This window comes from Streptomyces sp. NBC_01537 (assembly GCF_045040445.1).
Taxonomy (GTDB): Bacteria; Actinomycetota; Actinomycetes; order Streptomycetales; family Streptomycetaceae; genus Actinacidiphila.
Genome location: NZ_CP109392.1, coordinates 8934157 through 8991827, shown reverse-complemented (window position 1 = coordinate 8991827; position 57671 = coordinate 8934157). Strand labels below are relative to the sequence as shown.

The following is a 57671-nucleotide window of genomic DNA, read 5'->3' as shown; positions in this document are numbered from 1 at the left end:
CGGCCCCACCACGCGGCGACCTACGCCCGGATGATCCAGTCCGACCACGCCCGCCGCACCCTGCGGATGCACGCCCAGCGCCTGGCCCAGACGGCCACCGACCCCACGCTGCCCAACCCGGCCGCCACCGTCCTCGCCGAGGCCGACACCCTGACCCGGTTCCTGGAGGAAGCGGCTGGACAGTTCACCCCGCACCCAGGCTCCCTTCCACGGACCTCCCTTCCTCCAACGCCAGCCCCGGACACGGGCGAGGAGGTGCTGGACGAGGAGCGGCTGCTCCTAGCGACCGCGACCGCCCACCCCGACGACATCGCCACGATGCGCTGGCTGCAGGCCGACGACTTCGTCCTGCCCCTGCACGGAGCCCTGTTCCAGTGCCTGACCGCCCTCACGCACCGCGGAGATTCCCTCGACCCGATCACCGTGCTGTGGGAAGCGCAGCACCGAGGTCTGCTGGCCAAGGATGTCGATCCGGTCGATCTGATGGCTCTGGTGTCGACACCGGTCGGCTCATCCGAGTACTGGGGCGAGCGGATCCTGCAGCGCGCGCTGCTCACCACCGCCCACTCAGCCGCGCTGCGCATCGTTGCGTTCACCGACGACCCGGCCAACACTCCCCACCAGCTCATCACCGGCAGCCGCCGCGCCCTGGCCGACCTCACCGCCATACGCGCCCGCTGGCACCGCGCCACCCCCAAGCCCCCGACCGCCGCTCCTCGTGCTCCCCGCACGCCGGCCCTCTCCCGCGCCGGACCACGGCCACGCGTCACCACTCCCACCACGACGGCACGAGCCACCCGATGACCGCCCCGGCCCCCGCCCGGCCGACACCGGTCAGCCCGGCGGCCCCCTGAATCGAGCGACATGCCCCCGGCGACGCCGACCACGTCCGCCTCGCCCGCTCCCCCGAGCGCCCTGACGCCGTCACCGCCACCATCACCGACTCCAGATCCGGCACCGGCAGCACCCGCGCCCTGCTGAGCCTTCACGGCTTCAAGCCGATCGACGCACAGACGCTGATCCTGGCTCGCATCGACCACGAGGAGCCCCAATACACCGACCAGGCCGCCCGCGCCCTGCGCGAGGCGGGCGTCACCGTCGATATCGCCGCCGGTCTGCAGGAGAACATCGACACCGAGTGGACCTGGGCCAACTACCCCATGCCCTGGCTGAACCGTGAGGAGACGCGCGAAGTCTCAGCCCAGGCCCAGGCCATCCACGACGACATCCTCTCGGGCCGCCTCGTCATCCACGCCCATGCGCACGACGGCCACACCATCGTCGCCGCCGCGCTACCGCAGCGGTCAGAGCATCCACCTGCGCGGCGAGAACCACCTGCGCCAAGTCGTCCTCGTCTACGACACCCCACCCAAGCCCTGGCCGAATTCGAGCACCTCTACGGCAACGCCGTCCGCCCCGGGCCCGGCACCCGCCACCGACACCGAGCAGCGAGCCGCCCAAGCCCTCACCACCGGAGCAGCCACGCCTACCCCACCCGACACGCAGGCCGACCCCACCGAGCCAAGGACGGAGACCGTCCCGGTGTACGCCGCCGACCCCGGCGACCACGAGGCCCTGCTGAACACCTTCCTCGACTCCCACGGCGACTGGGAGAAGCACCGGACCTGGTCCGACGAGACCACCCACGCCATCCACGAATCGCAGACCCTGCGCATCGAGCGCGTGCACGAAGCCGACCCCCGCAGAACCGCCTGGACCGTGGCCGCGTACGAGACGCCTGGATCCGCTGGACGAACCTCTCCGAGGACTCGGGAGTCCAATTCGACACCTTCGCCGCCCAGAAACCGGACCATCTGGGCCGGCCCCAGCATTGACCAGCCCACCTGGACCATCCGCACCTCCGCCTACACCCCGGCCGGTCTCCTTGCCGACCTGGCCGAGGAACTCGCCGACGGAACCGGCACCCGCCAGACCAAGCTCCATCGAGACGGCCGGCACACCAACCGGGTTAGGGAAACACCCCCGCCCGCGTCACCACCGCGCCCAGGGCTTCGGCGTAGTCGCAGAATGTCCGGTTCGTGATCGTGCGACGCCGCCGAAGCCCTGCCGCGTGCGGGCTTGGGCCAGGCTGCCATTGATGAGTCACATCGGGACCGGTACAAGTGACGAGTGACAGAACCTCTTGTTCCTCGCCCGGGTGGCCGCGTCGCGTCGAAGCCTGGACGGTGGACTCAGCAGTCAGCGGGTGCGACGTTCGCCGCCCTCGCAGCATTCCTCATCACTCGTGACGTCACGTTCGGGTTCTTCAGGCAGACGCTGCCCGACTGGGCGTACACCGCTACGGTCCTCGCGGGATTTGCTGTGTCGGCTGTCGCCTACGGCCTTGCCGTGCTGTGGCTCAGGCGATTGCCCTAGCAGGGCAGCTCACGCCAGGCTTCAGCGTTGCTGCACGGACGTCCGATTCGTGACAATCCGCCGGCTTGGCGGTCATCCGGGAGTTGACAGGCGCGGGCTCCCAAGATCATGGAGTCCTCTACGCCCCGTGATCCAAGTGGGAGACCGTGCCTGCCGACGCATCATTTCTGATCCCGCCTGTCCTTGACCAATTGCGTGAGAATCCGCAGGTCGGACCTGAGGAGGTCCCGGGCCTGGTGGAGCGGCTGGCCGAGGTGCCGGACCCGCGTGACCCGCGCGGGGTGCGCCACCGCCTGGCCGTCGTGCTCACTCTCACCGCGTGCGCGGTGCTGGCCGGAGCGACCTCTCTGCTTGCGGTCGGCGAATGGATCGCCGATGCCCCTGGGTATGTGCTGGAACAGGTCGGTGCAGTCCCCGATCCGCTTCTGCCCAGGCGGGTCCTGCCCGCCGAGACCACGGTCCGCCGATTGCTGGCCCGCATCGACGGCGACGCGCTGGACCGGGCCGTCGGACGCTGGCTTGCCGACCGCCGCCCGAAAAAGACCGGGCTGCGCGGACTCGCGGTGGACGGCAAGAGCCTGCGCGGAGCTGCCAGAGCGAACGGCCGCAAGATCCATCTGCTCGCCGCACTGGAGCACGCGACGGGCCTGGTCCTGGCCCAGCTGGACGTCGGCGAGAAGACGAACGAGATCACCTGCTTCCAGCCGCTGCTGGACACCGTCGCCGACCTGGCCGGCGTCGTCGTCACCAGCGACGCCATGCACACCCAGCGAGAGCACGCCGACTACCTCCTCGGCCGGGGCGCCCACTACGTCGTGATCGTCAAGGGAAACCAGAAGAAGCTGCGCAAGCAGATGAAGTCTCTTCCCTGGAAGCGCATCCCGCTCCAGGGACGCACCCGGAACGTCGGCCACGGTCGCTGCGAGATCCGCCGGATCAAGGTGGCCACCGTGAACAACCTGCTCTTTCCCGGCGCCCGTCAGGCCATCCAGATCAAGCGCCGCCGCACCGACCGCAAGACCGGCCAGACCACTATCAAGACCGTCTACGCCGTCACCAGCCTCACCGCCGAGCAGGCCACCACGGCCCAACTCGCCCGACTCGTCCGTGACCACTGGAAGATCGAGGCCCTGCATCACGTCCGCGACACCACCTTCGCCGAGGACGCCTCCCAGCTACGGACCGGCAACGCGCCCCGCGCGATGGCCACCTGGCGCAACCTCGCCATCGGAGCCCTCCACACGGCCGGAGTGAAGAACATCGCAGCCGGCCTCCGCCGCAACGCCCGCGACCCTCGCCGCCCCCTCGCACTTCTCGGCCTCGGATGATCACGAACCGGACGCCACACGACTACGCCGAAGCCCTGCCACCGCGCCCTCTCCCGACGAGCCATCGACGTTGACCTAGCGGGCCACGACCCCACGTACAACAAGGCAACGAATCCTCGGAGATACCCCGTGATTGGGCGCACCTGATCCGTGTCCCACAGAGGGCCTGCCATCCCGGCGAGTTCGCTACACTCCCGATGAGCACGCGCAACGTATCCCTCGGCGAACGGCGGCGGGCCGTTCACCAAGGCGCAGATCTGGTTCCCAAAGGCCACCTGTGGGAGGGCATCTCGGTGCCCACGCCACTGGTGCTCCGCCCCCGACAGACGTGACTTGATGTGCCCTGCCTTGCACCGATCATTCAACGACGATTTCAAATCGTTCTTCAATTGCTGCACATTCGGCAATGCGACCAGCGTGTCGATATGAGACCGCCAAGTTCCCATAGGCGTTTACTGTAACAAAATGATCAGGCCCTAGCAGGCGTTCACAGGCATCCGCCACCTGTTCTTCGATGGAAATCGCCTCAACGAGCCGCCCGGCCTCCCAATAACTGGTGGCCAGATTGCCGCGCGCCAGGAGCGCTTGCGGATGCCCATTTTCAAATATCTCCTCAAATGCGATAGCAATCCGTTCCTGGATTTCAATCGCCTCACTGACACGTCCGGTCCGACGGTAGACGACAGCGAGGTTCGCGTAGGAAATGAGGCATTCAGGGTGATCCTCCCCGAACGTGTGCCCATACTCGTGGGCGACATGCTCCATCAATGCAATACCATCGTCAATACGGCCAGCGGCGCAATAGGAGCGGGCCAGGGCCGCTCGGGTATTGAGGGTTTCAGCGTGATCGGGGCCTAGCAGCCGTTCGCGAGCATCGGCGACTCGCTCTTCGATGGCGATCGACTCTTCCAGACACCCCGCAGCCTGGTAGGAAGATGCCAAGTTTAGACACGCAATGAGTGTGTCAGGATGATCTACACCCAATACTTGATCAAATTCGGTGACAGTTTGTTCCAGCAATTCGATGGCATCGTGATTACGTCCCGCCCGGTAGAAATTCGCACCAAGGTTGCTGCGGGCGAGCAGGGTCGCAGGGGCGCGCGAGCCCAGGCCGAGTGCGGATTTCTCGGCAACCGATTCCAAGATTTTGATTGCAGGATCGAGGTGCCCCACGTGACCGTAAGCTGCAGCAAGATTATTGAGACAGTTGAGGAATTCCGACGAATCACTCCCATACAGCCTCTCCACCTTTACGGCGTTGCACTCCAGTAGCTCGATAGCCTTGTCGCCATTTCCGGCATTCCGGTAGGAAACTGCGAGATTTCCGATCGCCATGAGAGTGTCTGGGTGATTGCGACCCAATCGCCGCTTGTATTTATTGGCGACTTGTCGATGGATATCGACGGCCTCATCGGGAAGACCCGCTCGCCAGAATGCGGTAGCCAGCTTGCCCCGCACTGCCAGTGTCGTGAGATCGTTTTTCCCCAGCGATTGCTCGCACTGGCTGGCGAGGCGGCGCCAGTAATCGAGTGCGGCGGGATACAGGCCAGCCTCAAGAAGGCTGGCTCCGTACCGGTACAGCAGAGGGTGGACGATGGCTGACCACCTTGGGACCTCGACACAGTTCGACAGAGTGTCGACATTGGCTCGTAGGACAGCCCCCAGGTCGGGGGCCAGGTGATCCTCCTCCGGCCACACCTCCAGCAGTGCGTACGCAGTGGCCATCACGATGGGAGGTAGCTCCGTTGCGCGGACGGTTTCCCGGGCCGCGCGCGCGGTCAGGGCGTGCAGCCGCACTGATCGGTGTCCGCCTTCAGGATCGTCGACGAGCAGCCCGAAGCGGTGAAGCAGTCGCAGCGTTGATTGGGCTTCGTCCGGGCTGACCGCCGCATTCAGCGATTGCGACGTGGTGGCCCGGTGAGCACTCAGGTACTTGGTAACCGCAGTGCTCGTCCATAGTGTCCTGGGGTGGCCGGCAGGGTCGAGATAGGCGGCCAGACGGATGGCGGGGAGCGCTAACCCTGTGGGGTCGGATGAGTTGGCCGCGTCCAGTGACAGCAGCAGAGCCGCAGCGACATGCCGTCCATAGCCCTCGGTGTCGGCCTGAGGCGGCAGAAGTTCCTCCAGCCGGGGTCCTTGACCGGTGAGACGTCGCAGGTAATCCGTGCAGCACACCGCCTCATTGATCATGTAGGCGGTGGCGTAGGACAGCGCCAGCGGCAGGTGGCCTAGTTCTTCGACGAGGAGATCCGCCTGGCCGTCCAGAAGGTGGGCAGCACCACCGGTAGAGAGACGGCCGCGGAGATAGGCTCTGGCTTCGTCTGGTGCATAAGGCTCGACGGCGACGACGGTCCGGTTTCCACCAGACAGGATGGCCTCGCGACGCCGCGTCGTAACGAGCGCCCGCCCTCTGTCCGCGGAGGGGGATCGCGGCCACCACGAGCCCATCGCAGCGGGGTCAGTGATGTCGTCAAGGACAAGAAGCCACGACCGGGGCGTGGTGGCCAGCCAGTCCAGAAAGGCGATGGCATCGCTCTCGGCGTCCTGACCCGAGGTGCCTGGAGCCTGAACACGTTGCGCGGCCCAGGCATACTGGGCAATCACCCGTTCAGGTTCGGCAGCACTCACCCACACCACGAGGTCGACGTCCTTGACAAGGGCCTCGCGGGCAATGGCAGCGGCTAGCTGCGACTTGCCCACCCCACCGCCCCCGGTCAACACGATTGTGTTGCGACTGGTCCAGGCATGGTCGATGCGATGACGTACATCCGTTCGGGGCTGAAGGGCGGTAGCCGGAAGAGGCAACGTGCCCACCTGTATCGGCCAGCTCGCCGGTCTTTGGAGAGGTGGCACTGTGATGTTGAGCGTGTCGATCGTCATGTAGCCAGTGTTGGCAATACCGCCCGCCCCAGCGGCGGCATTCCCGGTGTTGTGGATCCATGCCGCTGGCGGAGCGGGCGGGGAGCCGGACGTACCCGTTGCAGGTCCGCGATAGCCGGTCGCCGCTCTCCCACCATCTCGGGCGTGGGCGTCACCCGTGTTCGTGACCCTCACGAAGGGAGTCTGGCTCGTTGAGTCGCGCTTATCGCGGTCAGCTCCAGGGCTGGGCGCGCGACGACGCAACGGCCACTTCTTCACACAGGTCCCCTTCTCCCAGGAGCAACCGGAGAGTCAGCTGTAGTCGATACCCGTACTGGCACTACTTCCCGCGCCCTGTGCCGTGGCGTTCCCGGTTTGCGTTGCGTGAGCCGAACCGTTGCCTGCTCCGCCGGGGCGCCGTACACCGGTTTGGGCGCTGCCACCGAGTGAACTCTCGGCTGTCCCGGTCTCTGCGGCCACGTCAGCTGGGCCTGCTGCCTGAGCGGCTTGCTGACACACCGTCCAGACCAGACCTGCGATGCCCGTGGCGGCCTGGATGGATGCGCCCACCAATTCGCCGGTATCGGGCCCATCGAGCAACCAGACCAATGGTGTTGACACGATGACGGCCACCGTGAGCACGACTGCTGCAATCTTCCATCGGTGCGGCATTCGGCCTCCCCCACACGTGAGCCGCCTGCCTTGGCGTGCCCGTACTTAAGTATCGCCAGTCCTCAGCATCACATCGTGACGTAGGACGCACCGGACACGCATGAAAGACCTGAGCGACACGCCGTGTTGCTGACGCTGGCGCCCGCACGGTGAGCCACTCAGCAACCAAAAGCAGGTATCACACGGTGTCGCTCGGTCATCCTTCCTGGGCCGCCAGCTCCTGGGCATCGGCGAGGACCTGGGCGAGTCGCCGGCGCACGGGCCTCTCGTACAGGAGGTGCAGACCGAGGATCAGTGTCGGCGGCATCGTCCGGTATCTGAACCATCGAGGGTGTCGCGGTGGTGCAGTCCCCTCGGCGTTGTTGCACATGGTGCAAAGGAGGCCACGGACAAGGCCGGACTCATGGCAGTGGTCGATCACCGTCTCGGCGTGAAACGGGTGCCCACACCCGGCACATCGGCCCGCCTGCCAGGCGACAAGCAGTTCGAGAGGGTCCTGGTCGGGCAAGGGCACGGTCCTCGGGTACGACCAGGAATGGCAGGCGGGTGGTTGAGCGTCCCAGAGCCTTCGTTCCACCTGCTGCTCAACCGTCATCTGGACGCATCCCCCGGTGACGTCGCGGAAGTACGCGCGCGGGTAGTCGACCGTGTCTTGCCATTCCTCGTCGTCGAGGTGGCGTGCGCACCCAGCAAGGCCAGGCAGCGGCCACGACTGGCATCGCCGGACCCCATCGCTCAAGGGCCGCCCGCACCGGACCTCGCCAGGACGTAGCCCGGCGGCTCGCTGCTCCCGTCTGATCCGTGCAACCAGAGCGAGGTGTCGGGCTCGCTCCGGTGTCATCTTCGGCTCGCGAGGGGCAGGGACCGTCGTATGTAAGCTCATCCGGGCGACTCCTGAGGCAACGGCAATGGTGCTGCGGTCATCCCACCACGCACCACTGACAGCCCGAGCCGCGAGCCTTCCCGGATCCCAAGACAGAGCCTGCAGCCGCTGGCCAGGTCGCCCGTGCCGTGGTGGCCGAGCCGCGTCACATCCCGGGTGAAGCCGGGAACAAGATCGACCGTCATCGGGTCGGCCTTGAGGTAGACGAGGAGCTTGGTCTGCTGCGGCGGGCAGACGCAGGCGAAGTTCCGCAGCCGCTGGTAGACCCTGCCCTGCTCCACCAGTTCAAACGCCTCGCCCTCCGATGGGAAACGCCGAAGCGAGCTCCACGACGCGTTCATATCCGGGGCCCGGACCCGAGGCGATAGATTTGGGTGCTTGCTCGACGCCGTGCCAAGGTCGCCGGTGATGCTGACGAGGAGTGAAGGGAACGTGGGCCGAATGCACCAGGCAGCCGACGAGGAAGCCCTCGCGGAGTTGGCCGCCGCTTCTGCGAACTTCGGCTTCCTGCTGCCGCTGGAGCCCCTCCTGCTGCTGTACGGCGCGGGTGCCGAGGCCGACGCGCACGCCCGCCCGGAACGGTCCCTCGCCCAAGTCCGGCAGTTCGCGGAGGTGCTGGCCGCGGAGTCCTCCCGGATGCTCGGCCCGGAGCCCGTCGACGGCCCGGTGCACCGCGCAATAACCGAACTGCGCCGCTCCAGCGACCCCGCGCCTGACAGCCAGGCTGGACCAGACGACCGATCCCTTGCCCGGCGTCTCGTACTGCGCTGCTTCGACCTGGGCGTCTGGTACTTCCGGCTGCGGACCGGAGTGTGTGACCCGCTCTCCTTCGTCCCGCCGACCGAATGGGACGACACCCCGGCGGGCTCACAGCACCGGCAGGTTACCGTGGGTGAGCCTGTGACCGAACTGGCCACCTGGGTCGCGCAGCTCGACGAGTACGTCCCTGTGCTGCGGCGGACCTTCGACCGGCGGGCGCCCGCGGAGACGGCCACCCGTGCGTCCCTGAAGGCACGGGCGGCCCTCCTGGAGGCGGAGTGGCGGATCGCGGACCTGCTGACCGAGGCGGGATGGACTGTAGGAGACGATCCGGACGCGCGGCACGAGCCGCTGCCACGGGGAGTCGCGGTACGGGGCGCGGCGCAGCCGGGCGACGCGGCAGGACCGGGCTACGTGCTCCACGTTGACGGCCGACCGGTGGGCACCGTCATGGTGCGGCCGCGCAGCGAGGATCTGTGGGCGGCGATAGCGCGTGCCCGCGGGAGCGACACCACTTCGGCGGCGTCCGCGGAGCGGCGCATGCCCTACACCTACGCCGCCGACGGCGTCCGGGTGCTGTTCCGAAACGGGGACGACCCCGAACCGCGCCCTCGGGAGGTCTTCTCCTTCCATAAGCCGGACACCGTGGCCCGCTGGCTGCGCGAGGCCGTGGCCGACCCCCAGGCGCCGACGTTTCAGGGCCGCGTGCGGCACCGTCTTCCGGACCTTGGTGATGACGGTTACCCCCAGGACTCCCTCCGGCCTGTGCAGCACGACGCGGTGCGGGCGTTCGAGAGCTCGCTACGCCGGGGCGAGCGCCGGGCCATGGTCCAGATCGCCACGGGGGGCGGCCGGACGGTCACGGCCGCCACCGCAGCCCACCGCCTGCTGCGGCACGCCCGGGCCCGCCGGATCCTCTTTCTGGTCGACCGGGTGGAGCTCGAAAGGCAGGCGCTGGCGACCTTCGCGGCGTACTCCGGCCCCGGCGAGGACGGCCGGAAGTTCACCGAGTCGTACCGGGTGGAGCGGCTGGGCCCGGACACCGTGCCGTCCCAAGGGGTCGTCGTGAGCACCGTGCAGCGGCTCCTCAGCGCCCTATCTTGGGGCGACCCGACTTCCGGGGTCCGCTACCGGCCAGATCTGCCCCCCGAGTGCTTCGACCTCGTCATCGCCGACGACTGCCACCGGTCCGTCTCCCCTCAATGGCGTGCGCTGTTCGACTACTTCGACGCCCCGGTGCTCGGTCTGACGGCCACCCCGACGGACCGGGCGCTGGAGGTCTTCCAGGGCAATCTGGTCAGCTCCTACACCTTCGAGGACGCCGTCGCCGACGACCGGGCCGTGGGCGTCACCGTCTACAGCGTCGGCACTCTCTCCACGCGACCGGAGTGGACGGCCGACACACTGGAGGAGGGGTTCGGCCCCGACGCGGAGGAGAGCCCTGGGCACCGTCGCTCCGTGGTGAGCGGCAGGGCGCTCCACGCCGTGCTGACAGCGTTCAAGGAGGGGCTGTCGTCGATGTTCCCCGAGCGGGCGGGGCTCGGTTCCGGGGACATGGCTCTGCCCAAGACCGTCATCTACGCGGCCGACGACCGTCACGCGGACGAGGTGGTCGACGCGGTGCGCGCGGTGTTCGGGCAGGGGTCCGGCTTCTGCCGGAAGGTCACGCTCAAGGGCGGATCACCGTACCGGTGGCTCGCGGAGTTCCGTAACACCGTCGAACTGCGGGTCGTCGTCGTGGTGGGCCTGGTGCTCGCCGGCACGGACACCGCCCCCGTTGAATGCGTGCTGTTCTTGCGGGATGTCAAGTCCGTGAACCGCTACTTCCAGATGATCGCGGTCGGGACGCGCCCCATCGCGTCGGCGGGATTGCGGGCGGTCACCCCTGGCGCGTCGGCCAAGACCCAGTGCGTGGTCGTGGATCCGTTCGACGTCACTCGACACCATGCCGGTTGGTCTTCCATGACGCGGAAGCGGGGGCGAGGGAAGGACGCGTACGAGGCACCGGCGACGATCCACGACGCCGAGGTCATGGAGCGCTGGCGGTCCTTCCTCCGGGCGGGGAACGGCCCGGCGCGGCAGCTGATCGCCGACCCGCAGATCCTGACCGAGGCGGAGGTCAGCAGGCTTCGCTCATGGGCCGAGTCCCTGGCGCGGCCGCCGCATGACCTGACGGCGGAGCAGATCTGGAGCGCCTACGAACGTGCCGGTGTCACCGTGTCGGATCCCCGCCGACCGCGGACGCCGAAGGGTCCCATGGATCTCCTCGCCCTCGTCCGGTACGAAGCGGACCTGGAGCCGCGCCCGCGCCCCTACCGCGACCAGGTCCTCGACCGGCTCGACGTGTGGATCGACCACCAGGAGCGCCGGGGACGGTCCTTCGACCCCGACCAGCGCTGGTGGATGGAGCACATCGCGGACGGCAAGGCTGCCGACGGGCATTTCGCCGCCGCGTCCCTGGATGCCGTTCCCTTCACCCTCCGGGGCGGCACGTCGGGCTTCCTTCGCGCCTTCGGCGAGCAAGGCGCGGTTCGCCTGCTGGACGAGCTGCGGAGCGTTCTCGCGTGAGCGCGGGGCTGCCGCTCGGCTGGACCGACGTGTCGCTGGGCGAGTTGCTGCGCGAGCCGTTGGCGGCAGGCCGGTCCGGTTCACCCGTCCTGGGAGGGGTGCCCGTCCTCCGCCTGCCCGCGCTACGGTCTTCGACAGTCGACCTCACGGAGTCCCGGGAGGGCCCATGGGCCACGGCGACTGAAGCGGCACAGCGTCTGATCCGGCCGGGCGACATCCTGATAAGTCGCAACGGCGGACCCGGGGCACGGATCGGGCGGGCGGCTCTGGTCCGGGAGATCACCGGCCCCATCACATACCCCGCCACCATGGTGCGGGTGCGGGTCGACGAGCGTCTGATCGACCCCGAGTACCTAGTGCTGTCATGGGAGTCCCGTGCCGTACGGCGCCAGATAGAGTCGTCAGTCCGCCAAGGATCCGGCCTGCACCACATCGCGCTACGGGACCTGGAACGCGTGCGGCTGCCGCTGCCCCCGCACGCCGAACAGGAGCGAATCAAAAGCTCCCTCGCCTTCTGGCTCGCCCGGGTCGACGGGGAGGAAGCCGCCGTCCGCGACACGCTGCGGCGGATGGAAAACCTCCGCTCCCTCGTAATCGACCACGGCGTCGTCGGCCGCACCGCGCCCGGGCCACACGCAGACCCGGAGCCCTCCACCACCACCGTCGCGCACCGAGCGCCCCTGCCCGCCATCCCCGCGGGATGGCGGTGGGTTCTCCTCGGCGAATTGGCCGAGGTAGCGCGGGGGCCCATGGCGGACAATCGGCGCACCGAGGAACGGCACGGGGTCGAGGTGGGCTCTCTGCGCCCGGCCGAGTTGCGGGGCGAGCGGTGGACACACGAAGGGATGCCGACGGTGCGGCTGGACGCCCACACGGCGGAGGCGAACCGGCTGAGACCCGGGGACGTCCTGTTCGTGTTGAGCGGACAGCCCGACAGCCTCGGCCTCGGCCGGGTGTGGGAGCAGGACTCCTCCCACCGCATGTACGTGCCGAACCACCACGTGGCACGGGTCCGCATGGCCGGGGACGCCCTGCACCCCCGACTGCTCGCCCTCTACGCGAACGGGGTCGGCCGACGACGGCTGCGGAACACTGCAAGGATCACGGCCGGCGTCGCCTCCCTGGGGCTCGATCAGCTGCGACAGACCCCCGTCCCCGTACCCCCGCTCTCCGAACAGGGCGCCCTCCTCGCCTCCTTGGAAGCGTGGGACGGCGGACTTACCTTCGTCACGGCCTCGGCCGAGGAAGCCCTGGCGATGGCAGACCGCCTGCGCGACGGCTGCCGGGAGCAGGCCTTCGCGGGCAGGCTGCCCTACGGCGCCGCGCCAAACAGCGAGAACGACGCACGACCCGAGGGAGCAGTGACCGTGCCGCAGACAACGCCCGCCAGACGGCCTGTCGACCAACCTTCCGAGGTCCAGCGCCGCGCCGAGCAGCTCTGGTCCTCCTTCCCTCTGCTGAGCGACGACGGTCTCACGGCCCTGGAGTACGTCGAGCAGGTGGCGTATCTCCTCTGCCTCAAAGTGGCGCAAGAGTTGCGGCGCAGGCCCCTCAACCGTGTCGATGTCCTGGGGCGCGACGCCTGGGACGAGCTCGCTCTGCGCGAGGGCACGGCACTGATCCGGTACTACGGCACGCTCCTGGCGGAGTTGGGCGAGCACGGCGGCGTGATCGGCCGGATTTTCCACAAGGCCCGCAACCCCCTGCGCCGCCCGATGCACCTCCAGAACCTGGTCCAGCAGGTCGGGGAGGAGCTCGCCTGGTGGGACGAACGGCCGGAGTGGCGCGCCCCGGTCTTCGACGCGTTCCTCGCCTCGTCCGGTCAGCGCCACCGCAGTGGCGCGGGCCAGTTCTTTACCCACCGGGGTCTGGTCGACGCCATCGTCGCGTGCACGCGTCCGACCGTCGAGGACACGATCGTGGACCCGGCCGCGGGCACCGGCGGATTCCTGGTGCGGTCCTTCGAACACATCGCCCGGCACCTTCCGCCGGGCGTCTCCCCCACCCAGCGGAAGGAGCTGTCCCACGGCGCGATCCGGGGGACGGAACTGGTGGCCGCGACGGCGCGTCTCGCCACCGTGAACCTATTGCTGCACGGCGTCGAGCGCCTCGATGGTGACCGGGCGGCCATCGAGGTACGGGACTCCCTCGCCGTGAGTCCCGGCCGCCGGCTGGCAACCCTCGTTCTCACCGATCCTCCCCTTGGGCAGCGGCGCTCGACTATCCCGTCCACCGGCGCGCCTGGCCTACAGGGCGAGGAGGAGGACCTCGCCATCACCAGGCCGGACTTCTGGGCGACCACTGGCCACCAACAGCTCGACTTCCTGCAGCACGTCTACACCCTGCTGGAGATCGGCGGCCGGGCCGCAGTCGTCGTACCGGACGGGGTCCTGTTCCGTGGGGGTGCTGGGGAACTTGTACGGAAGCAATTGCTGAAACAGTGCGACGTGCACACCCTCCTCCGCCTACCTGTCGGGGTCTCCGGAGCCTCTTCGGGAGTCAAGCTCAACGTCCTGTTCTTCGAGAAGGCCGCGGCCCGGCCCGACGGATCGCCGGCCACCCGCCGTCTCTGGGTCTACGACCTGCGGACCGGACGCTCGACCGCCGCTGACGCCGAGGCTTCCATGAGCTCCGGCCTCGACGCGTTCGTGGCCGCGTACCGGCCGGGGCACCCGCCCAACACCCGCGCCGCATCGCTGGTGTTCAAGCCCTACTCCGTGGACGCGCTCCTCGCCAGGCCCGGCGTCAGCCTCGACGTCGGCGCCGACCTGCGCGAGGAGGAGACGAGGGACACCCTCGAGCCGCACCTGATTGCCCAGCAGATCTCCGGGCGGCTAGAGGACGCGTGGCGACGGTTCTCCAGGCTCGCGGAGGAGCTCACGCCGGCGAGCGACGCCCGTACGTTCCGGTCCGGCTGAGGGGGATCCGATGCAGCTGCTGCAGCTGAGGCTGCCCGACTACCGCGGCCTGCGGGATTTCACCCTTGACCTGGAAGACGCCGTCGACAAGGGGCAGGCCATCGCGGTACTGATCGGCGCCAACGGAGGCGGGAAGTCCCGGGTCCTGCACGCGCTCGCAGAACTCTTCGGGGCCCTCTACCGCTGCGCTCTCGGCCACTCGGGCCGTTCGGACTTCGGATACGAGGTGCGCTACCGGCTCCGCGACACAACCGTCGACATCGTGCAGCCGTCCGCCGAAGCGGAACCGGTCATGTGGGTGACGGACGCCGCCGGATCGCGCGACGAGACACCGCATCACGACTGGCTCCACCATCTTCCCGACCACGTCTTCGGGTACCAGGTGCACGGTAGGGTCCCTTGGGGCGCCGAGTTCGAACGGCACGTGCACTTCGCCGAAGCGGAGCTGGCCGCGTGGCGCGAGCAGTGGACGGAGTCCTGGTTCGCCTGGCAGGACCGGCCGGAGAACGAGGACGGAGTGTGGTCGGAACAGCTGGAGCTGCCGATCGCGTGCCCGCTGTTCACCCCCGGATTCCTCTGCACGCCCGACTGGCTCTCCTTGGTCCTACTCTCCCTGGCCACCCAATGGGCGGACGTCTTCGGCGACCACCTCAGGGAACAGGCCCAGGTGGACGGAGTGGTGTCCGCCACGCTGCACCTACGCGCCCCCGCGTCCATGGGAGAAGAGGTGTCGGCCCTGCCGTACTGGGGCCTGGGCGGGCCGCCGCGCGCCCTGTTCGCCGAGGCGGCGGTGTCCGGCCGCTTCGGACCGGTGCCGGAATCGGACCCCCTGTACAGCGCGGGCACCCCCGACGACGGGTTCGCCCTCACCATGAGCAGCCCCGAGGACGTGCTCGCCTTCCGCAACCTCTTCGACAGCGACCTGTCGATGTTCGGGCTCCTATCCACCCTCCAGATGGCCGGCTACCTGACCGTCGACGTGCGCGTCCGTAAGGCGGACGGCGCCGTCGTCCGGGCGGACCAACTGAGCTCCGGAGAACAGCAGATCCTCACCGTCCTCGGTCTGCTGCGGCTACAGCGGGGCCAGGAGTCCCTTTTCCTGCTGGACGAACCCGACGCGCACTTCCACCCCGAGTGGAGCCGACGCTGGTACTCGTCCGTTCAGAGGATGCTCGGCGATGGACAGCGCTCGCAGTTCATCGCCGCCACCCACGAGCCGCTCCTCGTCTCGAACATGCTGCGGCGGCAGATCCGGGTGCTCGACACGGACGCCGAGGGACGGACCACGGCGCTCGTCCCGGACACCGCCCCGCGCGGCCAGGGGGCCGGCGGGCTGCTCACCTCGGACCTGTTCCGCCTCCGGAGCCAACTCGACGAACACACCCAGGACCTGATCGACACCCAGTACCGTCTCATACCAGTGGCCGAGGACGACCCCGAGGCCCGCCGGGAACTCCAGGAGGTGACCGACCGGCTCGACGGACTGGGCTTCGCCACGGGGCGCCGCGATGAGGTGCTCTCCTCCTTCCTGGCGGAACTGCACCGGCGACGCACGGCACTCATCGAACGGGCCCGGAACGGAACTGTGACGGGCGAGGAGCTCGAAGCGACCGCACACGTGCTCTTCGACGAGCGCTTCTCCCGGGGGGTCTGATCCCGGTGCGCCATGTAGACCTCACCGGACTCACCGCGCCGCAGAAATGGGCGGACCGGGCCGCCAAGGAACTCGAGAAGCTCCACGAGGACGCGGAGGACGCGGACAAGGAGCTCGTCTTCCGCGAGTTGTGGCGGGAGGACGCAATCCGCGACCGGCTGATCGCCCTCATCGGGGAGAAGTGCTGGTACTGCGAAACCAGGTTCGTCCGTTCGCCCTTCCACGTCGACCACTACCGGCCGAAGTCCGTCGTCGTCGGCGAGGCCGAGCGCCGAGGGTACTGGTGGCTCGCCTACGACCCCGCCAACTACCGTCTCGCCTGCCACCACTGCAACAGCGGCGGTGCCCGCTACGGCAATAAGAGCGCCGGAGCGGGCAAAGGAGCCCGCTTCCCCCTACTCGGGCCACGCGCGTCGGAGGGCGAGAGCCTGGACGGCGAACTGCCGGTGCTGCTTGATCCCGTGGTGGCCGAGGACGCCGAACTCGTGGGGTTCGACAGGCAGGGCCACGCTCGGCGGAGGCCCGAGCGGCCGTACTCCGACGACGAGGTGACACGGGACCTCTGCCGGGTGGACGAGACCGTCCGCATGCTCGCGCTCAACTCCGACCTGCTCACCGAGAGCAGGTCCAGCTTGATCGACAGGGTGGTCGGACTCGTCCAGCTATACCTCACCAGCGGAGGCAACGCCGGTGTGGCGCTGTACGCCCGCAACGAGATCGACGGCCTGACCCGGACGACCGCCGAGTGGAGCGCGGCGGCTGCGGCGGCCGAACGCCTGGCCCTCCTCGCCCACGACCGCTCGGGAGACGACGCGCCCCCTGAGGGAGGGGCGAGGGCCGACGTCGACGCAGGCGCGAACGGCGGAGCCGAGCCCTTGGCGACCACGGCGGCGGGCCACCGCGTCGACCTGCGGAACCTGGTAGCCTCCTTGCCCCCCGAGGCGTTCCCCGCGGGCGGGATCGCGCTGACGGGGCGGGGGAAGCGGGGCCCGGCCAGGGCGACCCTGCTGGAGGACGGCAGGATCATCTGCTTCCAGCGGCCCTTGAACACCCCCACGTCCGCGGCGCGGATGGCGACCGGCGACGACCAGGTGGACGGATGGACCTTCTGGTCGTTGACGGTGGACGGCACGACACGAACGCTCGCCGACCTGCGCGACTCCCTGATCGCCCAGAACGGCTGACCGGCGGTCGCCCCCAGGGGCAAGTCGCGTCTCATCGCCTCCGACCTGTGGTCCCTCGGCATCCTCCCGTACGTGGCCGACCCGACTTTGCCGCCGTTCCGCTCCGGCGTCTCCATTCGAGTCGGGGCGGTTCATCATCCGGCTGGGTGTCTGTATCCCCGGCACCATATTCTGGGCAGACTCCCCCATTTGCCGGAACCCTCACACCGTGCTGGACTGGGAACAACGGAAGCAACCAGTCGAGGCCACTAGCCAACTGGCACGGCAGGCCGTAGAGCTGCCTTCCAGATCCTTACGTCCCAGACCGGACGGAGTGTTATGTCTCCGAACGGAAACGCCTCCTCCATGTTCACCTTTGGACGACTGCCTCAACGAAGGGCAGGACAGCGGCGGAGTTCGTGGGCTCGGTTGCGGATTCAAATTTTTAGTGCTGCGGTGACTATTGCGTTCACCCTTACCATCCCCCTTGCCGGTGCCCCATCCGCAAGGCCCATGAAGGATTCTGGGCATGGTGCTGGTCCCATTGATTTCGCTGTTGCCGTTGATGCCTCGCCCAGTGTGTCGGCCGACGCTCTGCAAGAGGAGAAAGAAGCAACCACTCTTCTCACCCAGGGTGAAATATCAACTGACTCCCGTGGCATGGTCCTCGCATTCGGAGGAGCAGACGAATCTGGTAACGCAGCGGTGGATGAAGCCTGCCCCTTGACCAGACTTGACGCCGCTGGCAGGCAAGACATGGGGGACTGCGTTAGGAGTCTCAACCGAGAGAAGATCGGCGCAGGAACTGATTTCCCTTCCGTGATCCGTCAGACATCCAACCGGCTCACCAAAGATTCCTCACGTGGCACGCCTAAGATCATGTTCCTACTCACCGATGGGAAGCTCGACGTCCGCGACGACCCAGCGTACGGTCCGGATCCTTCTAGGCGACAGGCCAACGGTGAGAAAGCTTTGACCGACGCTCTGGAAAAAGCGAGGTCGGGAGGAGTCCAAGTCTGGCCGCTAGGATTCGGAAAAGCCGTGGAGAAAAAGGCTCTCAATGCCATGACAAGCGGAGGATACCAGCACGCGTGCGCTGGCCTACCAGAGGCTGCACCTCACGCTCGCACCGTGAACAGTTCCGCCGACGTCGACACGGCACTCCTCCAGACGTTTGCCGGCGCCCGGTGCGCTCATCTGACCGAGGGAACCAGTAGGCGACCATCTGGTGACCTGCATGTCACGCTTCCCTCCATTGCCACGAGCGCGGCAATCATAGTGATCAAGCGCGATCCCACGGTCAGCGTGAATTACTCCGATCCGCAGGGCACGAATATACCTCGCAACCAAGTGAGCGGACTGCAGAACACAGTGGCGGGACTGCAGGTCCGCCAGCCCCCCGCGCCGGGTAACTGGACCGCACATATCACCGCGCCTCCCGGCCACCGCGACCAAACGGCCACCGTTGGCGCGATCTGGCAAGGCGTCGTTCAATCCTATTTCGACGTACAGAGAAGCGCAAAGAGGGGCGAAAGAGTTCCGGTACACGTGCAGCTTCAAAATCAGCAAGGAGTTCCGGTAACCAACCTACCGCAGGCGTACGGTGGACAAGTAAGCGTCCGGCTTACTGGCCAAAGTATATCACCAAGGCTTTCCCATCTGGGGGACACAGGACGGGACCCAGACAGTAAGTCCGGGGATGGCCAATTTAGCGGTTACGTGAATATACCGAGCAGCGCCAAGGGGACGCTGAACATTACGAGCACGGTAATCGCTCCAGGAATTACTGGCGATTCCCGGCCAGCCACCATAGTAATAGGTCTCCCATCACCCCTCACAGCTGCTGGGGCGCTTGACCAGCAGACCGTCCGACCGGGCGGAACCGTTTCCGGAACTGTGCGGACTACTAACATTGACAGCAAGCCACATGAGCTGCGCCTCATATTGCAGGACTCAAACAAAGCCGTCCCCACGCAGATCAGCCCGGTGACCGTGTCTGTGCCAGCTGGCAGTTCACAGGAATTTCATAAATTCAAGATTTCTATCAGCGACAGAGCACCCGAGGATCAGATGGTCGGCGGGCAAGTCATCGTCATCGACAGTACAGACGGGAACAAGAAACTCGCAACCGTATTCGTCGACACGGAAGTGATAGGGCCTCCTCCCCCTCCTCCGTGGGCCCTCATCGCCGCGCTTTGCGGGGCCGGGATACTACTCGTTCTATTCTCGTGGGATCGCTACCGCAGATGGATAAATCCGGCAGGGCTGCAGCTAGCTCTATACGACAAAGACGAGGAGAAGGTGCTTTCTACTTCGCAGCCAGTTCAGCACGGCCGTAAGGGGCCTTACTTCTTCTCCATCATCGGGGACAAGATAAAGCCCGGGCGCGACGAAAAAGAGTCCTATCGGATTCACCGCTGGCTACCCAAAGGTCGGCTCAAGATCAAGAACCCGAGCGGAGAAAATCGAGAGATTCACGAGGGTCAACAATACGATATCGGCAGTAGGAGCCTCATCCCGTCTTATTGGATTCGCCGAGACGATAAACCTGGTGAATCGGAGAACTTCTAGCGCGTGATACCCGGCAAGCCGAACGGGAGAAGATGGAAATGGAAACGACTATGAAGATCAATCAGCCGATGCTGTTCGTGGGCTTGGGAGGCACTGGCTGCCTCATCGGGGCCGAAGTCGAGCAGACACTCCGCGCGGAGTTGTGCGGGCCTGATGGTGCGAGACTGGTGAATGGGAGCGGCCGATCGCGGTTTCAACTTCCCGAGTGCCTGCAGTTCGTATATGCCGACTTCAACGAGGCCGAGCTCAATAGGCTTCCATACCGGCGGGTGGATCGCTCGCTGAGAACAGCGTACGGCCACACCTCCCACGCCACTCCAGGACTGCTTCCTCCATACGATAGTTCGCCCGACCTTACACGCATGCTGCGGGTAGCCCTGCATGACGATGTACAGGAATGGCTCCCGCCGAGCGACCATGAGCCGCGGGTTGCACCGCTCTACCACGGTGCCGGCCAGCTACCGACTGTGGCTCGCGCGGCTCTTTTCTCCACCCTGCGAAGGGGGCCCGAACCGGTCCTTGCCCCCGTTCGTCAGGCTGTCGACAAAATTAGTCGCTCCATAGGAGACTTGCGTGATCTTGGCGGTCGCCAACTGCGCGGCTGCGACGTATTCGTGGCCTTCTCCTTGGCAGGCGGAACGGGAACGGGTCTCTTCTACGACTACATGCACTTGGTCCGGCAGGCATTCGACACGGCGGGATTCCCAGGAGTCAGCATCTATCCGCTAGTCATCATGCCGTCTGCATTTCTGCCAGAATCTGGAGGCGGGCGGGAGGCGGAACTGAACGCCGCCCGGGCAGTGGTGGACTTGTCCCACCTGATCGATGAGCAGAACGTGCCCACCGTTGAGCTCGATATCACAGAAGCTGGCCAACAGGGAACACTAAGCGTCAAGTACCCTGAAATGGGACGCCTGCATCTCCGGCCCTCAACGCTGCAGACCGCGTTCCTTTTCACCCGAACTGCAGGAATTCGACCGGACGACCTGCGACGCTCCATCGTTTCCATGGTGCTGTCGCTCATAGGCACAGAGACTGGCGGAGAGAAAACCGGATCTAGCGGAACAGACAACGAATCGTCATCATTCGCCGCTAGTTTCGTCAACAGAGGGATACACCGCGCCGCTCGTGCCGCATCTGGAATCGGGCAGAGGGGCCTATCAACCAGCCTGGCGGCTTCGATAACGGTCCCGACGGACGAGCTCGCAGAGCTCATCGCAGGCCGGCTGCTATGTGAGGCGGTAGAAGACCTCACTGGCAGCGCAAGCCGTAGAGGTGAAAATAACGAACTTTATGTTCAGGGCATGTTCTCCGACTCGGGAATCAAAGACCTGTGGGACCGCCGCCTATCGGAGGATCCACCGCAGCCCCACGAGATCCCGAAGGGAAAGAATGCGATCACCCAGGATCTCAGAAACCGCCTCGGGACCATGACGGATCAACTCTCGCGCATGGACAGCAAACTCGACCAGAAAGTGACAGCTCTCGCCGAAGATTTCAACCCGAGGAAGGGTGTGCAGGAGCTACTCAAGCAGGTCGACCCTTTCCGCGCGCAGCGCGTCGTAACAGGAATCACGGGGCATCCAGATCGCGTAGCCGCTGCAGGATTCGAAGGGATGCTCACTAACAGGGCTGATACCCCAGAGAGGCCGAGGCAAGCAAGCGGTGCAGAATGGGACGTCGAGTCTCCGCCCAATGTTCCTCAGGTCAAGAGGCGCTACGGTGGGCTCGTCCAGGTCCACTGGACGGATCCAGAGGTATCCCCGGCAGTAGAGCACCAAGACAAGTGGTACACGTGGCAAGGACGCTCTCTTTGGCACAAGCACTGGAGAGAGCACACCACCGTGTGGAAAGCGGCACTAAAACGGGCGAGGTCCGATGTGGACGAGCTGGTCCGGGCATTCAGTGCGTACATCGACGAAGGCTCGAAGACCCTGCAAGACAGGCAGACCGAGCTATACAGAGACGACCGCACAGGCGTGACCTATCTCCTTCCCCCCCGAGAGTCCTTCGACGCCTTCTACGAGGACCTCAAGGGCAAACTGCTCCAGGAGGACGGACTTCCGGCCGAGAAAGGCGTGGCCAGGCTGCTCGAGCGGATGTTCGTCGGCGACAAGTGGGACCACGTCACCGACAGGCCCCCTCGGGAAGCTGTGAACTCAGCGAAACGCCTCTTTGAACAGCGGGTCAAGAAGCTGTTCTACGCTACCGGCGCACCCGGAGACCGCCCATTGCTCCCGTCGCTCGGAACACTGCTCACCAGCGCAGCACACGGCGAAAAGGTGTCAGAAGTCGCTGGCGGTCAATGGCTGGACGTCGACCGATTCCGCACACAGTTGGCGGGACTGCTCCCCGCTGGGTTCGTCCCCGAGGGCGGAGGCCCCCTGAAGACTCTCATCGTCTACCCGCAGACCGATGAGCAGGAATTGGCGCAGCAGTTCCTGAAGGAGGAGCTGCAGCTGCCCAGCGAAGGCAGCCCCGAGTTCCATTCGGCGGCGACGGACTCCATCACAGTGGTTCTGTTCCGCAGCGAGATGGGTGTGACAGAGGTACCCGAGGCACGGCGGGTGTTGCGGCTGTGGGCCCAAACGCGCGATAACGAGGATCCGGCAAGTCTCCTAGCCTGGCGCCAAAGGACCGGCTACCGGGACAGGAACTGGCCGATCGCAACAGTGGCCGACCAGCAGTACATCCTGCACCGCATTCTGTCCGCGGTGTGGAACGGCCAAGTCGAACCTGTGGGCGACCCCAAGTCTCCCGACAGCCTCCGCATCGTGCTGCGGCCCCAAGGCGCAGCCACCATGACCCTCCAGTTGAAGCAGTACCCCAACCGCGTCTCCAGTTGGTCAGGGCTGATGCGTGCGTACGAGGACTGGACGCTGCTGGATGCTGGCTCGATCACTGAGGAAATGTGCAGCCTCCTGACGGGCACCCATGCACAGACGCCCGAGCCGTCTCCGCTCTTCCTGCATCTGGTCCGGGACATAGCACCGCAGCAGAGGCTGCTTCTTGAAGACATGTCACAGGACGGACACGGCGACGCAGAGGACTGGGTAGGTCCGCTACGGGCCTTCTGGGAACGGCACCTGGAAGCCGCCGTGCGTATGGGCTTTCCCTGGCAGCAACTTGCCGACGGATCTGCCCCACAGACTGCCGAAGTGGCGGCCGAAACCCACATCCCGGGAGATGGTGCTGCCGACTCCCACGGTGCCCTCCAAGAGAGAGAGTCCAAGTTGGCCACGCACTCTGATGGGTCGAGAGGAGCAGATGCATCCGCGGCGGCAAACGGCCGTCAGGCGGCCACAGGTTCAACAGCAGGCCACGGAGCCACCGGTATGGCAGCGGTCGGGGCGGCCGTGGGCGGCCAGGGCAGAGCCGGTAGCGTCTTTACCTACTGCCAGTCACCCCCCCAACTGCGGTCCCTGCATCCCAACAGCGGCCCCGCCATCGGCGGGACCGAGGTCCTAGTGACCGGAAGTGGCTTCACCACTGACACCGTCATGCTGCTCGCCGGTAAACCCGTCCCGACAACCGTGCTGGACGAGACGACGATGCGGTTCCGGACGAGCCCGGGCGTCCCCGGGCCTGCCACGGTGAGCGCGACGGACGGCGAACAGACCAGCAATCCGGTCACCTTCACGTTCCTCAGGGAACCGAGTGTCACCAGCATGAGTCCCGAGGCTGTTCCCTCCTCCGGCGGCACGGAAGTGACCGTTACAGGTACGGGTCTGATAGGAGTCTCGGCGATCGACATGGACGGGGCCACGCCCAAAATCGTCACCCACTCAGACAGCACGCTCACTTTCACCGCACCTGATCACGAAGTGGGTCGTGTACCTGCCAGCCTCATCGGCCCTGACGCTGTCCGAACTCTCGCCGGCGTTCTCACCTACATCCCTCCTGCTCCACGGGTAACAAACCTGGCTCCCAATGAGGGCACCACGACCGGTGGCACTCATGTGACCATCAGCGGCAAAGACCTTGGGAGCGTGCGCGCGGTCACCTTCGCCGCCACCCCCGCGGCCGCGGTCACCAGAGTGGACCACCAGACGATCATTGCCGTCGCTCCACCGACCACCTCTGCTGGCATCGTGCCCATCACCGTCAGCAGCCTGGGGGGATCGGACACAGCGGAGTACCGGTACCTGCCGGTGCCGGTAATCTCCGGAATCGAGCCATCTAGCGGCCCGATCAAGGGGGGTACCACAGTAACCCTCCACGGCACAGGCTTTAGCGGCGCAACCGCCGTGACCTTCGGCGGCCTCGGAGGTAGGGATCTCCACGTCATCGACGACAACACGATCACAGCGGAAGCTCCCCCGCGCGTGGCTGGCACGGTCGAAGTCGCCGTCACCACACCCAACGGGACCTCGGCGTCTGCCCCCTCCAGCTACTACGGCTTCCTCCCCGCAGCTGGAACGCTGTAGCGAAAGGTGCTCAGGGCATGAACGAAACATCTGGGACCGTGCAACCGCTTCCGTCCAAGGTTTCACACAAGCCGCCCCACCCGCGGTGTTCCGCCTTCTGCGGGCTGTCACGGGAACACCTTGCCGAGCTTGTCACCGAACTCGCGCCGCTGTGGGAGGCGCGATGCGAGGCCGGACGCCGCCGGCGGCACCGCGACGACCGACTGCTGGTCACCCCCTGGCCCACCTGCGCACCGGTTTGACCCACGACGCCCTCGGCGTGATCTCCTAGGTCGGGTCCTCCACGATCGGCCGGGCAATCGGCGAGATCAGGCCGCTTGCTGGCCGAACGCGGGTTCGCCGTCCCGCAATGACCAGGGCTGCGCCTGCGCACCCTGGCCGACGTGTTCGCCTACGCCGAGGCCGAAAGCGTCACATTGCACATAGACGGCACCGAACCCCAGGCCCGTCGGCCGAAGGCCGGACGCCCCGGACGGGCCGCCTTCGTCTCCGGCAAGCGCAAGCAGAACACGATCAAGACCACCACCTCAGCTACGGCCAAGGACTCAACCTGTGGTGCAGGGCGGCGCGGCCGGGGCCGGGCCGGATCCACGACCAGACCGCGATGCGCAACAAGGGCATCGCTGAACAGTTCCGGCTCTTCCCACGCCTGAAAGCCGACGGCGACGAAGGCTACCGGGGGACTTGTCGGCGGCTTCCCCGACCAGGTGAGCGCTCGCCCCGCAAGCCAAAGAACCTCGGCGAAGGAGCAATCACCGAAACAGTACGGTCGGCGGCAGGCCAAACACCGCCAGTGCTCCCAGCGGATCCCCGTCGAACACGCAAATGCCCGAACTGCGTCAATGGCGCCCCTTGCAGCGCTGGACAGGACGCCGCCAGGACCACGCCGAGACACACTGTGCGATCGCCGGCCTGGTCTCTGACCGCGCCGCCAAACGAGCCGCCCGCCACCGGCCCAGCACCGAACTCGAGCCCACGTCACTGCCGGACAACGCTCGTTGAGGCACTCGAAGCGGCGCACCACCAGCTCGATCACCCCCGAGGGGAGCGTCGGCAAGACGGCGTACGTACCGGCCGTGCACTCGCCAGGACGGTATTCCGCACCCTGGGCATCTCGCCGACCCGGAGCAGGAACGCGCACGAAACGTGACCACCTCAGCCGCACGCTCGATCGACTCGACAACAACTCCGGCCAAATGCGCCAGCAACCGCCCCAAACCCCCTGAACCGCACACCTGGTAGATGCCCAGCTCAACCCGCCAGCATCACAAGATCCCCGACAGAGCCGAATTGCGTGATCGCTGACACCTGGCTCGGCTCACAGCGAACCTTCCGCCTGGGTGCTGAGGACAGCAACCCCAGGCGTCTTCGTTAGGCACCTCGTCTATACGGACTTCTCGTCCCCGGGCGCGGTCGGCCGAGGTCCCGTCCGCGGCCAGGCTCGCTCGCCATCTCGCCGCAGCGTCCTGCTCAGCCTCAACTCCTGCCTGTCCTAGCTTTGCTTAGCGGCGAGCACTGATAGCGCAACCCTCGGCCCACGATCCGGAAGCGCTCGCGTCCCGCCGCTGAGAACGGATTCGGCAACTCCAAGACCCGGCGGTGCTCAGGGTCGAGGGCGGAGGTGATCAGAAGGATGCGGTATCGGTTGCCACGCGCGTATGTGCGTGCGGCGTCCACCTCCGACGGGCCGAGCTCGAATTCCATGCGTTCGGAACTCTGCTCGCTCAGCGCCTTCACCTCGTACAACCGTGTGGTGTCACGCCATGTGACTTCGAAGTCGTAGCCCAGGCTGTCGGATGCTTCTCTGTCGCCGTTGATGACCGCGGCGTAGCCCGACCGCCAGCGCACTTCTGTGTACTGGCGCTGGAGCCAGGCTCGCGCCGCCACCTCTCCGACCAGGCCGATGGCCGACTTCTGGTCCTCACTCACGTGGTGCATGCGTGCCACGACAATGCGCTGCTTGCCGGAACCCCCGCCACTTCGGGGCTGCGGCACCCCGGCGATGGTATCCAAGCGCACCCTGCCGGACTGCGCGAGGAAGGATTCGTCGATCGTCCTAGAGGCAGCGTCCGCGATAGCGGAGAAATGATCACGGCCTACCGTGACCTCCTTCTCCCCGATCACGATCGTTGCCGGGCCTGAGCCACGCGAGCCAGGAGTGCCCTGCGACGGCCCGGTCTTCGGGGCAAGGTCCTGAGTCGTGAGTCCGAGGAGGCCCATGTCGGCACTGAGCGGCATGCCGGCTGGCCACCCCACGCTGCGGACCACCACGTCGAGCAGTTGTCCCTCGCTCAGGACCAAAAGGTCGCTCAGGCCGGATCCGTCGAGGAGACTCCTCGCCTCCAGCAGGGATGCGCCGTACCAGCCGGGCGGTACCGGGATGCCGTGGCGGCGGCACCAGGCCGACACCAGCGGTACCAGAGCCGGAACGAGACGGTCGAGTGCGGACGTGTTCAGCACGCGAAGCCGGTCGACGGGCTGGAGATCCGTGGTCCGCTCAAGGTCGTCATCGGCACCGTGCAAGCGAAGCCAGGTTGCCGCCCTGGCCCGCATCTCCTCCTCGGGCGGAGTGACGAACCGGGCCAGCCAGTCCGGGTCCGGAAGCAGATCGTGGAGATGGCGTGCCGCAGCGTATCCGGAGACATCCTCTCCGTCGCGGGCCGCAGCCGCGTACCGTTCACGCAGCCTGTCCACAAGTGCGTCGGCCCAGCTGCGCACGAAGTCGCCGAAGGCCTGCTCGTGAAGGTCCGGGTAGGAGTACGGGGCATACCCGAGGCCGAGGGCAGTCAACGCCGCGTTGAACTGTTGGAAGTCCAGCCCCAGCTCGTCACGTAGTTCGGCCGGCGCAGTGCAGGATCGCGCGAGCGCAACCAGCTCCGATGCCGGTACAGGCAGCGTGGGTGCGTAGCGGCCGACAATCTCGACGAGTTCGTCCTCGCTGGCCGCCCGACGGAGGACCATTGCGGCGTCCTCATCCCACTCAGTCGCGGCGAGGCAGGCCAGCACAGGGCACAGCAGCCGGACCGTGTCCTGCACATCTCCCGTGAGGTTGCGCCTGATCTCCGTGACCTTAGCCTCGGTCGTGTCCAGCGCCATCGCGAGAGTGTGGTCGTCGATCCGGGTCGGATTGTGGGTGCCGAGCTGCCGCTCCAGCTTGACGAGAACCAGTTCCAGCGCATCCTGCAGCCTCGGCCTGCCCAACAGCTGCGCGATGGCCGGAGTGCACGCCTGCAACTCGTCCCAGCCTTCCTCGCTCCTCCAGACGACGACCGTGGGGTGATCTGCGTCCGGCAGCGGCAGACCACGTGTCGTCGGCGGCGGTTCCGTGAGCACTCCGGAAATGAAGATCTCGACATCGTCGGCACGGACGATCCGGATCGTGCGCAGCCGTTCGAGCAGCGCACGCACGCCGCGCTCGCTGCGGCGTTGGAAGGCCCCGGACTTCAGTTCCACGGCCAGCGCCACCACCGTGACCAGCCAGTCCCTGCCGTCGATAAGCGTTCCCGCGCGTCCCGTGGGAGTGATCGGCTCCCCGTCCCGATGGCGTACCTGGACCTCAATGGCCGACGTGCGGACCGTACAGATCCCGTTTGCCGCCGCCATGGCCACGATCGCCTCACCGCTCTCCGGGCTGGTGACCAGAACCGGATGGCCAGCCAGCTCGACGAGTGCTTCCTTCAGCGGCGCTGGCTCATCACAGACATGGACGGGTGCATCGTTGGAGGACGGCACGAGAGTGCCGAGGACGTTGCCGCGGCTGACGACCAGCCGTACTGCTTCGCCGTTGGACCACGGCCAGTGCCGTGTCTGCGCGATGTGCGACCAGGCCCGCCCGTAATGCTTCTTGAAGGAGACGCTGAGGTATTCGGGTACGTCGCCCTTCTCGAGGATCTCACCGAGATGCTTTACAGCCGCACCGGCGTGCTGCGGGTCGTCCCAGCTCCGAAGGCCGCAGAAGCGAAGCCGTGCGGCTGATGCGTTGTCGGTGAGAAGGCGGCGAGTCGACAGGGGGAGCGAGGGGACGAATGCTGGCAGTTCCCCGTCGGTGGTGAACCATGCCTGGTCAGGCATCACGAACGACGAACCGTCTGACTCACCGTCCTCCACCGGAAGCCAGGGCATGCGGCGGAGGAAAGATCCGAACGGAGTCGGCCAGGAATGGGGGTCCTTGAACGGATATGTGGGTCGGTGCACGGTTACGGTGAACGCCTCGTCCCCCCAGGTGCGGAATCCGAAGAGCAGCAACTCCGCGAACTCGCGCCGGGCGATGGAGCCGAGGCTCGCAACCTCCGCTGCCCCCGGCAGATGAGACAGCGGTCGCTGGAACTCGTAAGGAGTCCACGGGTGCGCGAACTTGGTCCATCCCGTCCGCACGTCCGCTTCCCACGCCGGCCCCAGGCCGGCGCCGAGCCCGAACCTCAAGGCCAGCACATGGGGCACCAGGTCGTTGCCGTGGTGGGCTCCTAGGCGGTCTCCGACCGAGGACAGCTTCAGGCCGTCGCCCACGCCGATGACCGTGAGGAAATCGATGTACGCCTCACGGTCCCGAACCAGCGCTGGCCAGTCGCCGGGATCGCTGATCCAGTGCTCCCGCTGAGTTGCCAAGGACGCGATCTGGGAACCTCCCGCTTGGAGAAACCTCTCCAAGCGCCGGGCGCCTTCGGTGCCCCAGCCGGTCGAGAACGAGCAGCGTGTCGCCCTGGCCCAGCCTCCGCCGTCCAACGGGACCCGGAAGGCAATCCGAGGCAGCCGTTTGCGCTGAGCCTGCGTGAGTGCAGGGAACTGCCGAAAGGCGAACGTGAGGGCGTCCCGGCAGAGCGCCTCCGAGGGACGCCCTGTGAGAAGGTCGTGCAGCGCGTCGAAGACCTGGTCCAGCTGGTAGGGACGAACCAGTCCGTTGAGTTCGAAGAACTTACGCCCCGGGCCTTCCCAGGAAATGCCCGGGTGGGTGAAGGAGATACGACGCCACAGTGCTTTGAGGTCCCCGGGGACTCGGGCGACGGCGTCGTCGCTCTCATCGTCGGGATGGAAGAAGACAGTCTCTTCCTTCTTCCCGGGCTCCACCCAATTGCCGAGAGCCGGCCTCAGACGGCCGTCCTGATCGAGGATGATCCGTCGCCCCCGCAAGGCGGCGTGGTCCCGGGTGAACGCCTGCGCCACGTCGTTGTAGAAGTCCGCCCAGTCCGGGCTCGCCGATTCCCCGCCATCGGCACGCAGCCTTTCGGCCACCTTCTCGACCCACTCCGCCGTCTTGGCCACCGGAGGACGCATGGGCTTCGAGAGAACCGCCCTGGCCAGGCTGTCGACACGTGCCTGCCGGACAGAGCCCACGGAGGAGGCAAGCAGGTGGCCTCCCACGCGCGTGAACGCTGCGGCGGTGAGAACCCGCCAGGGGCGTCTGCCGTCCGGCCATGTGAAGGAATCCCGCAAGGTGCCCCAGGCCCCACCCCCTTCCAGCGGAACGATCGGCTCCACGGCCAGTAGCCCGCTCATGGCTTTGTCCAGGCGGGCAGGGTTATCCCAGCACACGAGGTCTAGGACGAGGTCCCTGGCAAGGTGATCAGGGGCCTCAGAGCGCAGCCGTCTGGTCAGCCCCACCGACAGAGCGGCCAGTTGGTCGAGCAGAAAGTCATTCAGAGCTACAGTCTGGCTGATGTCGCGACGAGCCATCTTGGTGAAGAACGGGGCATGGGTGTGACCCAGGAACGGGGCGGGGGCTGCGCTGGACATGGGAATGAAGGTGTACATGCGTCCGTGCTGCAGTGGTTTGTCCAGCCGAAGCGCGACACCGACCCACGCCTCACCCTCCCACCCCCGCCACTTCGCGTCGATCTCGTGCGCCTGAACACTGAGCTCAATCGCCTCGCGCAGCGCCTCGGGCTCAATATTTCGACGCGCCAGCAGGTAGCGCCCCGCATCCGCCAGATTGACCTCGCGGACCCAGTCCGCTTGCCGGGCCTGGAACAGATCCGAAGAGTGTTCGGCGCGTGTCAGCACACGCCGGAAGCCACGATCGCCGCTGCACCGAACCTCCACGACAAGCTCCCGCACGCGGTCGAGGAAAAGCAGCAGCGGCGCCTCGTCGTGAACCACTCCCTCGGCCTGGGCCACCGCGAGCCCCCAGGCGTGATCGTCGCCCAACGGAAGTCGTACGACCGTCGAGAAGCCTTCCTCGGCCAGTTCCTTGAGTACAGGGTCGGTGACATCGGCCGGGACCGGCAGCGCCAACGGGGAGATGTCCTTGATCACTTTGGCTGCCAGCGCGCTGTCGTCGACCATGCTGCGTACATCTTCCGGTCGGGCAAACCGAAAGCAATAGCCGTCGAACGATCCGGAGGAGGGCGATGCCTTGGAGTAGATCTCAGGCCATTCGGTCAGCTGCAGCACGCTGCGGAAGCCGAGTCCTTTGTTGCCGATCCCCTCTCCGGCCCCCTTGCTCGACAGAGCGAGCTCGATGATGGCGTGGAAGTTCTCCTCGGTGAAGCCGGCCCCTTCGTTGGCGACGTACAGGACGCCGCTTCCGCCCTCCTGCAAGCTCGCCAGGACAGTGATCCTACCGGCGTCACCCGGAGTCAAGGCGTCGTGACCGTTCTGGATGAGTTCCAGGATCGTCCGGCCCTCGTACTCCTGGGCCGCATCCTCACTGACGGACTTCAGGCTCTCGGCGAAGCGCCACACCTGTCCCGCGTCGTCAAAGATCTCGATTCGCCGTCGGGTCAGGGCAGTGATGGCATCCCGGAAACTCGTTCCTGATGCGCTGTTCCACGTAGATGTGATGACCGCTCCCCCTCACTGAACCGGCATGCTTGTACGTGCCTGCCGGGAACCATGCTCATCAGTGTGACCAGGGTGGAGGACAGTCCACGATTTCAGGCCAATCCCCATGAGAGTTCCCAAACCAGGCGTTCAGATGCCGTCAAGCCACCTCTTCTCGCTGCGACACCAAGCCTCCTGGTCGCTTCGCCGCCCCAGGAGGGCTGGAACGGCTCAAAGAGACCATGCTGCAGCCCAAATTGTCAGAGGTGGCTGCTATGGGCACGCCAGGTGCCTTTGCGTGGGTGCACTGCAGCATGACGTCGATTGTCCGAACCACCACCGGAGCTGAGGCGCTGCGCCGGGGAGCGGCTGTGCTGGTACGCCGGTGTCTGCGCCCCATGGATGCCCCTTCCGTCCGGAACCGAACATCCGACGGCGGTGAACTCATCAATCCTGCCAACGTCGGCAAGGGTTCAATGAGTTGGCCAGCTGCGCCCATCCCACACGTATCTGCCGCCGTCCGCTAGGGAAGACTGACTCCCTGTAGTGTTCAAGGACCTAATTCACGTTGTGGGAGGGGCAGTTGGGGTACCGGGTCGAGACCGTCAACCTGGTGGAAGCATCCTGAGGGATGCTGCGGCTGCGGGACTTGATCTTCGACATGCTGTCCGCGCTCGTGATCGAGCTCGCCGAGCAGCACGGCATGGCCGGTGACGATGACGCTGGACGTACCTTCGCCAGCGTGTACAAAGAGTCGGCCCGTACGGTGGTGGACCAGCTCAGCCATGCGTCGTTCGTGATGAGTCGCGGGGCTCAGGGACTGCTGGCCACGGCTACGAATTACATTGCGGCGGAGAGCGCTGCCGCCGCCGAGCTGCTCGGCGACAGCGGCGACACGGGGGGTTTCGGCTCAGCCGTCGAACGAGGACTGCACGCCACGGCCCAGCCACCAGGGCGAGGACCTGCCAGAGGTGGTGGGCGAGACCAGCGGCGTCGACCAGTTCGTGTTCGACGACCGCTATCGCGGTAACCCGGGGAAGGCCCGCACGGTGGCAGCCACCTGGCGCAGTGCCGCCGGCATCGTGGAAGTCGCCTTCGACGAGGCCAAGGGCCACTGGCGCCGGGCGAACCTCAATCACGAAGGGGTGGCGACTGACGGCATCGAGGACTACTTCAAGCGCTTCGTCGGCAAGGGCGACCCGCCCAGCCAGCCGCAAGGGGACGAGCCGCTGCTGCCCAATCTCTACGCCGCCTGCCGGGCCCTGTCAGCGGCCTGCGAGAAGTACGCCGACCACATAGAGACGGCCCTGCAGCAGATACCCAAGGACGAGAACCCCCTGACCGGCGAGTTCCTGTGGCCCTGGGAGAAGGCACAGTTCGGCGGCAACGGCTACGACGGCGGCCACAGCGAACTCGTCTCCAGCGACTCCGCCATACTCCGCCTGGCCAATGTGCCCCACGCCCTCGACAGCTCCAAGGCCCGGATCAAGGTCCCCCAGACCGACACCGGGTCCGGCCTCCCCACGCTGCCACCCTTCCTCGGGCCGATCATCCGCGCGCCCATCATGGTCCCGGTCGGCTACACCGTGCCCGACCCCAACGTCCCGTACAAGCAGCCGGTCCCGCCACCCGTGCCCCCCGATCCTCGCTTCCCAAGGCTCACCGGCACACAGCAACAGAGCTTCCATACCTACCTCAACAGCCTCACCGACGGGGGCTACTCCGGTGGCCTTGCACAGGACAAGGCTTACCAGTACCGCGTGGCTGGCTACCCCGAGAAGGAAGTGCCGCTCCCGTCCGGCGTCTCCAAGGGGAACACCTGCAGCCGGGCTTTCAGCAGGTCGTGACGAGGTCAGCGCCGCCTTCGAGCGGATGCGCGGCGGCGAGGGCGCCCGCAACGTCGTCATCCTCTCAGCATCTTCAACAGCGCCCTGGACGAGTCACCCCTTGAGTGCCGCGACTTCACGCCCGCGACGCCGAATGCAGGACCCCGCCGTGATGGGGGCGACCGGCTACCCGGACGGCCGGACACACACCGGCAAGGGACGACGGGCTTGCGAACACGAAGATAGGCTGCTCACGTTGCCTCGCCTCCTGGGCGTACGAAAGATACTCATTGACCGGCAAATGCCGTGGCGATAACAATGCTGGGCATGAGTCCTGATTCGAAGACGCATCGCGCCACGCTTCAAGGAAATCATGTCGAGTCAACGGAGGCGATGACGGTCGTCATTTCTCCGCATCCCGATGACGCGGTGCTGTCGTGCTGGGACGTCCTCACCCGGCCGGACGTCCGCCGCGTCGTGACGGTCTTCTCCGGCATCCCCGCCTCTGACGCCCGGCCGTCGGCCTGGGACCGGCTGACCGGAGCATCCGATGCCGTTTCCCGAGCATCGGCACGCAGGGAGGAGGACCGCAGGGCCCTCGCCATCGCAGACTGCACCCCGACTCACCTCGACTTCCTCGGTTCCACGCACCGCACCGAAACCCTCGACACGGCGGCACTGCGCGCCGCGATCCGCCGTTCGGTCGCCGACGCGGACGTCATGTGGGTTCCAGCGGCCATCGGCGGCCACCCCGACCACATCGCGGCCCGCGACGCGGCGCTCGAGGCTAGGGGTTCGGGGACCTGCTTTCTCTACGCCGATCTGCCTTATGCGGCCAGATTCGGTTGGCCCGACGGTCATTCGGGCCTCGACGTCGCGGGCTGGCTCACCGCGCAGGCCACCGGCATTCCCGTGGACTCCCCCATTTTTGGGGACTACCGAACCACACTGCTCTCCGATTCGAAAAAGGCATCCAAAATCGCCGCACTGAAGGAGTACCAGAGCCAGTTCACGGCACTGCAGGTGAGCGCGGGCAACGGATTCCCGACCGGGCCGGAATGGTCTTACGAGGTATTCTGGCCGATCCAAAATCAAGCTTCCAGCGATTGATCCGCTATTACCGGTAGTTCGTTGAACTCGTCGGTAGCACGGGTTGACGGCAAGGCGGGTCGGTCGTAGAGCGGTGATAGGGAGTCAACCGCCGTACTGGGGGTCGAAGATGACCGTCCGTCGTCCGTGTCCGCCCGCGCCGGGACCGCTGGAGGAGTACGCGGCCCGGATCGATAACCTCTTCGTCAGCCTGGCCCAGCGGCGAGGGTTTCGTGAGTATCTGACCGGGCTGCTGGCGCCGCGGGACCGGAACAAGACGATCACCTGCCTGGCAGGGGCGGAGCCGGTGGCCGGCGCAGGCATACCGGGAGTGCAGCGGCTGCAGTTCTTCCTGTCCGAGTCCACCTGGGACGCCGAGCAGGTCAACGACCGGCGGCTTGATCTCCTGCGCAGTCAGTCGGCGACCGCGCCGCACGACGGCGGAGTGATCGTGATCGACGATTCCGGGGACCGCAAGGACGGCCGGGCGACCGCGCACGTGGGCCGGCAGTGGCTGGGCCGGTACGGCAAGACCGACAACGGCACCGTCACGGTGACCACGGTGTGGACCGACGGCCGCGTGTACTACCCGCTGCACGCACAGCCCTACACCCCGGCCCACCACTTCGCCCGCGGCCGGTCCGACCCGGCCTTCCGCACGAAACCGCAACTGTCAGCCGCCCTCGCAGCCCGAGGAAACGAGGCGGGCTTCGGCTGCCGCGCGGTGGTCGCCGACTGCGCCTACTCCGTCAGCGACGACTGGTACCTCGCCCTGCGTGACGCCGGACTAGCCTACGTAGCGGCCCTCAAACCACACAGAGGCACCTGGGCCCCGGCCGATCAGCCACACACCCCCATCGATGCCGCACACGCCCTGACCTGGCGAGATGCCGATCATCCCGGCGACTTCACCCCCGTTGAGCGTCACTTCCGCGACGGGCACACCGAGACCTGGTGGGCCGCTGACGCCCGTCTGCGCGGCTACGGCCCCGACTCACCCTGCTGCCTGATCGTGGCCACCACCGACCCAGCCGGCCTGCCGGAGAAGGCCACCTGGTACTTGGCCATCAACCTGCCCCATCCCGACGCACCCCACGCCGCCACCAGTGCGCACCCGCCGGCCGACCTCGCCGAGATCGTCCGTCTCTACGGACTGCGGCCGTGGATCGAGCAGAGCTACAAGCAGATCAAGGACGAACTCGGCTGGGCCGACTTCCAAGTCCGCTCCGACCGCGCCATCCGCCGCCACCAGACCCTGGTCAACTGCGCCTTCTCCTTCTGCTGGAACCAGTGGTTCGCCCCACCCGGACCACTGGATGCCACCGCACCAGACCCACGCCCCGACAGCGGGCCAGAGAGGGGGCCCAGCCCCGTCCCATCAGCCCCAACTGCCTTGCTGGCCCAGGGCCTTACGCGCCATCCGTTCATGGCTCACCCCGGCCACCACCCTGAACCGGTGGTGGCGAGCCTGGACGGACAAGGACCCGCCCGCCGAGCTCCAGGCCCTGATCGACGCAGTCACCACCGGACACGGCATTGATCTCTACTACCGGGTCTAACGAACTACCGGTAGACCGCGAAGGGCGCGTGGTAGTGTGCGCGCGCTAGCGTTCATTGACGGGGGACGCATGTCAGACGCACAGCTGCACTACAAGCCCCTGGTTCTGCGGATGGCGGCGTTGTGACGGTGCTCTTCTGCTTCAAGAGCAGACACGGTCTCGGTAACGCCCGGCGAACCGTGCTGATCGCGCGGGCCCTCTCCGAGGTCGCGCCCGGCATGAGGATCGTCCTGATGGGCCAGGGACGCCCCGCTCCCCTGCTGCGTGGCTGCGGGTTCCCAGTGGTGAACCTACCGGTCCTCGACCGTCTGCCCAACGACGCCCTGGACGCCGCCTATCTCAGCCTGTTGAAGTCACTCGTGATCAGGATCTCCCCGTCGATCATCGTGGAGGACACCTATCCCGACCCTCGGCACCTGTTCCTCGAACCGTTCCGCGATCTCCCGAAGGTCCTTGTCATGAGCGGGATGACCAGGGGCTCCTATCTCGAACGCCTGCGCCAGGACCGCCACTTTCGCCATTTCGACCGGATACTGGTCGCGAGAGAGCGGGGCGACGTCGTCGGCGCGCTCGACCTCACCCGGGCAACCCGGACAGTCCTCGACCACACCAGGGTCCGCTTCTGCGGGCCGGTCTTCACGCTGCCGGACGCGGGCGAGGTCGCGGCGGCCGGCGCGGCCTACTCCCCCGGCGGCGATCCGCTGGTCGTGGTCAGCGCCGGCGCGGGCGGCGACATCACTACCCAGGCCTATCCCGAGCGGCTCTTCGGCTCGATGGCCGAGGTGGCGGTCCGCCTGCACAGGGACGGGGTCGCGGCCCGCGTCGTGATCGTGGCCGGTCCCCACTACCGCGGCGTGGAACCGTCGACGCCGCCGAACACCCTGCTCGTCCGCTTCGCTCCCGACCTCCCGGCTCTCCTGCACGCTGCCCGCGTCGCGGTCATCCGGCCGGGCAGCAACGTCCTGCGAGAAACCCTCTCGGGCCCGGCGACCACGATCGTCGTGCCCAACTTCAGCTGGGCCGAGGACCAGCGGGCGACCGCCGACCTGGTGACCGGTTCGCTGCCCCAGGTCATGAGCGCCGCCCACGACGACCCGGATCAGCTGCACGAGCTGACGCTCGCCGGGCTCTCCGATCCGCTACGGCCGCCGTGGTCCGAAGCACGGGCCTCCTCGGCCGGGGTCATCGCCGCAGAGATCCTCGCGACGCTCGAGGAGCGGACGCCGGCCCGCCCGTCGTGCTTCCTGTACCTCAGCGGCCTCGGCACGGCTGAACGGCGTGCGACGGTCGAACGCCTCCTGCCGGGGATCCCCTGCGACGGGGACGACCCTCGGATCCGCCTGTTCAGCACCGTGCCGGGAGTGGAAGTGTCCCCCGCCGTCCTCCACGACGACGGTGTCCGGCTCCTACTCATCCCCGCGGGTGAGTCCGCCGATTCCCGGCACGGCGTCAACTACGACCCCGGCTACGGTTACGATCTTCCGGTGTGGCGGCGGGCCCATCACCCCGCCGACCACGGGTTGGCCGTCGCGGAGGTGCACCATCTGCGGGCGCTGCAGGGCGCTCCGGGCGCGCTCGCCTACCGGCTGACGCGATTGCGCGAACGGACGGCGCTGCCCGCGGTCTGGATCGACCTGCGGGCGGTCGCTGATTCCGCCCTGCCCTCCTACACCGCGGCGCTGGCGGCGGCGCTCGCCGCATCCGGCTGCCGCAGCGCGTCCGTCACGGAGTTCGTCGACCACCACGTGTCCGATCAGCTGATGTGAGGTGCCCTTGCCGCCCGAGGACGTCATCGTCGACTTCAGCGTCCGCAGCGCGGGGCCGCGCATGGAAGAGGTCGCCGACCTCGTGATGTCGCTACTGGAGAGCGGCGCGATCCAGATGGCCGACTTCGCTGCGGAGGACGATCCGTCCCTTGTCAGAGCCGTCGGCTACGGCCGGGACGACGCCGCCTCGTGAACATCGTGGATGGTCTTCTCGAGACCGTCGAGGACTCACCCGACGCCGTCGCCGTCTCGTGCGATCGGCAGTCGCTCACGTATCGAGAGCTCGCCGAACGCTCCGACGGGATCGCCCGGAGCCTCCGGTCCGCGGGCCTGGGGCGCGGCGACGTCGTCGGCGTCTCGGTGGGACGCTCCGTGCACCTCATCACCGCCATGATCGGTGTTCTTCGGTGCGGAGCGGCCTACACCTTCCTCGATCCCGGCCATCCCCCGGCACGCACCCGGCTCGTCATCGAGGACGCGTCCATCCGGTTGGTGATCAGCGACGGGCCGTCGAGCGTCCCGGCCGATCTCGGAGTGAGGACGCTCGATCTCGGCCGCCCGGGAGAACCGGACCCCGGCTCCGGGCCGTCCCCTGAAGGTCTCGGGCGCGAGGAGTGCCGGGCGCTCCCGGACGACCCCGCCTACGTCATCTACACCTCGGGCACCACGGGAACCCCCAAGGGGGTGGTGGTCACCCACGGGAACGTCCTGGCGCTCATGAGCGGCGCGGCCGAGGTCCTCACCTTCGACGCGGGGGACGTCTGGTCCGTCTTCCACTCCGCGAGCTTCGACTTCTCCGTGTGGGAGATCTTCGGCGGGCTGCTGACCGGAGGGCGGCTGGTCATCGTCCCTGACGCGGCGCTCTACTCACCGATGGACCTGCTCTCCCTGCTGGAGACCGAGAGCGTGTCGGTGCTGAGCCAGATACCCTCGATCTTCCGTCATCTCGTCAACGCCTACGAGCGCTCGGACCAGCCGACCCTCGCGCTCAAGATGATCGTCTTCGGCGGCGAGGCGATCGATCGCGCCTCCCTCCTCAAGTGGTCCCGTCTCTATGACGGCTCGGCGCAGCTCATCAACATGTACGGCATCACCGAGACCACGGTCCACGCCACCTGGCTCCGCCTCACCGAAGCCGACCTCGTGGACCTCCAGGCGCCCACGCCGATCGGCCGGCCCCTCCCCCATCTGGGCCTGCTGCTGCTGGACGCGTCGGGACGACGGGTGCCGGACGGCGAGCCGGGCGAGATCTGGGTCTACGGCTCCGGCGTGGCCCTCGGCTACCTGAACCGTCCGGAACTCACCCGCGAACGCTTCCGAGAGATCCAGGTCAACGGCGCGACCCTGCGCGCCTACCGGAGCGGCGACCTCGGCCGGAGGACGGCCACCGGCGTCCTGGAGTATCTCGGGCGCATCGACGACCAGGTGAAGGTCCGCGGCTACCGGATCGAGCTCGGTGAGGTCGAGTCCCTCCTCCGGGCGCATCCCTGGGTCCTCGACGCCGCGGCCTGCGTGAAGAGATCGACGGAGTCCTTGATCGCCTTCGTCGTCCTCCGCGAGGAAGCCGCGCACGAGTCCGCCAAGTCGATCACGAAGGGGCTCCGCGCGTTCCTGGCGGCACGCCTCCCCGGGCAGTCGGTCCCTTCCGCTTTTCACGCGATCGACCGCCTTCCGCGTCTCACCTCGGGCAAGCTCGACCGCAACGCCCTCGCGGACCTAGGCTCCCCCTCGCGGGATCAGCCCTGACGGACGTCGACCTGGTAGCAGAGCGGGACGCCGAGGGTGACGCGAGCGAGCTGATCATCGATCAAACGGGCCGCCCGGGCCCAGAAGTCAGCGGTGTTGGCTCCGACGTGCGGGCTGATGAGGACGCCCGGGCAGGACCAGAGCGGATGGTCCGGCGGCAGCGGTTCCGGGTCCGTCACGTCCAGCCCGGCGAGGAGCCTTCCGGAGGACGTCTCGGCGAGCAGCGCCGCGGTGTCGACGACGGGCCCACGGGCGACGTTGACGATCATCGCTCCGTCCCGCATGCGGGCCAGCAGCGCCCGATCGACCAGTCCATGGGTCCGCGGAGCCAGGGGGACGGCCAGGACGAGCACGTCCGCCCGCCCGGCGACCTCGGGGAGGTCCTCGAGAGAGCGGACTCCCGGACGCTCGGTCCGGCCGAGAAGAACGACCTCGACGTCGAACCCCGACAGTATGCGCGCCAGGGCACGGCCCACCGCCCCCGCGCCGACGATCGCGACCGTCCGCGCGGCAAGACGGGGACGCGGACCGGGATCGGACCAGTGCGCGCGGCGCTGCTCGACGACCCATCGCGGCACGTGGTTGAGAACGCCCAGGATCAGGCTCATGGCCACCTCGGCCGTCGGCTCCGCCTGAAGGGCGTTGCACAGGACCACGCCCCGCGGAACCCGCCCGACGTAGCGGTCGACACCCGAGTTCAGCGCCTGGACGAGCCGGAGACCACGCAGCGACGACAGGGCGTCGAGGGTCGGCTCATCGGGAGGCTGCGGCGGGACGAAGACCTCCGGAGCTTCGTCCCGGCCCGCCGCGTCCGCTCCCGGATACACCACGAATCGTGATCCCGGTCGCGGGGCGACCCGCGCGGCCAGCTCCTCGGAAAGCCAGACGAGCATGACCACAGATTGCCACATGAGGGAGGAGAAGCGATATGGACCACGAGGTATGCCGCTCTTTACACTTGTTCGCTGTGAGGACCCCCGTGAAGGTTCTGGTCATCGGCAGCGGCGTGAGCGGGTTGAGCTGCGCGATCGCCCTCGCGGAAGACGGCTTCGAGGTCCTCGTGGTCACCGCCGAGGACATCCTGAAAACGGCTTCGGCAAGCTCGGGAGCGATGTGGACGCCGCATCCGGTCGGCCCCGAAGCAAAGGTCCTCCGCTGGGCGGCGCAGACCTACCGGGGACTCGCGTCGATCGCCGAGAGCGATGACGCGGGCGTACGGATGCTCAGTGGCGTGAACGCCGCCCGGGGACCGGTGGACGATCCGCCCTGGGCGGCTCGGTGCACGCCGATCCGGCGCGTCCCGGCGGCAGACCTGCCGGCCGGTTACGCCGACGGCTTCACGTTCGTCGCGCCCGTCGTGGACATGCCGCGCTACCTCACCTACCTGCGGAAACGGCTGGAGCACGCCGGGGGCCGCGTGCAGCGGACAGTGCTCGGCTCGCTCGGCGAGGTCCTCGATGCCGCGCCCATCGTCGTCAACTGCGCGGGGCTGGGCGCCCGCGAACTGGTCCCGGACGCCACGATGCGAGGCGTCCGGGGCGAGCTGGTGGTCACCGCCAACCCGGGGATCGACCGCTTCTTCGCCGAGATCTCCGAGGTGGCCGGGGACATGCTCTACATCTACCCGCACGCCTCGACCGTCGTGCTCGGGGGCATCGCGGGCGAGGACGAGGACGCCCGGCACCGCCCCGAGGAAGCCGAGGCGATCCTGAAACGGTGCACCGCGGTCGAGCCACGCTTGGCGGGCGCGGAAATTCTCGGATTCCGCACGGGAATCAGGCCTGTGCGGCCGGTCGTCCGCGTCGAGGTCGAGGCGGTGGCGGGGACGACCGTGATCCATGACTACGGGCACGGGAGCGCTGGCGTGAGCCTGTCATGGGGCTGCGCTCAGACCGTACGTGAGCTGGCAGAGCTCGCGGGACGGACGTTGTGAGCAGGCTGGAGGACCTCTTCGCGGAGGCCGTCCGCGCCGGGCCCGGCCGTCCCGCGATCACCGCGTTCGACGAGACGGTCTCCTACCGGGAACTCGACGAGCGGGCCGAGGCCGTCCGCGCCGAGCTCCTCGACCGGGACGCGCGGCCGGGCGACGCGGTCGTGGTGCGACTGCCTCCGTCGATCCGGCAGGTCGCAACGCTGATCGCGGTGCTGCGGGCGGGCTGCGTGCACGTCCCCTTGGAGCCGCGCCTGCCCGAGCGGCGGGCACGGCTGATGACGGACACGGTGCACGGCCGGTTCCTGGTCGCCCCGGACGGTCTCAGCGGCCCGTTCGGAGCGGGCGCGGCCGACGAGCACGGCCCCGGCGCGCTGGCCTACGTCACCTTCACCTCGGGTTCGACCGGCGTGCCCAAGGCCGTGGGGACGCCGCACGCGACCGCCGTCCACTATCTGCGGACGCTCATCGAGGCGGGCCATGTGGCGGCGGACGACCGGATCCTCCAGCTGGCGACGCCGTCGTTCGACGCATCCGTCCGGGACACGCTCGGCCCGCTCGCCGCGGGCGCCCACCTCGTGATCGGGTCCGAGGATCCGGGACTCCAGCGGGACCTGCTGCGGCGGCACGCGGTGAGCGGCATCCTCGGGATCGTCCCGACGCTGCTGCGGCTGCTGGCCGACGGCGGGGGCCCGCCGTTCCCCGCGCTGCGGCGCGTCCTGGTCAGCGGGGAGCCGCTGACGGGAGCGGACGTCCGGAGGGTGCGGGAGGCGTTCCATCCCGGGGTGACGGTCGTCAATCTCTACGGGCCGACCGAGTGCACGATGACCACCACCGCCCACGTGATCGGCCCGGCCGACGATCCGTGCGACGGGCCCGTCCCCATCGGGCGGCCCCGGGCCGGAACCACGATCCGGCTGCTCGACGAGCGGCTGCAGCCCGTCCCCGACGGCGCCGCTGGCGAGATCTACATCGGTGGACTCGGGGTCACCCGCGGCTATCTCGCCGATCCCGTCCGCACGGCCGAGCGTTTCGTCGCCGATCCCGCCGCGCCCGGGAAGCGCATGTACCGGACCGGCGACCTGGCGCGGCTCCTCCCGGACGGCGATCTGGAGTTCCTGGGCCGGATCGACCGCCAGGTGAAGATCCACGGGCTCCGGGTGGAGCCGGGAGAGATCGAGGCGGCGCTGCGGGCCCATCCGGCCGTCCGGGAGGCCGCCGTCCTGGTGGCGGACGCGACGCTGCACGCCCATGTGGGCCACGGTTCCCACGCCGCCCCCGATGCCCGGGAGCTGCGAGACCATCTCCGGAGCCTGCTGCCCGAACCGCTGGTCCCCGCGTCGTTCTCCGTCGTGACGGAGCTCCCGCGGACCGCCAGCGGCAAGCTCGACCGCCAGAGACTGCGCGGGCCCGAGCGGCGCAGACCCGCCGGAGCCGCCCCCCGCGCCGGGTCTGAGGAGCCCGCGATGCTGGCCATCTGGCGTGACCTGCTCGGCGAGCCCGAGCTCGGGACGGGCGACGAGTTCTTCGTCTTCGGCGGGGACTCCCTCACGGCCCTGCGCCTGCTGACCCGGGTACGCGAACGTTGGGGGCGCGCCCTCAGCACCGCCGACCTGTTCGAGCATCCGACCGTCGCCGGGTTCACGGCCGTCCTGGCGGCGGCGGAACCGCTCCCGCCTCGCCTTCCGGCCGCCGCACCCGACCCGAGGACCCTGTCGTTCGCGCAGGAGCGTCTCTGGTTCTTCGAGCAGCTCCTGCCGGGCAGCCCGCTCAACACCATCCCGATGGGATTCCGCACCGACGGAGAGCTGGACCGGCAGGCCCTGGAGGGAGCGCTGCGCGAGCTCATGGCCGCCCATCGGGAACTGCGCGGCGGCTTCCTGTCCGAGCACGGCCGGCCGGCGCGCCATCACCGAGACGACGAGGCCGTGACGGTCCGGGTTCTGCCGTCGGACGATCCCGTCGCCTCGATGAACGAGCTGGCCTCACACCCTCTCGACCTCGAGAACGGCCCCCTCCTGGATCTCACCGTCTTCGAGCGGGCGGGCCGGGCGGCCGGCCTGTTGCTGCGCGCCCACCATCTGGTCTCGGACGCCTGGTCCGTCGAACTGATCTTCAAGGACCTCTCCCGGGCCTACGCCGCGCGCCGGCCCGGCCCGGCCCCGCCCGCCCCGGTCGAGTACTCCGGCCACGTCGCCCGGCAGCGGGCCTGGCTCACCGCCGACCAGGTGGAACGGCACCTGCGATTCTGGCGGGCTGAACTGCGTGACGCTCCCCAGACGATCGACCTGCCGACCGACCGGCAACGCCCCGCCGTCCGGGAGTATCGGGGAGGCATGAGCGTCCGGCGCGTCCCGGCGGACGTCCTCGTCTCGGCCGAGACGTTCGCGCGCGCCGAGGGCACTACCCTGTTCACGGTGCTGCTGTCAGCGTGGGCCGCGCTCCTGCACCGCTACAGCGGCCAGGACGACCTGGTGATCGGCGTCCCGATGTCGGGCCGCACCGACGTCGCCTACGAGTCGGTCACCGGCCTGTTCGTCAACACGCTGCCGATCCGGCTGCGGCTGGACGATTCCCTGGAGTTCGCCGACCTGGTCGCGCGGGTCCGGACGGCGCTAGCCCGGGCCCTGGACCATCAGGACTTCCCGTTCGAACGCCTCGTGGAGGAGCTGCGACCGCCGCGCGACCTCTCGCACGGGCCGCTGTTCCAGGTGCTCGCCGACTACCAGGTCGCTCCCGTCCCGGACCTGCCGGGGCTGAGCCTCACCCCCGTCGACGTCCACACCGGGATGGCCCGGTTCGACCTGTCGGTGACGTTCTCGCGGCGTGGCGACGCCGTCGACGCCGTCCACACCTACGACGCGGCCCTGTTCGACGCCTCGACGGTCGAGCGCATGACCGGCCACCTGTTCCGGCTGCTCGGTTCCGCCGTACGCGACGGCCGCCAGCCGCTGATGCTGCTCGATCTGCTCTCTCCTCAGGAGCGCGAGGAACTGACCCGGGGGCCGCGCTCCCCCGAGGTTGCGCCGCCGCTGGTGGTCCCCGCGTTCCTCCGGTGGGCGCGGGAGGCGCCGGAGCGGGTCGCGATCGTCGGCGAGGGCCGCCGGGTCACCTATGGGGAGCTCGCCGGGGCGGCCGGCGCGGTCGCCGGTCTGCTCGAACGGCGGGGAGCCCGGCCGGAGACCCCGGTGGCCGTCATCGCCGATCCGGGCCCTGACCTCGTCGGGGCGCTGCTCGGCGTCCTGGCGGCGGGAGCCGCATACGTGCCGCTGGATCCCGCGTATCCGCCCGCGCGGATCGCCGCCGCCGCCCGGGACGCGGGGGCGACGATCGCCTTGGTGCAGGAGCGCTACGCTGGGCTCGTCCCGGCCGGGATCGAGACGTGCGTGATCCCGCGCGGCGCCGGGCCGCTCCACGCGGCCGAGCCCGGGAGGGAGCGGCTCGCCTACGTGATCCACACGTCCGGATCGACCGGACGGCCGAAGAGCGTCGAGGCCACCCACGGGGGGCTGGCCAACGTCCTCGGCGGGATGGCGGAGATCATCGGCTTCTCCGCCGACGACGTGCTGCTCGCCGTCACGACCGTCTCGTTCGACATCGCCGCGCTCGAACTGTTCCTGCCGCTGATGCGCGGCGGCCGCGTCGTGACCGCCTCCCGCGAGCAGAGCCGCGACCCGGTCGCCTTGCGGGCCCTCGCGGCCGAGTCGGGCGCGACGGTCATGCAGGCCACCCCCGCGACCTGGCGGGCGTTCGCCGAGGCGGCCGGACCCGCCCCGGCGCTGCGGGTCGCGCTCTGCGGCGGCGAGGCACTGCCGCCCGATCTGCTGCCGGGCCTGTTCTCCGTCGCCGACGAGGTCCGCAACGTCTACGGGCCGACCGAGACGACGATCTGGTCGACGGCCGCGCTGCTGGCGCGGACCGGGCCAGTCTTCCTCGGCGACCCGATCGCCCACACCCGTGTCCTGGTCCTGGACGCCGCGCTGACCCCGGTGCCGCCCGGTGTGGCGGGCGAGCTCTACCTCGGCGGCGCGGGCGTGGCCCGCGGCTATCGGGGCCGCGCGGACCTGACCGCCGAACGGTTCGTCCCCGACCCGTTCGCCGCCGAGCCCGGAGCCCGCATGTACCGGACGGGCGACCGGGCGCGACGCGACCCGACGGGCGCCCTGTTCTTCCTCGGCCGGAGCGACCGGCAGGTCAAGATCAACGGTTTCCGGATCGAGCCGGGCGAGGTCGAGGCCGTCCTGGCCGGCCATACCTCGGTCATCCGCGCGATCGCCGCGCCGGCCCGCTCGCCCGACGGCACGGCACGGCTGGTCGCCTACCTCGTCACCCGTGACGGTCTGCGTCTGTCGGTGGAGGAGGTCCGCGCCCACGTGGCCGCCACGCTCCCCGCCTACATGGTGCCGTCGGTCGTCGTCCCGCTGGAGTCCGTGCCGCTGACCCTCAACGGGAAGGTCGACCTGGCGGCGCTGCCGGACCCGGGAACAGCCCGTCCCGCGCTCGGCACCTCCTACACGCCGCCCGCGCCCGGACCGCAGAAACGGCTCGCCGGAATCTGGTCGCGGGTCCTCGGCGTCGAGCGGATCGGCGTCCACGACGACTTCTTCGCGCTCGGCGGCAACAGCCTGCTGGCGTTCCAGGTCATCGCCCGGGTCAACGAGGCGTTCGGGACCGGGCTGCCGCTCCAGCCGCTCTTCGCCGACCCGACGGTCGCGGGCCTGGCGCGGCACGTCGAGGAGGACGTCATCCTGCGGATGCTCGACGAGCCGACGCCGTGACGGCGGCAGGTCAGCCGTCGATGGTCAGGGTCCACTCGACGACGCCGGACGGCGGCACGACCGCGGCCTCCTCCGGACCCGCCAGCGACAGGGTGGGACAGTACCCGACCATGGGTTCGATGCCGATGTTCCGGTACGGGGCCTGCTCGGGGAATCCGCCAAGGTTCCGCCAGACGGAGATCCCGTATGGCTGGCCCTCGACGGCGACCGACAGGGTGAGGGCGTCGTCGCCGTCCCGGACGGTCGCCGAGTCCACCCACGGAACGATGATCATCAGGGCGCTGCCGTCGTCCGGCCCGAGGACGCTGAGGTCGCGGTCGTGGTAGTCGGGCCAGACGGTCGGCGTCGAGGAGCCGGGGGCGTTGACCCAGATGTGATTGCCGCGGGGCAGGTCGACCACCGCTCCTTCGGCGAGGTCGACGAGCGCGTGACCGGCCCAGATGAACCGCCATCCGGGGTCGGCCTCCAGCCGGTACTCGGCGGTCACCAGGCGTCCGGTGACGATCCGGCGGGCCAGCCGGAACTCCTGTCCCTCGACGGACATCCAGCCCCCGTCGGACTCGGTCCACGGACGGCTCCAGGCGTCCCCGTGGTCGGGCACGCCGGCGATCGTCGGCAGGCACTCCTCCAGGCCTCCGGCGTCGACGAAGGCGTCGCCCGGCCTGACGTACGCGCGCCTCGGGGTGTCCCGGCGCCACAGCCACTCGCGTCCGTTCCTGCCGCGCAGCGACCGCCACCGGCCCCCCAGGGCGGACTCGATCTCGACCGCCATCTCCGCACCGTCCACGCGCCCGCCTTCCGAGACCTGCACACCACCGTCCCGCCGATGCTAACCGCTCACACCGAGCCAGAGGAGGGCTTCCGATGCCGACGGACAGCGACGACGAGCGCCTGGCGGCACTGCGCGCCCGGCTCACCCCCGACCAGCTCGAAACGCTGCGCCGGCGCCTCGGCGGAGACGCCGTCCCGCCCATCGCCGAACCGCCCGCACCCGCACCCGCGACGCCCGCGGAACGGCCGCTGTCGGCGGCCGAGCGGCGGTTCTGGTTTCTGGAACGGCTGGCGCCCGGGACGGGCCGTTATGTGATCCCCGTCGCCTTCGAGCTCACCGGCCGCGTCGACGAGCAGGCGCTGCGGATCGCGTTCACCCGGGTCGTAGCCCGGCATCCCGTGCTCCGCTCGGTGTACCGCGAACGGCGAGGCGTACCGTACGCGCGGATCTCCGACGGGCCGGCGTCGGCCTTCCGGACGCACGGACCAGGGCCGGTCGAGGCCGCCGCGCTCGCCCGCACCCGAGCCGCCGAGCCCCTCGACCCGGAGAACGGCCCGCTGCTCGAGGTCGACCTGTTCCTCCGGGACGGAGGCGCGGTCCTGCTGCTCCGCGTCCACCACCTGGTCGCCGACGGGGCGGCGGTGCAGCTGATCCTCGACGAGGTCTCCGCCCTCTATGGCGGGACGGACGCCGAGCCGGAACCGGCTCCGGACTACCCGAGCCACGCCGCCTGGCAGGAGTCGCTCCCGCAGGAGGCGTCTGCGGCGTTCTGGCGGGACGAGCTGTCCGGCGCGGAGTTCGCGCTGGACCTGCCCACGGACGCCCCTCGGCCCGCCGTCTCCACCGGCGCGGGCGCCGAGCTCCGGTACCGGCTGCCGCTGGAGACCGCGGCCGCCTGCCGTGACCTGGCGCGACGGCACTCCGCGACGGTCTTCATGGCGCAGCTCGCGATCCTCGCGGCCCTGCTCTCGCGGTACACCGGCCGCCGCGACCTGGTGATCGGGGTCCCGGTGTCGGGGCGGACGCGGACCGGCTGGGAGCGGCTGGTCGGCCTGCTGGTCAACACCGTGCCCGTCCGGATCCGGCTGGCGCCCCGGATCACCGCCGACGAGCTGACAGCCGAAGTCCGCGACGCCTGCCTGCGCGCCTTCTCCCACCAGGATCTGCCGCTGGACCGCCTGCTCCGCGCCGCGGCCCCGAGCCGCCCTGCCGCGGACGCGCGGACGTTCCAGATCCTGGCCGACGCCCAGACGCCCTTCCGTCTCGGCCTGGGCACGATCCCCTGCCGGGGGCTGCCCGTCGACACCGGCACCAGCAAGGTGGATCTCGCGTTCTCCTTCCAGGACGACGGCGTCGTCGTCTCCTACGACCGCGACCTGTTCGGCCTGCCGTTCGTCGAACGCCTCATGGGGCATTTCATGCGGCTCGCGGTCGCCGCCGCGAGCACCCCGGACGCACCGGTCCTCGGGATCGGCCTGGAGCCCGCGCCGCCCGTCCGGCGGGAGCCGCCGAGCCCGGAGACTGTCGCCACGCTCGTCGCCCGCCGCGCGGCCCTCGATCCGGACGCCCCGGCGGTCGTCTCCGGGACGGTCACCCGAACCTACGCCGCGCTCGACGGCCGCGCCGACTGCATCGCCCACGCCCTGCGGGCCGAGGGAGCGGCCACCGGCGTCCCGGTCGCCGTCCGCATGGACCCGTGCCTCGAACTCCCCGAGGTGCTCCTCGGCGTGCTGCGGGCGGGCGGCTGCTATCTCCCGCTCGACCCGGGTCCGTCCGGGGACCGCGTCCTCGCCGGCGTACGGCCGCGCGTCATGATCGCGCACAGGGCCCACGCCTCGCTGCCACCCGCCTGCGACGGGACCCGCGTCATCGTCTGGGAGGAGCTGGAGCCGCTCCTCACCGAGCGGCCCGAGGCTCTACCACCGCCCCACCCGGACGATCTCGCCTGTATCCTCTCCACAACGGGCGACGCTCCGGCGGGGGTCGAGATCACCCATCGTGGCATCGCCGCGCTGGTCCGGGAGGCCCACCATGCCGACGGCGGCCCCGGCCAGGTCTTCCTCCTGTTGGCCCCGCCGTCGTCCAGCGCGGCCGTCTTCGAGCTCTGGGCTCCGCTCTGCACGGGAGCCGCGCTCGCGGTGCCGCCGCGCCGGCCGCTCACCGCCGCCGACCTCGGACCGGCCCTCGAGAGCCACGGCGTGACCGTGCTCTCGCTCACCGCGGAGCTCCTGCGGGAGGTCGCGCATCGGCCCGGCGTCCTGTCCGGCCTCCGTCATCTCGTCATCGGCGGCGGGGTCCCCTCCCCCGCCGAGCTCCGTGCCGTGCGGGACGCCGGCGGCCCCCTCCGGGTGAGTCTCGTCCACGGAACGGCCGAGACCACCGGCTTCGGCATCGCCGGCCGGGCCGAGACCGATCGTCCGCACCTGCTGGGCCAGCCGGTTCCCCCCGCCGAGGCCCATGTCGTCGACGACCTGCTGCACCCGTCGCCGCCCGGCGTCCCGGGCAACCTGGCGATCTCCGGACCCGGGCTGGCCCGCGGATACCACCGCGATGCGGCGGCCACGGCCGCCCGGTTCGTCGCCAACCCGTTCGGGCCCGGCCGGTTGTTCCTGACCGGCGACCGGGCCGCGCGGCGGTCCGACGGACGGATCGAACTCCTCGGCCGGGCGGAACCGGCCACGCCCGCGCCGGAGCCACGTCCGCCGGTCGCGGCGCGGAACGACCGCACGGCGCGGGAGATCACCGCGATCTGGACGGACCTCCTCGGCGTGGACAAGCTTGAGCCCGACGACGATTTCTTCGACCTGGGCGGCCACTCGCTGCTCGCGATGACCCTAGTCGACCGCATCCGTGACCGGCTCGGCGCGGAACTGCCGATCAGGGCCGTCATGGAGCGCAGGACGATCGCCGGTCTCACCGCCGCCGTGCACGCCCTGGGAAGGTCGCCCGAACCGGGCCCGGCGGCCGGCGGCGACCTGGTCCTGCTGACCGGCGGAACGGGCATGACCGGCCGGTTCATCACGGCCGAACTGGGACGGCGCGGGCTGCGCGTCCGGATGCTCACCCGGGAGCGGTCCCGGTCCCGTGCCGTGGAGCTCGGCGGCGAGCTCTTCATCGGCGACCTAGCGGACCCGTCGTCGCTGGCGGCCGCGCTCGACGGGGTCACGGCGGTCGTCCACGCGGCCACCACGTTCACCGAACCGCGCATCGACGTCGCGGCCACGCGCGCGCTCCTCGACCGCTGGCCGGGGGGCCCGATGGTCTTCATCAGCAGCACCGACGTCTACGGCGCCCCCACCGGGAGAGTCCGCGCCGAGGACGCCGCGACGCCCGGGGGATACTCGCCCTACGCCGACGGCAAGATCGAGTGCGAGCGGCTCATCGCCGCTTCCGGAGTCCCCTACAGCCTGCTCCGGCCGCCCTACGTGTGGGGTCCGGACCCGTACTGCCTCTGGCAGCTGCGCATGACGGCCGGCGCTCCGCTGGCACGCGCGCACGGCGCCGGCCGTCCCGTCGCGGCGCCCGGCGACCGGGGCCACGCGTGGGTGGACGCACGGGAGCTGGCCTGGATTACGGCGGAATGCCTGACCAGGCCGGTGGCCGGCCCTCTCAACACGGTCGACGGGCACTTCTCCTGGTATGAGCTGGCCACCGAGGCCGTGGCGCTGCTGGGGCTCGACTGCCCGGTGACGCCCGGCCCCTCCGACGAGGAAGTGTACCTCGGCGACGGCCTGTTCGACTCAGCGCTCTCCGCCCGGCTGCACGGGCCCCGGCCGATCCGGTCGTGGCGGGAGACCCTGGCCGAGGCGGCACGGCTCGGTGAGCGGTCACGGGCGGGTCAGTGAAGGTCCCAGGGCCTCTTGGAGCACGCCTCCCGCACGCTCTGCGCGAGCGCGGCGTCATAAGCGCCCAGGCCCGCGTGGCCCGACAGCCGTTCGCAGGCGAGCTTGAGGAAACCGCGCCAGCCCGCGCTCCAGGTCCGGACCGATCCGTCCGCCCCGCAGGTCACGAACGTGCGACCGTCGCTCGAGGCCCTGATCCGCCAGACTCCCGCGGTGTGGGCGCGGACGGGTTCGCCGACCGACTGGCCCTGCGCGTTCCAGAAGCGGATCATGCCGTCGGCGCCGCCGCTGAGCAGCAGCTCGCCGTCCGGTGCGAAGGCGAGCGCGTGGACGCCCGCCGTGTGTCCGAGGACCGGCTCGCCCCTCGATGTGACGCTCCCGTCCTCGTGCACGTCCCAGAACCGGATGGCCGCGTCCCTGCCGGCCGTGACCAGCGTTCCGTCGACCGGGTGGAACGCCACCGCGCGCACCTGGTGGTCGTGCGCCTCGACGGGCCCGCCCAGCGGGCGGCCGTCGCGGTCCCAGAGCCGCACCATCCGGTCGGCTCCGCCGGACGCGAGGATCCTGCCGTCCGGGCTGAACTCCAGGGCGCAGACCTCACCGCCGTGCGCCGGAACCACCGGGGAGAGCGCGCCTCCGTCGGTATCCCAGAAGCGGAGCGAGCCGCCGCGCCCGCCGCTGACCAGTAGACCACCTCCCGGGGCACCTGCCAGGATCGTCACTTCGCCCTGGCCGGTGGGTACTGGAGCGCGGAGCGGGCGCGCGCGGGAGTCCCAGAAGCGGAGCGAGCCGTCGGCGCCGCCGCTGACGATGAGGTCGCGCGCTGGGTCCGCGGCGAGATCGAAGACGAAACCCTCGTGGCCGATCCAATCGGGGCCCACCTGCTGGCCGTCCCACGTCCACGCGCGGAGGGCGCCGTCGGCGCTGCAGCTGACGATCAGCCGCTCGTCCTGGACGAGGACGACGCCGTTGACATCGGAGCGGTGACCGCTCATGACCGCGTCGGGGCCGTAACCGTCGCGGCTCCAGAGCCGGACGGTCCGGTCCGCGCCGCACGACCAGACCGAGCCGCCGTCGCGGCTGAACACGACGCCCGTCACCCTGGTCTCGTGGCCGACCATGGGTGAGGAGACCTGCCTGCCCCGCCGGTCCCAGAGCCGGACCGTCCGGTCGGCCCCTCCGGACACGATGGTCTTGCCGTCCGGGGAGTAGCCGAGGGCCAGCACCGCGTCATCGTGGCCGGTGAACGGCATGCCGCTCTGTCGGCCTCTCAGGTCCCACAGCCGGATTGTGCGGTCCGCGCCGCCCGACACCAGCTGGCGGCTCTGCGGATGGAACGCCACGGACGTCACGTTCCCGTCATGGCCGCGGCCCTCCGCGAGCAAGGTTCCGACCCGGTCCCAGACGCGGACCGTCTGGTCGGCGCTCGCCGTCGCGAGGGTGGAACCGTCGGGTGCGAAGGCCACCGACATCACGCTGTGCCCGTGCCCGGTGAACGGCTCGCCCACCGGCTCACCGTGCGGATCCGAGAGCCGGACCGTCCGGTCCGCGCCCGCCGAGGCGATCAGCGAACCGTCCGGCGAGAACGCGACCGCCAAGACCGCGTCCTCATGACCGGCGAACGGCTCGCCCACCTGGACGCCGTGCAGATCCCACAGCCGGACCGTCCGGTCCGCGCCCGCCGAGGCGATCAGCGAACCGTCCGGCGAGAACGCGACCGCCAAGACCGCGTCCTCATGGCCCGCGAACGGAAGGCCGACGGGCAGTCCCTGGGCGTCCCAGAGGCGGATCGTCCGGTCCGCGCCGGCCGACGCCGTCATCCGGCCGTCGGGGCTGACGGCGACGGCCATGACCGGGGCCGTGTGCTCGGCGACCCGGTTCCGTTCCCGCGACGCCTGGAGCGCGGTGTGCAGGCTGGTCTGGGCGGCGTCAACCATCGTTCCCGGCAGGATCCGGAGGTTGCGGATCACGCCGTCGACCGCGAGGAGCAGGCCTGTCACGGGGACGAGTGGGACCAAGGTCAGGACGCGCAGCGCCTGGTCCCGGATGCGCGACACGGCCAGCTGGGCCTCGGCCACGGCACGTTGGCGCTGGGCCTCCTCGAGCGCCAGCCGCAGCCTGTCCTGCTCGGCCTGCCACGCCTGCGCGCTGCGCTCGATGTAGTCGCGCTGGGTCTCGGTGAGCGAAAGGGCGTGGGACTGCAGCCGTTCGCGGGCGGCGGTCAGGTCACGGCCGCGCAGCAGCCTGCCGTCGTCGAAGCCGTCGACGCCGTTGGAGCGCCACCAGCGCTCCCGCTGGCGCTCCAGATTCTGCAGCCAGACCAGGAAACCCCGGTCCTCACGGACCCACATGCCGAGCGAGGGCCATTCCCGGATCAGCGCGTCGTGGATCAGTTCGACGGTGTCGTCGTCGGCGCCGTCCCCCCGGCCCGTCACGACGAGACGCCGGTCCGCCAAGTACTGCACCATCCGGACGACGGCCGGCAGTTCGTCGTCGGAGGCGCAGAGCGAGGCCACCGTGCGGCGCCGACGGCTGTCGGGGATGCCATCGCGCTCGTCGCCGAGATGTACCAGGCCGATGAGGACGCGGCGGGCGAGCAGAACGTCGTCGGCGGTGAGACCGGCCAGGGCGGCGTCGGCCCACTGGGAGAGACCGCCGGTGAGGCCGCCGTTCCGCTCGTAGGCCGTGTGCTGCAGGACGCCGTCGCGGCGGTCCTCCCACAGACGGCTGAGGGCGAACTCCAGCAACGGCAGCGCGGTGCTCGCGGCGGTGTCCGGAACGGGCGACGGGAGGAGCCGGATCACGTCGTCGGCGAGGCGTTCCACCAGGCCGGGGTCGAAACGGAGGCCGACGCGCCGGGCCGGCTCGTCGACGATCTCGACGAGCTCGCGGCGGCGCAGCACCGGCGGGATATTGCACAGGCCGTGTTCCAAAGCGACCGCCAGGGCCGGGGCCTCCCGGACGAGCGTGCTGTAGAACTCGTCGCGCATCGTCAGGATCAAAGTGAGCGGGCCGCGGGATTCCAGCACCGCGCCCAGCGAGGCCAGGAACGCCGTCCGCTCGGCGGGCTCGCCCTCGACGAAGACCTCTTCGAACTGGTCGATCACCAGGACGAGCCGGGCGCCCGGCGGACGGGCGCCGGCCCACCGGACGGCCGTCTCCGTGAGATCGGACGCCGCCCCGCTGAGCTCGCCGTCCAGGACCCTCATGTCGGCGGGCCGGGTCACCGTCGGCTCCCAGCGGGCGGAACCGGCGACCTCGCCCCGCGCGAGCGCGGGCAGCAGGCCAGCCTTCACCAGCGACGACTTGCCGCTTCCCGAGGGGCCGAGCACGGCCAGGAACCGCGGGTCCCGCCGGAGCGGCCCGAGCATCCGCTCCAGGGCCTCACCCCGGCCGTGGAAGAACTCGGCGTCCTCGGTCTCGAACGCGGCCAGCCCCCGGTACGGGGGGACCGCCGAGACCACCACCTCGCGGCAAAGCTCGGCGAGGGTCTCGGCGGGAACGGCGAACGCCGTCTGCGCGAGCCTCCCGTAGGCGTCAGGGGCCGACAGCGAAACGACCATGCCAATGACGCGCCGCGTCTGGACGTCGTACAAGGGGCCGCCGCTGAACCCGGGCGTGATCTCGGTGGCCGACCCCAGCTGGAGGATTGGACGGCCGGACTCGTCCCGGATCCGGTCGACGACCTCGGCCGTGCCGGCCAGCCCGGCGACGGGTTTGAGCTCCGGGAAACCGAAACTCGTGCACCGGTGCCCCGCCACCCCGTCCGTGGTGCCCAACGGGAGCTCCGTCACGCCCTCGGGGGGAGCTGCGATGAGCCGCAGGACCGCGGTGTCCCCGTCGTCCGGGGGGATCCAGCGGTCCGGCTCGACGATCGCCCGGATGACGTCGCCGCCCGCGGCGAACACCAGCTCGACCAGATCACCCGGGCCGGCGCCCGCGTACTCGACCACATGCGCGCAGGTGACGAGCAGCCGGTGCGCTGCGCTTAGCAGAAACGCCGTCCCGCTGGTGCCGCGGGGGCCGAGGACACGGGCGACGGCGTGCCGTGGCTCAGTCGTCGCCATGTGGTTGCGAGACGCTCTTCCAGAGGAGTTTCACCCGGTAGTTGGAGTCGCCGCTGAGCTTTCCGACGGCGAAGTTGCCCAGCTCTCCCGTGGCCTTCACGGAGAACTCGATCTCCACCTCGTCGGGCACGTCCTCCAGGCGTTTGACCGCCCGCACGAACGCCCCGGCGTTCAACTCGATCAGGGTGGTCAGCGCGTCGCCGAACTTCACCTGGGCCTGCGCGAGCCCGTCCTTGAGGCGGTCACCGACCCCGGCCTTCACCATGCCAGGCACCTGCGCGGTCTCCCGGTCCGCCACCTCCACCAGGACGGGTGTCTCGTCGCCGTCGAAGACCAGGTACGTCATCACGCTCCTCACTGTCGGTCAGGCATAGCGGATCAGGTAGAAGCCTCGTGATCCGTCGTCGGTGGTCATCGTCCCACTCATGGCGTTCTTGGGCCGCGAGTTGAGCAGGCAGTCCAGCCTGGCCCAGGGCCTCCCGTCGCCCGTGGTGACCGTCAGGGCGAGCCGGTGCGGGAATTCGGCGTCGGGCGTGGCGGAGACGCTGAGCCCTTCGGGGAGGCCGCGGCCCACGCAGGTGCCCGTGAGGGTGCGGTTGCCGTCGGGGAGGTCGAGCCTCAGGGTCGCGGGGACGCCGTCGAGCTGCGCGTTCCAGGAGCCGGCGAAGTCCTCGGGGACGACGTCTCCCGGACGGTAGTCGCCGAGCACCATCCAGGGAGTGCGGGCGGCGAAGAATCCGTAGGGGGTTCCGCGCCAGTCGCTGGCCCCGGCGATGCCGCCGCTGTCGCCGGTGAAAAGACGGCCCGCGAATCGCTGTTCGGGAAGCCAGTTGAAGTTCTGGATCGCCAGGGTGATCTCGTGGCCGAGATCGCCGCCGAGTTCGACGACGACCTCGTACTCATCGTCGAAGCGGTCGCTGAAGAAGACGCCCTCCACCTCGCCGTCGCCCAGCTCCGAAAGGGTCAGTTCCCCTAGCCAACCGTCGTCGCAAAGATACCAGCGGCCGACAACGGCCGAGAGCGGAATCATGAACCGATTCCATCGGTTGGATCACTCTGTCGTCAAGGCCATGAAGGGCTGGAGCATGGAATCCATGAGAGCCGGACAGGTCCCGTCAGCCGCGAGCTCGTGCCGCCCCGGGAGTTCGCCGCCCGCCAGTGGCAGTCGGCACGATCCGACCGGTGGACGGACCGCATCGTGACCAGGACGTCCCCGATGCCCGACGGGCCCCCGAGGAGACCGGTGAGTCCTTTGCTGGGGATTCTGGGCGGGATGGGGCCGCTCGCCACCGCGCATTTCTACCGGCGAGTCATCGAACGGACTCCGGCGGTCGTGGATCAGGAACACATTCCGGTGCTGATCTGGGCGGATCCGCGGATGCCCGACCGGAGTACGGCGCTCCTGGGGGAAGGGCCATCACCGCTGCCGTGGCTGACACGGGGCGCGCTGGGGCTGCAACGCGCAGGCGCCAGCGTGGTGGCGATTCCGTGTAATACCGCCCATGCCTACGCGCGGGACATCGCATCGCGTACCGGCATCGAGATCGTCGACATGATCGCCGCGTCGTTGCGGGACGCGACGGCATCGGGAGCCCAGCGCGTCGGGCTGCTGGCCACGCGCGGAACCCGTGCGGCCCGGCTCTACGAGCGGGCTGCGGTAGCTCACGCGCTGGAGATCGTCCTGGTATCGGAGGAACTCCAGAGGGATCTCGTCGATCCCCTCATCGCGTCGATCAAGAGCGGCCGTTCGGACGCGGCCTCCCAGATGGACCTGCTGGTGGCCGAATTGGAGGTTCTCGGGGCGGAGGCCGTCATCCTCGGCTGCTCCGAGCTGCCGCTGGCCTGCGGGGACGGCCCTTTCCCACTTCCGCTCATCGACTCAGCGACGAGCCTCGCGGACGCCTCGATCAGCAGGATGATCGCACTGGAGCGGGCGGCCCGAGCATGATCAGGCCGGTGAAGGCCCAGCGTCGAAAGCCGGTGGACCGACGCCGCCCTGTAGCGCCTCTCGCTCACCTCTAGAATTGCGTGACCGGCCCCTCAGCGCATTTCATCACGTAGGGCGACGGCACCCAGTAACGGAGTGTTGCCCAGTGGCGCTCACCGCCGTTCCCACCGAGACATCGCCTTTCGCGCGCCACGTCGCGGTAGCTCATGGGACGACGCTAGAGGCCGGCGCTGACAACGCCCCAGGGGATTTCCGGCGCCTGTGGCTATCTCGTAGGTGACCGTGGCGGTCTCTAGGTCACGGACCCCAGCACGCCCTGCTCCGGAAGCGGCCCCACCGCTCCGGATCGGGAACGAACACCACCCACCGCTCATCCAACTTGCACCCCTGTGAGTCATTGAACTCACTCAATCATCAGAGAACTCCCGTTCGGCCAGGGCCGGCACCCACGTCCCGGACCGGTACGCCGCCAGCAGCACGGACGCGTCGCGGTGCAGCGCCTCGGCAAGCGCGGCGTCGTCACGCCCTGCCCAACGAGCCCGTGCCACGTACGGCACCGTCTGGCCCGTGCTGCTCACCGGCGGAGCAGCAGCACGCGGTCGGGTCGGCAGACGGGGCAGGCCATCGCGTCGCCCTGGGCGAGGACGGCGAGCGCCTGGCGGTCGTCGGCGGCCCGGTGCGAGCCGCGGCCTGCGTGGCAGTCGCCGCGGTGGACCACCCACGGGACGGGGGCGCCGGCCTCCAGGTGCTGCTCGATCTGCCAGGCCGGGGTGCGGCCCAGGCGCTCCGTCGGGACGCCGGAGTAGTCCTGGCCCTCGATGGGCGTGCATGCGGCGGCCGGGGCGGCGAAGACGGACGGCGACGGCTGCGCAGTGAACCGGCCGCAGGCCTCCGCGACCGCGCACAGCGGCAGCTCCACCCAGTAGAACCATGATCCGTCGGGTTCTTGCCGGCGCTTCCGCACCACTGCGCAGACATGCTGGTGGTCGGGCAACTCCAGACGCACCAGCGGCCCATCCGCATCCGGCAGCCCTTCACGATTCCGCACCGTTCGATTCTAGTTCGATTTTGGTTGGGGGTCACGAGACCAGGTGTCCCGTCTCAAACAATCTGGCCCCGCTCAGACCTGTGACCTGCGGCGACCAGTTCAGTTGAGACCTGGGGATGCTGGGAATCTCAGGTGATGCGGTCCTGACGAGTGGATGCCGGACACTGTCTCAGTTGATCTGGTCCGGTTGCTCAGCCCTTTCGGGTGCCGTCGAGTTGGAAGTGCCAGATGACCGCGATCGGGGAATCATCCAAGGCCGCGGCCGACGCTTCCGGGCACCAGTGCAACAAGTCCCAGGACACACGGGCCGGGAGCGGGTCCGGGGCGGTGCCAGGGTCGAGGGAGTGGCGCGGGCGGCAGGGTTCC

Annotated in this window: 31 protein-coding genes and 2 pseudogenes (2 of these 33 only partly in view); 19 read left to right on the top strand and 14 right to left on the bottom strand. The window is 68.8% G+C overall.

All coding sequences use genetic code 11. The annotated features are described in order from the left end of the window. From OG607_RS41190 to OG607_RS41180, 3 genes are all read left to right on the top strand, one after another. On the top strand, nucleotides 1-804 hold the 3' portion of the coding sequence (locus OG607_RS41190; RefSeq protein ID WP_405734801.1) for a DnaB-like helicase N-terminal domain-containing protein. 324 nt of this gene lie to the left of the window's left edge; the window shows 804 of its 1128 coding nt (coding positions 325-1128); the start codon falls outside the window, past its left edge; the stop codon is at nucleotides 802-804. A 453-nt stretch (nucleotides 805-1257) separates the two neighbouring features. Beyond that, nucleotides 1258-2043: a DUF317 domain-containing protein gene (locus tag OG607_RS41185; protein WP_405734800.1), complete on the top strand. Its 786-nt coding sequence runs from the start codon at nucleotides 1258-1260 to the stop codon at nucleotides 2041-2043. A 524-nt stretch (nucleotides 2044-2567) separates the two neighbouring features. Next, nucleotides 2568-3704, top strand: a complete 1137-nt coding sequence (locus tag OG607_RS41180; protein WP_405734798.1) for an ISAs1 family transposase — start codon at nucleotides 2568-2570, stop codon at nucleotides 3702-3704. Between the two features lie 357 nt (nucleotides 3705-4061). On the opposite strand, the gene fxsT is transcribed toward OG607_RS41180, so the two are convergent. From fxsT to OG607_RS41165, 3 genes and pseudogenes are all read right to left on the bottom strand, one after another. After that, the gene (gene fxsT / locus OG607_RS41175; RefSeq protein ID WP_405734796.1) at nucleotides 4062-6584 is read right to left on the bottom strand and encodes an FxSxx-COOH system tetratricopeptide repeat protein; all 2523 of its coding nucleotides are present in this window, start codon (nucleotides 6582-6584) and stop codon (nucleotides 4062-4064) included. Nucleotides 6585-7590: 1006 nt separating this feature from the next. Further along, nucleotides 7591-7830, bottom strand: a pseudogene (locus tag OG607_RS41170) (endonuclease domain-containing protein); the annotation flags it as partial. A gap of 401 nt (nucleotides 7831-8231) precedes the next feature. After that, nucleotides 8232-8396 (bottom strand): annotated as a pseudogene (locus OG607_RS41165) (transporter); the annotation flags it as partial. A gap of 163 nt (nucleotides 8397-8559) precedes the next feature. Here OG607_RS41165 and OG607_RS41160 point away from each other — a divergent pair. The 6 genes from OG607_RS41160 to OG607_RS41135 all read left to right on the top strand — a co-directional run bounded on the left by OG607_RS41160 (nucleotide 8560) and on the right by OG607_RS41135 (nucleotide 24178). Further along, a complete protein-coding gene (locus OG607_RS41160; protein ID WP_405737408.1) occupies nucleotides 8560-11445 on the top strand; it encodes a DEAD/DEAH box helicase family protein in 2886 nt (961 codons plus the stop codon). Beyond that, nucleotides 11442-14363, top strand: coding sequence for an N-6 DNA methylase (locus OG607_RS41155; RefSeq protein ID WP_405734794.1), 2922 nt, complete (start codon nucleotides 11442-11444; stop codon nucleotides 14361-14363). The genes OG607_RS41160 and OG607_RS41155 overlap by 4 nt, the downstream gene beginning before the upstream one ends. Nucleotides 14364-14373: 10 nt before the next feature. Next, nucleotides 14374-16017 carry an AAA family ATPase gene (locus tag OG607_RS41150; protein ID WP_405734792.1) on the top strand — a complete coding sequence of 548 codons (1644 nt, stop codon included), beginning with the start codon at nucleotides 14374-14376 and terminating at the stop codon, nucleotides 16015-16017. Nucleotides 16018-16022: 5 nt separating this feature from the next. Further along, nucleotides 16023-17201 (top strand): HNH endonuclease, encoded by a 1179-nt coding sequence (locus tag OG607_RS41145; protein ID WP_405734790.1) that lies wholly within the window; start codon nucleotides 16023-16025, stop codon nucleotides 17199-17201. A 492-nt stretch (nucleotides 17202-17693) separates the two neighbouring features. Next, entirely contained in the window at nucleotides 17694-19751 is a 2058-nt protein-coding gene (locus tag OG607_RS41140; protein WP_405734788.1) for a VWA domain-containing protein, read from the top strand. 50 nt (nucleotides 19752-19801) lie between these two features. Next, nucleotides 19802-24178, top strand: a complete 4377-nt coding sequence (locus OG607_RS41135; protein WP_405734786.1) for a tubulin-like doman-containing protein — start codon at nucleotides 19802-19804, stop codon at nucleotides 24176-24178. Between the two features lie 839 nt (nucleotides 24179-25017). Here OG607_RS41135 and OG607_RS41130 read toward each other — a convergent pair. From OG607_RS41130 to OG607_RS41120, 3 genes are all read right to left on the bottom strand, one after another. Continuing rightward, nucleotides 25018-25332 carry a transposase family protein gene (locus tag OG607_RS41130; protein ID WP_405737406.1) on the bottom strand — a complete coding sequence of 105 codons (315 nt, stop codon included), beginning with the start codon at nucleotides 25330-25332 and terminating at the stop codon, nucleotides 25018-25020. A 322-nt stretch (nucleotides 25333-25654) separates the two neighbouring features. Continuing rightward, nucleotides 25655-30856 carry a sacsin N-terminal ATP-binding-like domain-containing protein gene (locus OG607_RS41125; protein ID WP_405734784.1) on the bottom strand — a complete coding sequence of 1734 codons (5202 nt, stop codon included), beginning with the start codon at nucleotides 30854-30856 and terminating at the stop codon, nucleotides 25655-25657. Nucleotides 30857-31484: 628 nt separating this feature from the next. Next, nucleotides 31485-31721 carry a hypothetical protein gene (locus OG607_RS41120; RefSeq protein ID WP_405734782.1) on the bottom strand — a complete coding sequence of 79 codons (237 nt, stop codon included), beginning with the start codon at nucleotides 31719-31721 and terminating at the stop codon, nucleotides 31485-31487. Between the two features lie 187 nt (nucleotides 31722-31908). Here OG607_RS41120 and OG607_RS41115 point away from each other — a divergent pair, with 187 nt between their 5' ends. From OG607_RS41115 to OG607_RS41090, 6 genes are all read left to right on the top strand, one after another. Beyond that, entirely contained in the window at nucleotides 31909-32781 is an 873-nt protein-coding gene (locus tag OG607_RS41115) for a hypothetical protein (protein ID WP_405734780.1), read from the top strand. 306 nt (nucleotides 32782-33087) lie between these two features. Next, a complete protein-coding gene (locus tag OG607_RS41110; RefSeq protein ID WP_405734778.1) occupies nucleotides 33088-33870 on the top strand; it encodes a PIG-L deacetylase family protein in 783 nt (260 codons plus the stop codon). 109 nt (nucleotides 33871-33979) lie between these two features. After that, nucleotides 33980-35389, top strand: coding sequence for an IS701 family transposase (locus tag OG607_RS41105; RefSeq protein ID WP_405734776.1), 1410 nt, complete (start codon nucleotides 33980-33982; stop codon nucleotides 35387-35389). A 141-nt stretch (nucleotides 35390-35530) separates the two neighbouring features. Beyond that, the gene (locus OG607_RS41100; protein ID WP_405734774.1) at nucleotides 35531-37174 is read left to right on the top strand and encodes a hypothetical protein; all 1644 of its coding nucleotides are present in this window, start codon (nucleotides 35531-35533) and stop codon (nucleotides 37172-37174) included. Between the two features lie 7 nt (nucleotides 37175-37181). Continuing rightward, nucleotides 37182-37367 carry a hypothetical protein gene (locus tag OG607_RS41095; protein ID WP_405734772.1) on the top strand — a complete coding sequence of 62 codons (186 nt, stop codon included), beginning with the start codon at nucleotides 37182-37184 and terminating at the stop codon, nucleotides 37365-37367. A gap of 5 nt (nucleotides 37368-37372) precedes the next feature. Continuing rightward, nucleotides 37373-38920 (top strand): amino acid adenylation domain-containing protein, encoded by a 1548-nt coding sequence (locus OG607_RS41090; protein WP_405734770.1) that lies wholly within the window; start codon nucleotides 37373-37375, stop codon nucleotides 38918-38920. Here OG607_RS41090 and OG607_RS41085 read toward each other — a convergent pair. Further along, on the bottom strand, nucleotides 38911-39813 hold the full coding sequence (locus OG607_RS41085; protein ID WP_405734768.1) for an NAD(P)-dependent oxidoreductase: 903 nt from the start codon (nucleotides 39811-39813) through the stop codon (nucleotides 38911-38913). The two genes, OG607_RS41090 and OG607_RS41085, sit on opposite strands and share 10 nt — an antisense overlap. 74 nt (nucleotides 39814-39887) lie before the next feature. On the opposite strand from OG607_RS41085, the gene OG607_RS41080 reads away from it, so the two are divergent. Both OG607_RS41080 and OG607_RS41075 read left to right on the top strand, forming a co-directional pair. Then, nucleotides 39888-40853, top strand: a complete 966-nt coding sequence (locus OG607_RS41080; RefSeq protein ID WP_405734766.1) for an FAD-dependent oxidoreductase — start codon at nucleotides 39888-39890, stop codon at nucleotides 40851-40853. After that, entirely contained in the window at nucleotides 40850-45628 is a 4779-nt protein-coding gene (locus OG607_RS41075; protein WP_405734764.1) for an amino acid adenylation domain-containing protein, read from the top strand. The genes OG607_RS41080 and OG607_RS41075 overlap by 4 nt, the downstream gene beginning before the upstream one ends. Before the next feature lie 10 nt (nucleotides 45629-45638). Here the strand turns inward: OG607_RS41075 and OG607_RS41070 are convergent, their stop codons facing one another. Then, on the bottom strand, nucleotides 45639-46415 hold the full coding sequence (locus tag OG607_RS41070) for a hypothetical protein (protein WP_405734762.1): 777 nt from the start codon (nucleotides 46413-46415) through the stop codon (nucleotides 45639-45641). A 77-nt stretch (nucleotides 46416-46492) separates the two neighbouring features. Between OG607_RS41070 and OG607_RS41065 the strand changes: the two genes are divergently transcribed. After that, nucleotides 46493-50245, top strand: coding sequence for a condensation domain-containing protein (locus tag OG607_RS41065; protein ID WP_405734760.1), 3753 nt, complete (start codon nucleotides 46493-46495; stop codon nucleotides 50243-50245). On the opposite strand, the gene OG607_RS41060 is transcribed toward OG607_RS41065, so the two are convergent. From OG607_RS41060 to OG607_RS41050, 3 genes are read right to left on the bottom strand one after another with little or no spacing between them, the layout of a single operon-like run. Then, the gene (locus OG607_RS41060; RefSeq protein WP_405734758.1) at nucleotides 50239-54309 is read right to left on the bottom strand and encodes a trypsin-like peptidase domain-containing protein; all 4071 of its coding nucleotides are present in this window, start codon (nucleotides 54307-54309) and stop codon (nucleotides 50239-50241) included. The genes OG607_RS41065 and OG607_RS41060 overlap by 7 nt on opposite strands. Beyond that, nucleotides 54296-54655 (bottom strand): CU044_2847 family protein, encoded by a 360-nt coding sequence (locus OG607_RS41055; protein WP_405734756.1) that lies wholly within the window; start codon nucleotides 54653-54655, stop codon nucleotides 54296-54298. Before OG607_RS41055 ends, OG607_RS41060 begins: the two co-directional genes overlap by 14 nt. Nucleotides 54656-54673: 18 nt before the next feature. After that, the gene (locus tag OG607_RS41050; RefSeq protein WP_405734754.1) at nucleotides 54674-55339 is read right to left on the bottom strand and encodes a hypothetical protein; all 666 of its coding nucleotides are present in this window, start codon (nucleotides 55337-55339) and stop codon (nucleotides 54674-54676) included. Between the two features lie 213 nt (nucleotides 55340-55552). Between OG607_RS41050 and OG607_RS41045 the strand changes: the two genes are divergently transcribed. After that, complete coding sequence (locus tag OG607_RS41045) at nucleotides 55553-56257, top strand: aspartate/glutamate racemase family protein (RefSeq protein WP_405734752.1); 705 nt, start codon at nucleotides 55553-55555, stop codon at nucleotides 56255-56257. 407 nt (nucleotides 56258-56664) lie between these two features. On the opposite strand, the gene OG607_RS41040 is transcribed toward OG607_RS41045, so the two are convergent. From OG607_RS41040 to OG607_RS41030, 3 genes are all read right to left on the bottom strand, one after another. Further along, the gene (locus tag OG607_RS41040; protein WP_405734751.1) at nucleotides 56665-56805 is read right to left on the bottom strand and encodes a hypothetical protein; all 141 of its coding nucleotides are present in this window, start codon (nucleotides 56803-56805) and stop codon (nucleotides 56665-56667) included. Between the two features lie 26 nt (nucleotides 56806-56831). Further along, nucleotides 56832-57305: a DUF6233 domain-containing protein gene (locus OG607_RS41035; RefSeq protein ID WP_405734749.1), complete on the bottom strand. Its 474-nt coding sequence runs from the start codon at nucleotides 57303-57305 to the stop codon at nucleotides 56832-56834. 191 nt (nucleotides 57306-57496) lie between these two features. Beyond that, nucleotides 57497-57671, bottom strand: partial view of a class I SAM-dependent methyltransferase gene (locus OG607_RS41030; protein WP_405734747.1) — the 3' end only. It continues 494 nt past the right edge of the window; the window shows 175 of its 669 coding nt (coding positions 495-669); the start codon falls outside the window, past its right edge — the gene reads right to left on this strand; it ends in the stop codon at nucleotides 57497-57499.

Coding starts and splice junctions, on each gene's coding strand:
- OG607_RS41120 (WP_405734782.1), bottom strand. CDS start 31,721: ATGGCTGAGCTGGTCCACCACCGTACGGGCCGACTCTTTGTACACGCT.
- OG607_RS41160 (WP_405737408.1), top strand. CDS start 8,560: ATGCACCAGGCAGCCGACGAGGAAGCCCTCGCGGAGTTGGCCGCCGCT.
- OG607_RS41140 (WP_405734788.1), top strand. CDS start 17,694: ATGAAGGATTCTGGGCATGGTGCTGGTCCCATTGATTTCGCTGTTGCC.
- OG607_RS41150 (WP_405734792.1), top strand. CDS start 14,374: ATGCAGCTGCTGCAGCTGAGGCTGCCCGACTACCGCGGCCTGCGGGAT.
- OG607_RS41050 (WP_405734754.1), bottom strand. CDS start 55,339: ATGATTCCGCTCTCGGCCGTTGTCGGCCGCTGGTATCTTTGCGACGAC.
- OG607_RS41110 (WP_405734778.1), top strand. CDS start 33,088: ATGAGTCCTGATTCGAAGACGCATCGCGCCACGCTTCAAGGAAATCAT.
- OG607_RS41135 (WP_405734786.1), top strand. CDS start 19,802: ATGAAGATCAATCAGCCGATGCTGTTCGTGGGCTTGGGAGGCACTGGC.
- OG607_RS41105 (WP_405734776.1), top strand. CDS start 33,980: ATGACCGTCCGTCGTCCGTGTCCGCCCGCGCCGGGACCGCTGGAGGAG.
- OG607_RS41185 (WP_405734800.1), top strand. CDS start 1,258: ATGCGCACGACGGCCACACCATCGTCGCCGCCGCGCTACCGCAGCGGT.
- OG607_RS41065 (WP_405734760.1), top strand. CDS start 46,493: ATGCCGACGGACAGCGACGACGAGCGCCTGGCGGCACTGCGCGCCCGG.
- OG607_RS41085 (WP_405734768.1), bottom strand. CDS start 39,813: ATGCTCGTCTGGCTTTCCGAGGAGCTGGCCGCGCGGGTCGCCCCGCGA.
- fxsT (WP_405734796.1), bottom strand. CDS start 6,584: ATGACGATCGACACGCTCAACATCACAGTGCCACCTCTCCAAAGACCG.
- OG607_RS41055 (WP_405734756.1), bottom strand. CDS start 54,655: ATGACGTACCTGGTCTTCGACGGCGACGAGACACCCGTCCTGGTGGAG.
- OG607_RS41060 (WP_405734758.1), bottom strand. CDS start 54,309: ATGGCGACGACTGAGCCACGGCACGCCGTCGCCCGTGTCCTCGGCCCC.